The 55,342-nt window shown below is 59.9% G+C and carries 53 protein-coding genes and 2 pseudogenes (1 of these 55 cut by a window edge); 26 read left to right on the top strand and 29 right to left on the bottom strand.

Features of this window, described 5'->3' with window-relative positions; all coding sequences use genetic code 11:
• Both HMPREF3169_RS07255 and HMPREF3169_RS07250 read left to right on the top strand, forming a co-directional pair.
• A protein-coding gene (locus HMPREF3169_RS07255) for a hypothetical protein (RefSeq protein WP_246815039.1) crosses the window boundary here: on the top strand, positions 1 to 531 show its 3' portion. 153 nt of this gene lie to the left of the window's left edge; the window shows 531 of its 684 coding nt (coding positions 154–684); its start codon lies beyond the left edge, outside the window; its stop codon occupies positions 529 to 531.
• The gene (locus HMPREF3169_RS07250) at positions 528 to 2,096 is read left to right on the top strand and encodes a DNA polymerase Y family protein (RefSeq protein ID WP_070456033.1); all 1,569 of its coding nucleotides are present in this window, start codon (positions 528 to 530) and stop codon (positions 2,094 to 2,096) included. The genes HMPREF3169_RS07255 and HMPREF3169_RS07250 overlap by 4 nt, the downstream gene beginning before the upstream one ends.
• Here HMPREF3169_RS07250 and HMPREF3169_RS07245 read toward each other — a convergent pair.
• Positions 2,093 to 2,713, bottom strand: a complete 621-nt coding sequence (locus HMPREF3169_RS07245; RefSeq protein ID WP_070456032.1) for an AMIN-like domain-containing (lipo)protein — start codon at positions 2,711 to 2,713, stop codon at positions 2,093 to 2,095. The two genes, HMPREF3169_RS07250 and HMPREF3169_RS07245, sit on opposite strands and share 4 nt — an antisense overlap.
• 104 nt (positions 2,714 to 2,817) lie before the next feature.
• On the opposite strand from HMPREF3169_RS07245, the gene HMPREF3169_RS07240 reads away from it, so the two are divergent.
• Positions 2,818 to 3,672, top strand: coding sequence for a sucrase ferredoxin (locus HMPREF3169_RS07240; protein ID WP_070456050.1), 855 nt, complete (start codon positions 2,818 to 2,820; stop codon positions 3,670 to 3,672).
• Here HMPREF3169_RS07240 and HMPREF3169_RS07235 read toward each other — a convergent pair.
• From HMPREF3169_RS07235 to HMPREF3169_RS07220, 4 genes are read right to left on the bottom strand one after another with little or no spacing between them, the layout of a single operon-like run.
• Positions 3,659 to 4,339: a methionine ABC transporter permease gene (locus HMPREF3169_RS07235; RefSeq protein WP_061920659.1), complete on the bottom strand. Its 681-nt coding sequence runs from the start codon at positions 4,337 to 4,339 to the stop codon at positions 3,659 to 3,661. The genes HMPREF3169_RS07240 and HMPREF3169_RS07235 overlap by 14 nt on opposite strands.
• Positions 4,336 to 5,397 carry a methionine ABC transporter ATP-binding protein gene (locus tag HMPREF3169_RS07230; RefSeq protein ID WP_062042132.1) on the bottom strand — a complete coding sequence of 354 codons (1,062 nt, stop codon included), beginning with the start codon at positions 5,395 to 5,397 and terminating at the stop codon, positions 4,336 to 4,338. The genes HMPREF3169_RS07235 and HMPREF3169_RS07230 overlap by 4 nt, the downstream gene beginning before the upstream one ends.
• Positions 5,398 to 5,430: 33 nt before the next feature.
• A complete protein-coding gene (locus HMPREF3169_RS07225; RefSeq protein WP_070456031.1) occupies positions 5,431 to 6,333 on the bottom strand; it encodes a MetQ/NlpA family ABC transporter substrate-binding protein in 903 nt (300 codons plus the stop codon).
• A gap of 4 nt (positions 6,334 to 6,337) precedes the next feature.
• The gene (locus HMPREF3169_RS07220) at positions 6,338 to 7,195 is read right to left on the bottom strand and encodes a MetQ/NlpA family ABC transporter substrate-binding protein (protein WP_062035797.1); all 858 of its coding nucleotides are present in this window, start codon (positions 7,193 to 7,195) and stop codon (positions 6,338 to 6,340) included.
• A 134-nt stretch (positions 7,196 to 7,329) separates the two neighbouring features.
• Between HMPREF3169_RS07220 and HMPREF3169_RS07215 the strand changes: the two genes are divergently transcribed.
• Positions 7,330 to 10,476 (top strand): error-prone DNA polymerase, encoded by a 3,147-nt coding sequence (locus tag HMPREF3169_RS07215; protein WP_070432688.1) that lies wholly within the window; start codon positions 7,330 to 7,332, stop codon positions 10,474 to 10,476.
• A gap of 230 nt (positions 10,477 to 10,706) precedes the next feature.
• Here the strand turns inward: HMPREF3169_RS07215 and HMPREF3169_RS07210 are convergent, their stop codons facing one another.
• The 3 genes from HMPREF3169_RS07210 to HMPREF3169_RS07200 are packed head-to-tail and all read right to left on the bottom strand — an operon-like array spanning position 10,707 to position 11,902.
• A complete protein-coding gene (locus HMPREF3169_RS07210) occupies positions 10,707 to 11,159 on the bottom strand; it encodes a hypothetical protein (RefSeq protein WP_061920668.1) in 453 nt (150 codons plus the stop codon).
• 2 nt (positions 11,160 to 11,161) lie between these two features.
• Positions 11,162 to 11,635 carry a hypothetical protein gene (locus tag HMPREF3169_RS07205; RefSeq protein ID WP_061920670.1) on the bottom strand — a complete coding sequence of 158 codons (474 nt, stop codon included), beginning with the start codon at positions 11,633 to 11,635 and terminating at the stop codon, positions 11,162 to 11,164.
• Positions 11,636 to 11,641: 6 nt separating this feature from the next.
• A complete protein-coding gene (locus tag HMPREF3169_RS07200; protein WP_061920672.1) occupies positions 11,642 to 11,902 on the bottom strand; it encodes a helix-turn-helix transcriptional regulator in 261 nt (86 codons plus the stop codon).
• A gap of 90 nt (positions 11,903 to 11,992) precedes the next feature.
• On the opposite strand from HMPREF3169_RS07200, the gene HMPREF3169_RS07195 reads away from it, so the two are divergent.
• Complete coding sequence (locus tag HMPREF3169_RS07195; RefSeq protein WP_070432689.1) at positions 11,993 to 12,442, top strand: PH domain-containing protein; 450 nt, start codon at positions 11,993 to 11,995, stop codon at positions 12,440 to 12,442.
• Entirely contained in the window at positions 12,439 to 13,902 is a 1,464-nt protein-coding gene (locus tag HMPREF3169_RS07190) for a PH domain-containing protein (RefSeq protein ID WP_082787632.1), read from the top strand. Before HMPREF3169_RS07195 ends, HMPREF3169_RS07190 begins: the two co-directional genes overlap by 4 nt.
• Here HMPREF3169_RS07190 and HMPREF3169_RS07185 read toward each other — a convergent pair.
• From HMPREF3169_RS07185 to HMPREF3169_RS07170, 4 genes are all read right to left on the bottom strand, one after another.
• A complete protein-coding gene (locus HMPREF3169_RS07185) occupies positions 13,865 to 14,152 on the bottom strand; it encodes a hypothetical protein (RefSeq protein ID WP_062035793.1) in 288 nt (95 codons plus the stop codon). The genes HMPREF3169_RS07190 and HMPREF3169_RS07185 overlap by 38 nt on opposite strands.
• Positions 14,149 to 16,095, bottom strand: coding sequence for a ferrous iron transport protein B (gene feoB, locus HMPREF3169_RS07180; protein WP_061920675.1), 1,947 nt, complete (start codon positions 16,093 to 16,095; stop codon positions 14,149 to 14,151). The genes HMPREF3169_RS07185 and feoB overlap by 4 nt, the downstream gene beginning before the upstream one ends.
• Before the next feature lie 2 nt (positions 16,096 to 16,097).
• Positions 16,098 to 16,364: a FeoA family protein gene (locus tag HMPREF3169_RS07175; protein WP_061920677.1), complete on the bottom strand. Its 267-nt coding sequence runs from the start codon at positions 16,362 to 16,364 to the stop codon at positions 16,098 to 16,100.
• Positions 16,365 to 16,442: 78 nt separating this feature from the next.
• Complete coding sequence (locus HMPREF3169_RS07170) at positions 16,443 to 16,913, bottom strand: tRNA (cytidine(34)-2'-O)-methyltransferase (RefSeq protein WP_061920678.1); 471 nt, start codon at positions 16,911 to 16,913, stop codon at positions 16,443 to 16,445.
• 24 nt (positions 16,914 to 16,937) lie between these two features.
• On the opposite strand from HMPREF3169_RS07170, the gene HMPREF3169_RS07165 reads away from it, so the two are divergent.
• Both HMPREF3169_RS07165 and HMPREF3169_RS07160 read left to right on the top strand, forming a co-directional pair.
• Entirely contained in the window at positions 16,938 to 17,795 is an 858-nt protein-coding gene (locus HMPREF3169_RS07165) for a bifunctional methylenetetrahydrofolate dehydrogenase/methenyltetrahydrofolate cyclohydrolase (RefSeq protein ID WP_061920681.1), read from the top strand.
• Positions 17,796 to 18,122 (top strand): DUF3017 domain-containing protein, encoded by a 327-nt coding sequence (locus HMPREF3169_RS07160; protein WP_061920683.1) that lies wholly within the window; start codon positions 17,796 to 17,798, stop codon positions 18,120 to 18,122. It abuts the gene before it with no gap.
• Here HMPREF3169_RS07160 and HMPREF3169_RS07155 read toward each other — a convergent pair.
• The 3 genes from HMPREF3169_RS07155 to HMPREF3169_RS07145 form a co-directional block, all read right to left on the bottom strand.
• A complete protein-coding gene (locus HMPREF3169_RS07155) occupies positions 18,119 to 19,270 on the bottom strand; it encodes a homoserine O-acetyltransferase MetX (protein WP_061920685.1) in 1,152 nt (383 codons plus the stop codon). The two genes, HMPREF3169_RS07160 and HMPREF3169_RS07155, sit on opposite strands and share 4 nt — an antisense overlap.
• 13 nt (positions 19,271 to 19,283) lie before the next feature.
• On the bottom strand, positions 19,284 to 20,621 hold the full coding sequence (locus HMPREF3169_RS07150; RefSeq protein WP_061920687.1) for an O-acetylhomoserine/O-acetylserine sulfhydrylase: 1,338 nt from the start codon (positions 20,619 to 20,621) through the stop codon (positions 19,284 to 19,286).
• 143 nt (positions 20,622 to 20,764) lie between these two features.
• A complete protein-coding gene (locus tag HMPREF3169_RS07145) occupies positions 20,765 to 20,974 on the bottom strand; it encodes a hypothetical protein (protein ID WP_061920689.1) in 210 nt (69 codons plus the stop codon).
• 403 nt (positions 20,975 to 21,377) lie between these two features.
• Here HMPREF3169_RS07145 and HMPREF3169_RS07140 point away from each other — a divergent pair, with 403 nt between their 5' ends.
• The 3 genes from HMPREF3169_RS07140 to HMPREF3169_RS07130 are packed head-to-tail and all read left to right on the top strand — an operon-like array spanning position 21,378 to position 25,522.
• On the top strand, positions 21,378 to 24,026 hold the full coding sequence (locus HMPREF3169_RS07140; RefSeq protein WP_070456030.1) for a nitric-oxide reductase large subunit: 2,649 nt from the start codon (positions 21,378 to 21,380) through the stop codon (positions 24,024 to 24,026).
• Between the two features lie 9 nt (positions 24,027 to 24,035).
• Positions 24,036 to 24,683: a hypothetical protein gene (locus tag HMPREF3169_RS07135; protein ID WP_061920693.1), complete on the top strand. Its 648-nt coding sequence runs from the start codon at positions 24,036 to 24,038 to the stop codon at positions 24,681 to 24,683.
• Positions 24,683 to 25,522, top strand: a complete 840-nt coding sequence (locus tag HMPREF3169_RS07130) for an SPFH domain-containing protein (protein ID WP_061920695.1) — start codon at positions 24,683 to 24,685, stop codon at positions 25,520 to 25,522. Before HMPREF3169_RS07135 ends, HMPREF3169_RS07130 begins: the two co-directional genes overlap by 1 nt.
• 166 nt (positions 25,523 to 25,688) lie before the next feature.
• On the opposite strand, the gene HMPREF3169_RS07125 is transcribed toward HMPREF3169_RS07130, so the two are convergent.
• A complete protein-coding gene (locus tag HMPREF3169_RS07125; RefSeq protein ID WP_061920697.1) occupies positions 25,689 to 27,005 on the bottom strand; it encodes a MocR-like pyridoxine biosynthesis transcription factor PdxR in 1,317 nt (438 codons plus the stop codon).
• Positions 27,006 to 27,086: 81 nt separating this feature from the next.
• Here HMPREF3169_RS07125 and pdxS point away from each other — a divergent pair, with 81 nt between their 5' ends.
• The 3 genes from pdxS (at position 27,087) to HMPREF3169_RS07110 (ending at position 29,705) form a co-directional block, all read left to right on the top strand.
• Positions 27,087 to 27,995 (top strand): pyridoxal 5'-phosphate synthase lyase subunit PdxS, encoded by a 909-nt coding sequence (gene pdxS / locus HMPREF3169_RS07120; protein ID WP_061920831.1) that lies wholly within the window; start codon positions 27,087 to 27,089, stop codon positions 27,993 to 27,995.
• 13 nt (positions 27,996 to 28,008) lie between these two features.
• Positions 28,009 to 28,602 (top strand): pyridoxal 5'-phosphate synthase glutaminase subunit PdxT, encoded by a 594-nt coding sequence (pdxT, locus tag HMPREF3169_RS07115; RefSeq protein WP_082778550.1) that lies wholly within the window; start codon positions 28,009 to 28,011, stop codon positions 28,600 to 28,602.
• A gap of 86 nt (positions 28,603 to 28,688) precedes the next feature.
• Entirely contained in the window at positions 28,689 to 29,705 is a 1,017-nt protein-coding gene (locus HMPREF3169_RS07110; protein ID WP_070456049.1) for an HNH endonuclease signature motif containing protein, read from the top strand.
• Positions 29,706 to 29,771: 66 nt separating this feature from the next.
• Here HMPREF3169_RS07110 and HMPREF3169_RS07105 read toward each other — a convergent pair whose 3' ends face one another.
• Positions 29,772 to 31,826 carry a M3 family metallopeptidase gene (locus tag HMPREF3169_RS07105; RefSeq protein ID WP_070456029.1) on the bottom strand — a complete coding sequence of 685 codons (2,055 nt, stop codon included), beginning with the start codon at positions 31,824 to 31,826 and terminating at the stop codon, positions 29,772 to 29,774.
• Positions 31,827 to 31,904: 78 nt separating this feature from the next.
• Here HMPREF3169_RS07105 and HMPREF3169_RS07100 point away from each other — a divergent pair, with 78 nt between their 5' ends.
• Entirely contained in the window at positions 31,905 to 32,687 is a 783-nt protein-coding gene (locus tag HMPREF3169_RS07100) for a MerR family transcriptional regulator (protein WP_061920702.1), read from the top strand.
• A gap of 109 nt (positions 32,688 to 32,796) precedes the next feature.
• Here HMPREF3169_RS07100 and HMPREF3169_RS07095 read toward each other — a convergent pair whose 3' ends face one another.
• The 6 genes from HMPREF3169_RS07095 to HMPREF3169_RS07070 all read right to left on the bottom strand — a co-directional run bounded on the left by HMPREF3169_RS07095 (position 32,797) and on the right by HMPREF3169_RS07070 (position 39,810).
• Complete coding sequence (locus HMPREF3169_RS07095; protein WP_061920835.1) at positions 32,797 to 34,983, bottom strand: NADP-dependent isocitrate dehydrogenase; 2,187 nt, start codon at positions 34,981 to 34,983, stop codon at positions 32,797 to 32,799.
• A 72-nt stretch (positions 34,984 to 35,055) separates the two neighbouring features.
• A complete protein-coding gene (locus HMPREF3169_RS07090) occupies positions 35,056 to 35,958 on the bottom strand; it encodes a siderophore-interacting protein (RefSeq protein ID WP_062035784.1) in 903 nt (300 codons plus the stop codon).
• Positions 35,959 to 36,759, bottom strand: coding sequence for an ABC transporter ATP-binding protein (locus HMPREF3169_RS07085; RefSeq protein ID WP_061920704.1), 801 nt, complete (start codon positions 36,757 to 36,759; stop codon positions 35,959 to 35,961).
• A 15-nt stretch (positions 36,760 to 36,774) separates the two neighbouring features.
• Positions 36,775 to 37,779: a FecCD family ABC transporter permease gene (locus HMPREF3169_RS07080; protein WP_070456028.1), complete on the bottom strand. Its 1,005-nt coding sequence runs from the start codon at positions 37,777 to 37,779 to the stop codon at positions 36,775 to 36,777.
• Positions 37,779 to 38,771 (bottom strand): FecCD family ABC transporter permease, encoded by a 993-nt coding sequence (locus HMPREF3169_RS07075; protein WP_070456027.1) that lies wholly within the window; start codon positions 38,769 to 38,771, stop codon positions 37,779 to 37,781. The genes HMPREF3169_RS07080 and HMPREF3169_RS07075 overlap by 1 nt, the downstream gene beginning before the upstream one ends.
• A 4-nt stretch (positions 38,772 to 38,775) precedes the next feature.
• Entirely contained in the window at positions 38,776 to 39,810 is a 1,035-nt protein-coding gene (locus HMPREF3169_RS07070) for an iron-siderophore ABC transporter substrate-binding protein (protein WP_070432696.1), read from the bottom strand.
• Between the two features lie 388 nt (positions 39,811 to 40,198).
• Here HMPREF3169_RS07070 and HMPREF3169_RS07065 point away from each other — a divergent pair, with 388 nt between their 5' ends.
• From HMPREF3169_RS07065 to HMPREF3169_RS07040, 6 genes are all read left to right on the top strand, one after another.
• A complete protein-coding gene (locus HMPREF3169_RS07065) occupies positions 40,199 to 41,371 on the top strand; it encodes an MFS transporter (RefSeq protein ID WP_082778551.1) in 1,173 nt (390 codons plus the stop codon).
• A gap of 102 nt (positions 41,372 to 41,473) precedes the next feature.
• Positions 41,474 to 42,400, top strand: a complete 927-nt coding sequence (locus HMPREF3169_RS07060) for an exodeoxyribonuclease III (protein ID WP_062035781.1) — start codon at positions 41,474 to 41,476, stop codon at positions 42,398 to 42,400.
• A 55-nt stretch (positions 42,401 to 42,455) separates the two neighbouring features.
• Complete coding sequence (locus HMPREF3169_RS07055) at positions 42,456 to 42,647, top strand: hypothetical protein (protein WP_049147434.1); 192 nt, start codon at positions 42,456 to 42,458, stop codon at positions 42,645 to 42,647.
• A 98-nt stretch (positions 42,648 to 42,745) separates the two neighbouring features.
• Complete coding sequence (trpS, locus tag HMPREF3169_RS07050) at positions 42,746 to 43,765, top strand: tryptophan--tRNA ligase (protein WP_061920716.1); 1,020 nt, start codon at positions 42,746 to 42,748, stop codon at positions 43,763 to 43,765.
• Positions 43,766 to 43,860: 95 nt separating this feature from the next.
• A complete protein-coding gene (locus tag HMPREF3169_RS07045) occupies positions 43,861 to 44,943 on the top strand; it encodes a YhjD/YihY/BrkB family envelope integrity protein (protein ID WP_061920839.1) in 1,083 nt (360 codons plus the stop codon).
• A 52-nt stretch (positions 44,944 to 44,995) separates the two neighbouring features.
• Positions 44,996 to 45,832: an RDD family protein gene (locus HMPREF3169_RS07040; protein WP_061920717.1), complete on the top strand. Its 837-nt coding sequence runs from the start codon at positions 44,996 to 44,998 to the stop codon at positions 45,830 to 45,832.
• Here HMPREF3169_RS07040 and HMPREF3169_RS07035 read toward each other — a convergent pair.
• Positions 45,801 to 47,087 (bottom strand): D-alanyl-D-alanine carboxypeptidase family protein, encoded by a 1,287-nt coding sequence (locus HMPREF3169_RS07035; protein WP_061920841.1) that lies wholly within the window; start codon positions 47,085 to 47,087, stop codon positions 45,801 to 45,803. The two genes, HMPREF3169_RS07040 and HMPREF3169_RS07035, sit on opposite strands and share 32 nt — an antisense overlap.
• 40 nt (positions 47,088 to 47,127) lie before the next feature.
• Here HMPREF3169_RS07035 and HMPREF3169_RS07030 point away from each other — a divergent pair, with 40 nt between their 5' ends.
• The gene (locus tag HMPREF3169_RS07030) at positions 47,128 to 48,012 is read left to right on the top strand and encodes an amidohydrolase family protein (RefSeq protein ID WP_235591001.1); all 885 of its coding nucleotides are present in this window, start codon (positions 47,128 to 47,130) and stop codon (positions 48,010 to 48,012) included.
• Between the two features lie 99 nt (positions 48,013 to 48,111).
• Here the strand turns inward: HMPREF3169_RS07030 and HMPREF3169_RS07025 are convergent, their stop codons facing one another.
• From HMPREF3169_RS07025 to HMPREF3169_RS07015, 3 genes are all read right to left on the bottom strand, one after another.
• Positions 48,112 to 49,350: a hypothetical protein gene (locus HMPREF3169_RS07025; RefSeq protein ID WP_061920720.1), complete on the bottom strand. Its 1,239-nt coding sequence runs from the start codon at positions 49,348 to 49,350 to the stop codon at positions 48,112 to 48,114.
• 68 nt (positions 49,351 to 49,418) lie between these two features.
• Complete coding sequence (locus HMPREF3169_RS07020; protein ID WP_070456026.1) at positions 49,419 to 50,345, bottom strand: C40 family peptidase; 927 nt, start codon at positions 50,343 to 50,345, stop codon at positions 49,419 to 49,421.
• A complete protein-coding gene (locus tag HMPREF3169_RS07015; protein WP_070456025.1) occupies positions 50,342 to 50,626 on the bottom strand; it encodes a hypothetical protein in 285 nt (94 codons plus the stop codon). Before HMPREF3169_RS07015 ends, HMPREF3169_RS07020 begins: the two co-directional genes overlap by 4 nt.
• A gap of 52 nt (positions 50,627 to 50,678) precedes the next feature.
• Between HMPREF3169_RS07015 and upp the strand changes: the two genes are divergently transcribed.
• The 4 genes from upp (at position 50,679) to HMPREF3169_RS06995 (ending at position 54,498) form a co-directional block, all read left to right on the top strand.
• Positions 50,679 to 51,314, top strand: a complete 636-nt coding sequence (gene upp, locus HMPREF3169_RS07010) for a uracil phosphoribosyltransferase (RefSeq protein ID WP_061920727.1) — start codon at positions 50,679 to 50,681, stop codon at positions 51,312 to 51,314.
• Between the two features lie 51 nt (positions 51,315 to 51,365).
• Positions 51,366 to 51,689: a helix-turn-helix domain-containing protein gene (locus tag HMPREF3169_RS07005; RefSeq protein WP_062035772.1), complete on the top strand. Its 324-nt coding sequence runs from the start codon at positions 51,366 to 51,368 to the stop codon at positions 51,687 to 51,689.
• Between the two features lie 113 nt (positions 51,690 to 51,802).
• Positions 51,803 to 52,984 (top strand): M20 family metallopeptidase, encoded by a 1,182-nt coding sequence (locus HMPREF3169_RS07000; RefSeq protein WP_070456024.1) that lies wholly within the window; start codon positions 51,803 to 51,805, stop codon positions 52,982 to 52,984.
• A gap of 65 nt (positions 52,985 to 53,049) precedes the next feature.
• On the top strand, positions 53,050 to 54,498 hold the full coding sequence (locus tag HMPREF3169_RS06995) for an NAD(P)H-quinone dehydrogenase (RefSeq protein WP_235591311.1): 1,449 nt from the start codon (positions 53,050 to 53,052) through the stop codon (positions 54,496 to 54,498).
• A 68-nt stretch (positions 54,499 to 54,566) separates the two neighbouring features.
• On the opposite strand, the pseudogene HMPREF3169_RS06990 reads toward HMPREF3169_RS06995, so the two are convergent.
• Both HMPREF3169_RS06990 and HMPREF3169_RS13400 read right to left on the bottom strand, forming a co-directional pair.
• Positions 54,567 to 54,947, bottom strand: a pseudogene (locus HMPREF3169_RS06990) (DUF2083 domain-containing protein); the annotation flags it as partial.
• A 77-nt stretch (positions 54,948 to 55,024) separates the two neighbouring features.
• Positions 55,025 to 55,168, bottom strand: a pseudogene (locus tag HMPREF3169_RS13400) (GntR family transcriptional regulator); the annotation flags it as partial.
• Between the last annotated feature and the right edge of the window lie 174 nt (positions 55,169 to 55,342).

Here is a 55,342-nt window from a genome sequence, read left to right as displayed (position 1 = left end):
TCCCTGGCCAGGCTGCTTCCTGGTGGGGGTCTCGCGCGGCGCAGTGCGGTGTATTGCGGGGAGTGTCCTGCGCTTATCATCGAGCTTGTTTGTCATATTAGCGCACAGGGTGGACACGTCGGCGTCGTCGGCTGGCCGGAACTGTCTCTCGCACAAGTGGCCGAGTCGGGGGATTTGCGCCGCGTGATTGTCGTCCCGGATCCCGGCGCTGAGCCGTGGTCGGTGACGGGAGTGTTGGCGGAAGGCCTCGATGTCGTTATTCACCGCGGGGTTGGGGAAGTCACGCCGTCGAAAGCGCGGCCCGTTCTGGCGAGGATCCGCGGCGGGCAGGCGGCCGTGGTGACGGTGGGCGTGCGACTGCCGGGAACCACCACGGAAATCGAAGCGGAAGTCACCAGCTTCCGCGGGCTGGGGCGCGGAAGTGGGCGCATTAACGGCGTGGATATTGCAGTAAACGTGGAGTCCAAGGGCGTGCGGGCGCGGCGCGGCACGGTGACGTGTGGACAGCGGCGTCGGCTGGAGGCGGTATGAGGGTCGCGGCGCTGTGGTTTCCAGATTGGCCGGTCCAGGCGCTGCGGATGCAGGAGGCGGCGCGGGTAGGTGCAGCGCGGGGAGGCACAACGCGGGAGCGGGCTACAGCTATCGTGGCGCAGCACAAGGTCGTTGTATGCGATGGCCTCGCGCGCCGAGCCGGCGTGCGCCGCGGGATGCGCTTGCGCCAGGCGCAGGCGGTGCTGCCAGAGCTGCGCGTCGAGGAGCTTAACGCGGATCGTGATGGCGCTGCCTTCGCCGAGATTGCCGTCGGTTTGGATGCGGTGGCCTCCTCCATCGAGGTGCTGCGTCCGGGCCTGGTCATCGTGGATGCTGCTGCGGCGGGGCGTTTCCACGGCGGTGAGGACACGGCGGTGCACATGCTTGTCGACGCCGCCTCCCGCGCCGGCCTCGACGCCACCGTCGGGGTGGCAGACGAAATCGCCACGGCGCTCATCGCTGCCCGCCACAATGGCCTGGGCGCGGTGGTGCCGGAGGGCGCTTCGCGGGAGTTTTTGGCGGGCCAGCCCTTAAGCGTGCTGGCCGCAGAGGTGTCTTTGGGCTGTGCGAAAGAAGTAGTAGAACAGCTGCGGCAGCTGGGGATTAGCAACCTTGGTGAGCTGGCGGCGTTGCCGGCTAGGCAAGTAATGACGCGCTTTGGGCAGGCAGGCAGGCGTTGTCATGACATAGCTAATGCCGTCCCGGATAGGCGGGTGGCGCCGGAGCTTGCGCGGCCGGATTTGGTGGTGGAGGTCAGCTATGAAGAACCCTTAGAGCGAGTGGACGCCGCGGCCTTTGCAGCGCGCCAGTTGGCGGCGCAGCTGCACAGCGTGCTCGCGGAGGCAGGGCAGACGTGCGTGCGTTTGCGGGTCGTCGCGGAGTTTCTAGGCGGCGCGGTGCTGGAGCGCGTGTGGCGTACCCAGGAGGCCCTGGATGAAAGCGCAACGGCCGATCGCGTCCGCTGGCAGCTGGATGGCTGGCTGAGCTCGGCGCGGGCGGGCGCGGAAGGCGGCGTCGTCAGGCTGGCGTTGGAACCGGTAGAAACCGCGGCGCCGGAGGGCGAGGGCCTGTGGGGGCAGACGAAGAGCAATGACAAAGCCAAGCGGGTCATCGCGCGCGTGCAATCGCAGCTGGGCGTGGATCGAGTACTGCAGCCGCGGGAGGCCGGCGGGCGTGGGGTGGCAGAGCGCATCGAGTACGTCCCCTACGGCGAGCAGCGCGACCCCGCTCCGCAGGGCAGCTGGCCAGGCCGAATTCCCTCGCCGCTGCCGGCAAGTTTGGCGCACCCTGCCTCGCGCATCCGGCTTCTCGACGATTCCTCCCGCGACGTCTACGTCACCGCCGAAGCGCTATTGAGCGCGGCGCCAGTGGCGTTGAGCTGGGGTAACAAGCGCTATCAGGTTATCGGCTGGGCTGGGCCATGGCCGGTGGATACTGCGTGGTGGGGAGAGGAAGCTCAAAGGCTCGCACGCTTGCAAGTGGTAGGCCAAGGCACGCAGAATCAGCGGGCCTGGCTGCTGGTCTGGGCGGCCGGGCGGTGGAGCGTGGAGGCGTCCTATTGCTAGGTGGCAGCGAGGAAATCGATGACCAGGCGGGTGGGTTCTTCCAGGACCTGCACGGAATATGGGTGGCGTTCCTTTAGGCCAACCACGAACTGGGAGCGGCCTTCGAATGTACCGGAGCTTTTGACCTCGGTGATAAAACCGCCTGCGCCGGGGGTGGAGCCGAGATTGGGATCGGCCATGTCTTTTTCGAAGGGATAAACGGTGCCGTCGATGTTGACGTTGAGAGCCGTGGCGCCTTCATAGTCGATGGCGTTGCCGGAACCCTGCTGCAGAGGCTTGTCTGTGTAGTCGATGAACCAGCCGGGGCTGCCTTCCCCAGTGAATTCGAAGACGACGCGTTCGAAGCCATCGTGATTGCCAACGCGAACATCGGTGACAACCAGCTGGGAAGGCACCGCGGGGCGTTCTGTCTTGCGGCTGAGATTGGTGACGCCAAGCGGGGTTACACCGGCTGGAGCAGAGGTCGTGGGGGCGCCTTCGACAGAGGACGTAGTAGATACCGCCTCTGTGAACGCGAGACTGGATTTATCCTCTGTGTCGCTAGCGCAACTTACCAAAGCTACAGATCCGAGAGTAAGGACAGCGAGAGTAGGCACGAGGGAGGACAATTTCGGCATGCAAACAGACTATTGCCTAGCCACCGACTCTGTATAGCCAAGGCAGGATTCTTAACCACATTGTTGTCATCATTTTCATTTTGATGGCAGGTAAGCTGTGGCACATGACTTTTTGCTCCGACGTACAGGTTGAGCCGCTTCCGGGCACTGCCAAGAAAGAAAGCGTATTTGTGCTCTTCGAGTGGCCAAACGGCTGGTCGCGCGATGTCTTAGACGGCGGGACCTTCGGCCCGGAACTCACTGCTGAACTTAAATCCAAGCTCAAAGGCGTGGCAGGGCTGCAGCTTATCCGCAAGCCCGGCAAGGAAGGCCGCAGCATTAACGGCAAGCATCGCTGCTACGTGGTCTGGGCCGAGCGCGGAGTTTATATGGAGCATCTCCTAGACGGCCCGGAAGGCATCTTGGGGTTGGATTTTGCGGTGCCGGAAGACGGTGTTCTTTCCCGCCCGCTTGTGCTGATTTGTACCCACGGGCGTCGGGACGTGTGCTGTGCGGTCAAGGGGCGCCCGCTTGCGGCGGAGCTGGCTGCAAGTTTCCCGGAGGAGGTATGGGAGACCTCGCACACGAAGGGGCATCGTTTTGCTCCGTCGATTCTTTTGATGCCGTGGGGTTATTCCTTTGGCAGGCTTAACGTTGAGGCGGCGCGTGAGATGCTGCTGGCGGCGCGTCGCGGGGAGTATTTCTACCCGGGCAATCGCGGCAGCGGGCTCTATGATCCGCGCGGGCAGGTGGCGGAACTGGCAGTCGCGCGGGAGCTGCTCGAGGCGGGGGAGGCCTTGCGCTATGAGCAGTTGCACGCGCTTGAAGATACCGTGCACCACGACGACGGCCGCACCTGGCGGGTAGAGCTGGAACAAAAAGAGGTCTCCGGGGTCATCTCCTCGTGTGGAGACTGCCCGAAGACCTCAAAGGCGTGGCACGCAGTGGGTGTGCACGCAGGGGATATTAACGGCGCATGATCTTGGCGGAAAGCCAGTTGCCGAAGAACTGCGCTGCCTGAACCAGCACGATGATAATCAGGGTGGCCACCACGGTGACCTCCCACTCGAAGGCGCGGTAGCCGTAGACGATGGCAAAGTCGCCCAAGCCGCCGCCACCGACGTAGCCAGCCATCGCGGACATATCTACGATGCCGATGAACAGGAAGGTATAGCCCAGAACCAGCGGGCCAAGGGCCTCCGGCACGATGACCGAGGTGATGATCTTCCAAGGGGAAGCGCCCATCGCGCGGGCTGCTTCAATGACGCCGGGGTCGATGGCGACCAGGTTTTGCTCCACGATGCGGGCCACGGCGAAGGTGGCTGCGATGACCATGACGAAGGTTGCAGGTTCGCGGCCGATAGATCCGCCGAGGACCGCCACGGTTAGCGGCTGCGCGAAGGCCAGCAGGATGATGAACGGGATGGGGCGGATGAAGTTCACCAGGATATTGATGATGAAGTAGACAACCTTGTTCTGCAGGATTCCACCTGGACGGGTGGTGTAGAGCAAGACGCCTAAAACGAGGCCGAGCAGGCCTGCGACCACCAGGGTCGTCGCGACCATGATGAGGGTGTCTTGGATGGCCTCGATGAGGGTATCGCCCAAGCGATCCCAGTCAGCGGCAGCTTGGTAGGTCACGTTCATCGGGAAATCTCCTCAATCTCGGTGGTGCGTTGCAGGGTGCGGTAGAACTCCTCGATGGCGGCGGCATTACCGTTCAAGCGCACGGTGAGCTTGCCGAAGGAATGCTTCTGCAGAGTCGTGATACCGCCGTGGACCACTGCGATAGACACGCCCTTTTCCGCCAAGCGTGCCGATGCGGTGAAAAAGCCGGAGTTCTCGGTCAGGTTGATGGTGAAAAGGCGGCCCTCGTGGGCGAGGAGGTCGTCTGCTTCTACCAGGTCTGGGGTGTTGCGCAGGGAAGTGGCAACGAACTTGGAAGCGACCTCCGTGCGCGGGTTGGAAAAGACCTCGTAGACGCTGCCGGCCTCGATGACTCGGCCGGCTTCCATGACGGCGACCTTATCCGCGATGGAACGAACCACGTCCATCTCGTGGGTAATCACGACGATGGTGATGCCAAGGTCGCGGTTGACCTTGCGCAGCAGATCCAGCACCTCGTGCGTGGTGGTGGGATCGAGTGCGGAGGTGGCTTCGTCAGCCAGCAACAGCGAAGGGTTGGTCGCCAGCGCGCGAGCGATGCCCACGCGCTGCTTCTGACCGCCGGAGAGCTGCTCCGGGTAATTCGAGCCCTTATCGCCAAGGCCCACGAACTGCAGGAGCTCCTCCACGCGCTTCTTGCGTTCTTCCTTCGGCATACCGGCTAGGCGCAGCGGGTATTCGATGTTGCCTGCCGCGGTGCGCGAGGTCATCAAATTAAACTGCTGGAAAATCATGCCGATGTTGCGGCGGATACCGCGCAGCTTGGACTCCGGCATGCCGACGATGTCGGTGCCATCCAGCAGGAGCTGGCCCGAGGTGGGCTTATCCAAGCCGTTGATCATGCGCACCAGCGTGGACTTACCCGCGCCGGAAAAACCAATGATGCCGACGATTTCACCGGGCTCGACGGTTAGCGAGACGTCGTCAAGCGCTTTGGTTTCGGTCTTGTTATTTGTAAAGACCTTGGTGATGTTGCGGAACTCAATGCGGGTGCCGTGCTTGGCACCGGGATTATCTGTCACGTGAGGCGTTTCCTTCATATTGTTGTGACTGGCTAAAACCTTTTTAAGACCTTACTCGGCGGAGGAAGTCTCCAAGCGATCCAGGATTTCCTGGAGTTCATCTTGCGGACGATCCACGAAGATGGTGGTGCCGCCCGTGGTCTCCTGCACTGCCTTTTTGACCTCTGGTGAAAGGTACAGCTGCGCTAAGCGCTTGACCTTATCGTTGTCCTTATCCTTTTCTTGTACTGCCCAGACGTTGATGTATGGGTCGAACATGACGGTGGGATCGGCGCTGGGAGCTTCGGGGTCGTCGTAAAGCACTGCCTCGGCCGGGTTGATGCCCGCGCGCTTGAAGAAGGAATTGGTGATGATGGCAGGGGTGCCTTCGCCGTATGCCGACGGAGTCTGGGAAGCATCGACCGGGGTTACCTTGACTTTTGACTTGGCCTCGTCGATGTCGGCCGGATCCGGGGTTAGCTTGCCTTTTTCCTTCAAAGTCACCAGATCGTTGGCGGCCAGCAGGTTGATGGCGCGGCCCTGGTTGGTGGCGTCATTCGGGATGGCGACTTCCTGGCCCTCGATGCCCTTTATATCCTTGTGGCCCTTCCAAAACAGCGGCATCGGGTAGACCTGCGTGGAGGCCACCGGAACGAGGTTGGTGCCGTTGCCCGCGTTGTATTCCGCCAGGAACTTCAGGTGCTGAAACTTGTTGGTGTCCGTGCTGCCTTCCGCCAGGGACTGGTTCGGGGTGGCATAGTCGGTGAAGCTTTTCATCTCGATCTCGATGCCTTCCTTGGCGGCGAGATCTTTCAATACGTCCCACTCCGGAAGCTCGGCATCGGTGGTGCCGATGATGATTGGATCCTCTGCGGTGCCGGCAGCAAACTCGGAGGACTTGGAAGAACAACCCGCAAGGCCCGTGGCTGCAACAATGCTTGCCGCAGCCAGCGCAGCAATCTTTTTCAGCTGCACGGCGCTAGCTCTGCTCTGTCACGCGGTCGAGGATCTTCTTCAGCTCCTCCGGAGACTTTTGAACCGGAACGGAAGTGCCCTTGGAATCCTCTGCGACGGCGTCCTGGACGGCCTGGGAGTGCCAAATTTCGGCGACCTTCTTAATCTCCTCGTTGTTGGCGTCTTCTGCGCGAACGACGAAGGCGTTGATATAAGGCTCTGCCTCCTTGGAGTTCGGGTCATCCTGGAACACGGCGGTGGTGGGGTCGATGCCGGCGCGGTCGAGGAAGGAGTTGTTGATGATGGCTGGCTTGCCTTCGCCGTAGGCGGCGGGGGTTTGCGCGGCGTCGACAGGCACGACCTTGACCTTGGACTTTGCCTCGTCAATATCCGGCAGACCTGGGGTGATGAGGCCTTCCTTCTTCAACGTAACCAGCTTGGCCTGTACGAGGACGTTGATGGCGCGTCCCTGGTTGGTGGTGTCATTCGGGATGGCGACTTCCTGGCCCTCGATGCCGTCGAGGGAGTCGTGACCCTGCCAGAACAATGCCAACGGCACGATTTCGGTGGCGACGATCGGAACGAGGTCGGTGCCGTTGCCCTTGTTGAACTCCGCCAAGAACTTCAGGTGCTGGAAGTTATTGGTATCCAGTTCGCCCTGGTCAAGAGCCTGGTTCGGGGTGTTGTAGTCCGAGAAGTTCTGCACCTCGATATCAAGGCCCTGTGCCTCAGCTTCGTCCTCGAAGGCGGACCATGCCTTCTTAGCGGCGTCGGTAGTGCCGACGACGATCTTGCCGTCGGAATCGCCAGAGGAGCAAGCAGCCAGGCTGGTGGCTGCGATGACGGCTGCGGAGGAAGCAGCGAGAACGCGGCGAATACGCATGATATGAGGTGTCCCTTCGAGTGAAATAACGTTTGTTGCAAGAAACCTAGCAATGATTGAACCGCTTTGTCTATATCGCTTTGGGTGAGACTGAAAAATTGACTAGAACATAGTTTCGATCATATCTTTTCCCCATGAGGTTCAATGGTGGGGCGGCGCTGTCTTGGTCGCGGGTGGAGCGGATTCTTTCCGGCCGTCCTGCCGCAACGCCCGTTTCGGTGGAGCACTTGGGGGAGCGGGGCGAGGGTCTCGAGCGCGGGGTCTCGGCCGTGCCTTTCGCGGAGCTGCATGCGGTTTCTTCCTATAGTTTTTTGGGCGGCGCCTCGGAGCCGGAGGAGCTGGTGGCGCGCGCGATGCAGCTGGGGCTAGAGGGGCTTGCGCTGGTGGATAAGGACGGTTTTTATGGCCTGATGAAATTTGCCGAAGCCGCCGCTAAGGCGGGGCTGCCGGCGGTGTTTGGGGCGGAGCTTTCGCTTGTCGACGGCCCTCTTGTCGTCCTCGCCCGCACCCCCGAGGGGTACCGCCGGCTATCGCGATTGATTGCCCAAGCGCGCATGGATGCAGGTGTGAAGGGCGAGGTGGCTTACCCGCCGTTGGAAGTAATTGCGGAGCGTTTGCAAGATTATTGCCTGTTCCTTCTGGACTGGCAATGGTTGGACAAAATCGATCATGTGCTCGAAAGAATAAAAATAGACAGCATAGTACTTGAATATTCCTGCACGATGTCTCCTGAGGACGCAGATCGCCACGCTGAACTGGATAAATGCAATAATCTGCGCGCCATCGCCACTGCCTTACCCGCTGCCGCCACACGGCAGGAAGCGCGCCTAGCCGCGGCAAAGCGTGCGCTTAGCCAAAGAAAATCTCTGGACCAGGCAGAACCCGATGTGCCCCCGATGGGTGCCGGCTGGCTGCGCTCAGGCGAGCAGATGGCGCAGCTCTTTCCGGAGCGGCCGGAGCTCATCGCTGAGACTGTCAAAGTATTAAAGGAGTGCAGTTTCACCTGGGATGCGCTCGCGCCGAACCTGCCTGACTTCGAGGTGCCTGAAGGCCATACCGAGATGTCTTGGCTGACGCACCTGACCTGGCAGCGAGCAGAAGAGCGCTATGCCTCGCGCCCGGCTGCGATTCGCTCGCGGGCGTGGAAGCAGATCGAGTACGAGCTAGGCGTTATCGAGCAGCTGACCTTTCCAGGGTATTTCCTCATCGTGTGTGACCTCGTGGATTTTTGCCGTCGCTCCAACATCCTCTGCCAGGGTCGCGGCTCGGCGGCGAACTCCGCGGTGTGTTTTGCCTTAGGCATCACTAACGCCGAGCCGATTTCCGCGGGGCTGCTTTTTGAGCGCTTCCTTTCGCCAGACCGCGATGGCCCACCGGACATCGATATCGACATCGAATCCGGCCGCCGCGAGGAGGTCATTCAATACGTCTATGACAAGCATGGCCGCGAGCGCGCAGCGCAGGTGGCCAACGTTATTACGTATCGCCGCAAGGGCGCTGTTCGCGATGCAGCGCGTGCCTTGGGCTTTCCCCAAGGCAGCGCCGATTCCTGGTCGAAGGGGCTTTCGGAGCCGCCGGAGGGCGTCGTTAAGCTGGCGGAGCAATTCCTCGGCCAACCGCGCCACCTGGGCATTCACTCTGGCGGCATGGTGTTGTGTGACCGTCCTATTGCGGACGTGGTGCCGATGGAATGGGCGCGGATGGAAAAGCGTTCGGTGCTGCAGTGGGATAAGGATGACTGCGCGGCGGCCGGATTGGTGAAGTTCGATCTGCTGGGCCTTGGCATGCTGGAGGCGCTGCACCACATGCAGGACTTGGTGGAGGAGACCACCGGGTACAAGGTGAATCTGTGGGAGCTCGACCTAGCGGAAAAAGAGGTCTATGACATGCTCTGCCGCGCCGATGCGGTGGGGGTATTCCAGGTGGAATCGCGCGCGCAGCTGTCCACGCTGCCGCGCTTGCGCCCGCAGAAGTTTTTCGACCTGGTGGTGGAGGTTGCGCTCATCCGTCCCGGCCCGATTCAGGGCGGTTCGGTGCATCCTTATCTGCGCCGCCGCGACGGTAAGGAGGCTGTGACCTATGACCACCCGGTGCTGGAGAAGTCTCTGGGCAAGACGCTGGGCATTCCGCTGTTTCAGGAGCAGCTGATGCAGATTGCCGTCGACGCCGCAGGCTTTTCCGGAGCGGAGGCCGATGACCTGCGGCGTGCGATGGGCTCGAAGCGCTCGCCTGCACGGATGGCCGCGCTCAAGCAGCGTTTTTATGATGGGCTCGCGCAGACGAATGGCATCGAGGGCGAGGTTGCGGACAAACTGTGGAACAAGATCGTGGCCTTTGCAGCCTATGGCTTCCCAGAGTCGCACTCGCAGTCTTTTGCCTCGTTGGTCTACTTCTCGGCGTGGATGAAGTATCACTATCCGGCGCAGTTTTGCGTGGGTCTGCTGCGGGCGCAGCCGATGGGCTTTTATTCGCCGCAATCGCTCATTCAGGATGCGCGGCGGCACGGCGTGGAAGTTCTTCCGCTGGACGTGAACGCTTCGGGGTGCCAGGCGCGTGCGGTGGTCCAAGACGGCGGCGAGGTGGCGATCCGGCTGGGCCTTAACCTCATCAAGGGGTTGGGGGAGAAGGCCGCGCAGCGTATCGAGGATGCATGCGCGCAGACGCCGTTTCAAGACATCGCGGATCTGTCTAGGCGGGCGGAGCTTAGCGTGGAACATGTGGAGGCTTTGGCCAGTGCCGGTGCGCTGGAGACCTTTGGGCTAAGCCGGCGTCAGGCGCTGTGGCAGGCGGGGGTGGCGGCCACGGAAAAGGCGGGCATGCTTGCAGGGCTTTCGGCTATTTCTGCGCCGAGCCTGCCTGGCATGAGCGCTTTCGAGCTGATGGCTTCCGACGTCGCCAGTACTGGCGTTACCCACGACAAACAGCCGATGGAGCTCGTGCGCGCCGCGCTTAACGACGCCCATGTCTGCACCGCCGCACAGCTGCGGCAGGTTCCAGACGGTACACGGGTGCGGATTGCGGGCATCGTGACGCATAGGCAGCGTCCGCAGACTGCCGCCGGCGTCATCTTTTTGGGCTTGGAGGATGAGACCGGCTTGATGAACGTGATGGTCTCACCGGGGCTGTGGCAGCTCAACAAGACCGTGGCCAGGACGTCTAAAGCGCTGGTTATTCGTGGCATCGTGCAAAATGCCACGGGCGCGGTCAATGTGGTGGCAGACAAGCTGGAGCCGCTTGCCATGGGTGAGTGGCTCTCCCGCGGCTCGCGTGATTTCCGTTAGGCCGGTGCGAGAAATCCCCCCGTATTCAGGTAAAGCCGCATAACATTCACCCCGCGCTGGCAGCGGGCCTGCTTTTCTTCCTGCTCTACCTGGCCTTTTCTAAGTAGCGAGCCTATCCCTTATGACTACGAATCCGGCGAGTACATCTCCAAGCAGGAAGCACGCGACCTAGGCCACGCGGACATCCAGGAAGTTGTCGACGGCTGGGAGCAGGATACTTAAAAAGGGGTCTAGGAAGCTACGAGTTCGGCACGATCATCGGTGTCCATGCCAAGGGCGATCGTGCCGAGCAGAGTCAGCGATGCCCCGAACATCAATACGCCGGCAAGCATGCCTAGGCAGCGCACGATTTCCGGCCATGGAACGTCTTGTCCAACTAGGTCGAGCAACGGCAGACAGAGCATCAGCACCATTAAACTGCCGAGGGCAAAATACGCGTACTTGAAGACGTTGCTGCGCGCGCGATCGATGCGGCTGCGCTGATATTCGTCTGCGAAGGCTGGGTCCATATTGTCTTTTCCGATTAGAACTTGAAGGCGCCCCAGGCAGATAACGAGCCAGGCAAGGCCGCCGACCCACAAGAACATCGCAATGACGTTGGAGAAGGGATTGACTGCTATAGCGGCGAGTGCAATGAACAGTCCGACGAAGCTGGAATAGAAGTACTTGGTGCGGATAGGCATGATTAATCCCCAGAAATTAGTTCGTCGCGGTTGAATTTGCCTGCCAGAGACTTGGCCACGGTGAATGGAACCCACAGCATTTGCAGCATGATCAGCTTGAAGAACAAGCTGGCCACGAAGATTCCGTCCATGGAATCAAGAAAGCGGGTTCCAAGAGCAATAGCGCCGCAGGCCACGAACATGAACATGGAAGAAAACAAGGCGAGCTTAAGTCCATCTTCGCGGGCCTCTATATGAAGTTGCAGCATGTACTCGTCGAGTTCGATAGTGGGTAGGTCGGCGGAGTCGATAGTCTTGCGTAGCTTGGACACGCCGAAGCCGGTTACACAGCTACCCAAGCAGGCCAGCATGAAGGACGTGAAATCGTCCCAGAACTGCAGCGGGATGGATAAGACGATGATTGCAAGCCCGACGTCGGCGAGGCGTATGAGGCGGTTGCGATTTGTGACGCGAGCTTTAGCAGCTGTGGTTGCCATGAGCAGTTAGTCCTTTCGATAGATCTCGGTGGATAGCGGCTGGAATTCGGTGCGGGAGAAGACGGCTTCGACAGGGAGGCCGAATACTTCGCAGATGCTGAATGCGAGGTCGAGGCTGGGAGAGTGATCGCCACGCTCAAGGGCGCCGATGCTTTGGGGGTTGACCCCGACGGCGTCGGCAAGCTGGGCGCGCGACATGTCCCTCTCGACTCGGAGCAACCGAACCCTATTGAAAATTGGGGAAGACGGCTTTTTCTTTGGGGACATAAACCAAAGTGTTGCATAAACCCAACACTTTGTAAAGAAATCTGAGGCTTTGTTAGCATAGGCGGCATGCGCTCCGCCCTTCCTCCAGACATGCATCCGGTCTCCCGGAAGCTGACCACAGCTCGCTATATTCACCACCTGAGCTGGTCGGCAGGCTTTGCTATCGCTTTCGCGGTTGCGGGATACTTCGCCAGCTCATTTTGGTACTGGTTCGCCGGAGCCTGGGGAGTGTGGTTCGTTTACTTGCTCTGGCTTATCCCCGCGCAGGTGGCGAATATGGGGTGGAAGGAGACTGACGATGAGCTGGTGATTACCCGCGGCAAGCTGTGGTACCGCCTGACCATTGTTCCGTTCGGCCGCATCCAGTTCGTGGACGTCTCCGCCGGCCCCATCGAGCGGTCCTTGGGGCTGAAAAGGGTGAAGATTCACACGGCGTCGACAAGCTCAGATGCGAAAATTGCAGGCCTTTTAGCCGCTGACGCCGATGCATTGCGCGAGCGCCTCGCCGTGAAGGCGCGCGAGAGGATGAGCGGACTGTGAACGGACGGCACCGGCTGGGCAAGGACCGCGCCCCAGTTGATAGGGAAGGCTATCGCCGTGTGCACCGGCTGACGCCGCTGCTGCGCTTTTGGTCGGTTATCTTCGCGTTTCTGGCCATTTGCGTGCTCAACTTCAACTTGGAGATGCTCTCCGACATCGCGGCCTACCTGCGCGGCGGGCACTGGAGTGACATTGGCCTTGGAACGCTCGCGGGGCTCGGCGGCTTCGTCGTGGTCTGCCTGGGCATTTGGTATGTCTCCGCCATCTGGTGGCGCAAGCTGGGCTATAAGCTCGGCCCCGATGAGGTGGCGCTGCGCCACGGCGTGATTTCCACGTCTTTTCGCTCCGCACGCTATGACCGCATTCAGGCTGTCGACGTGGTGGAGTCCGTCATCGCGCGGTTATTTGGTCTGGCTGCAGTGCGCGTGGAAACAGCCGGCGGCACGGCCTCTGTCATTGAGATTTCCTTTCTGCGCAGGCAAGAGGCCATGGCGTTGCGCGAGGAGCTTCTGACCCACGTGCATAGCCGTTCGGCGGTGTCGGAGGATGCCGGTTCCGAGGCGGTCGGGCAGGTAGCTCCGGCGGAAGAGCAGGGCTGGCAGCTGATTCCAGAAATCCCCGTTGGTCGCACGCTGGCGGCGGAGGCGCTGCGTTTGCCCACGCTGATTGCGGTTGTAGTCATGGCGATTTTCCTCGCTTTGCCGGATTTCCGCGCCGCCACGGTGCCCATCGTGGTGGGCTTTGTGCCCAATATTTGGAATCTCATCGATACCTCGTGGCGCTTCCAATCCCGCTACGACGGCCACGATGAGGTACTCAACATCTCCTACGGCTTGGCTGACCGCCGCCGCCAGACGATCCGGCGTTCGCGCATTCATGCGGTGCGGGTTACCCAGCCGCTGCTGTGGCGCATGTTTGGCTGGTACGAGGTGCAGGTTTCCGTGGCCGGGTACGGCGCGGTGGGCGGCGGCAAGCAGTCGGGCTCCACGCGCATCTTGCCGGTGGGCACGCGGGAGCAGGCGCTGCGCGTACTAGAGCTGGTCTCCGATCTTGATGCCGCGCAGATCGAGTATTACGCCCAGCCAGAGGGGCACACCCACCCCACCTATGTGTCGCCGCGTAAGGCCTGGTTGGCCTCGCCGGTGGATGTGCGCCAGCAGGCGGTCACGTTGGTGGGCGAGGACGTCGCCGTTGTGCATTCAGGAAGACTGTCGCGTCGGGTGATGGTCGTGGGCACTCCGCATATCCAGGAACTGACGGTCCAAGCCGGCCCGCTCAATCAGCTGCTGGGCGTGCAAAACATCCGCTTCGATCTGGTTAAGGGTCCCGTTGGAATGGCGGGAAAGCAGCTTGCGCTTGCCGACGCCGCCGAGCTTCTCACCCGCCTGCGGCAACGCCAACTGCCTTCGATGGAGCACGAGGCTACGATGCCGGCGCCGGGCGAGGCCGGCGCAGACTAAGCAAGACTGGACCGCGCTTTCGTCCGGGGTTGGCGGAGGCTGTGCCGCAGTGGGCTGCAGCAGTACAGGAACCGCATCCGCTGGTGGGGCAGGAGTTGAGCGTTTCGGCGTTTAGCTCCCCGGTGGAGAGCAGGTGTGAAATCACAAGATTGACCGTGCCGATTTTAAGGCCCGTTACGTGCGCGATTCCGGCGCGGGTGGTGGTGCCGGAGGAAATCGCGTCCTTTACCTGAGCAATGGGCGAGGTCATAGCAGCCTCAAGAGCTGGAAGGCGACCACGGCCAAGGCCCAAGCGGTAAATAGTTGCACCGCGAAACCGAAGAGTGTCCAGCGCCAGCCAATCTCCCGTTTCTGGGCAGCCAGCGTTGCCACGCACGGGGTATAGGCGAGCAGGAAGAGCATATACGCCCACACTGCAGCGTTCGTATTTCCGTCGGAGGCTGTGGCGAAGTCGGCGCGCACCTTCTCGCTTAAGGGGCTCGATGCCTGTTCTTCGGGTGCGGCGTCGGTGACGTCGTCTACTGCGTAGGTCTGCGACCACGTGGAAATCAGTGCTTCCTTGGCCACAAACCCCGTCACTAGCGGGCCCGCGAGCGACCAAGAATCAAAGCCCGCCGGGGCAAAGGCCGGAGCGATGCTGCGCGAGATAGCGCCATAAGCTGAATCCTCAGGAGCTGGCGACTTGTAGTCAGACAGGGAAACCCCATCAGCGCCTACGGGAATCGCCATGAGCAGCCAGATGACCACCACCGTGGAGACGATGATGCCGCCGGCAGTCTGCAGAAATCCCTTCAGCCTCGTCCACATCACCGACATGGCGAGGCGGAAGGTGGGAAGTTGGTACGTCGGAAGATCGATGACCAGCGGGTCCTGCGGCACAGCCCGCCACAACGTGCCGCGCAGCACCAATCCCACCAGAATAAGCAGAGCGATGGAGATGACGTACATACAAAAAACGACGCTGCCGGCATGACCCGGGAAGAAGGTCTCCGCCAGCATCACGAAGACCACCAACCGGGCAGAGCAGGAGGTAAACGGGATAAGCAGCGAGGTCATGATGCGATGCCGCGGCGAACCCAGCACGCGGGTCGCAGCAATGGCAGGAACGTTGCAGCCAAAGCCTACAACTATAGGTAAAAATGCCTTGCCTGGCAGGCCGATGGCGCGCATGAAACGGTCCGTAACCACTGCCGCGCGGGCCATATAGCCAGAATCCTCCAGCACGGCCAGGCACAAAAACATCAGCGCCATCAGGGGTGCAAAGGTGAGGACCATGCCGACGCCGCCAATAAGGCCGTCGACAAGCAAGCCCTCTACCAGCGGATGCTGAAGGCCGATTGCCTCCAGCAGGTGGCGTGCTGCGTCAGAGATGGGCCCTGAGACGAGCGCCTCCAAGCCGTCTTGCAGAGGAGCGGCCACCGTGGTGGTTATCTGAAAGACTAGCCACATCACCGCGAGGAAAAGCAACGGGCCCGCTACCGGGTGCAGCGCTATCGCATCTAGGCGCTGCGAACGCGTGACCGGCTGGGACTGCGTGTGCACCGCTGCTTTGGTGGCGGCGTCGAGATCCGCAAAGCGGGCGTCGATGCTGGCGTCTTCGCGCAGGACCTGTGGCTCCTTAGTGAGGGAAACCTGCACCGTCTCACGCAGGCGCTCCAATCCTTCCCGCCGGCGGCCATCCACACAGACCACCGGGATTCCCGTGGCCCTCGCGAGCGCATCGGCATCCACCTGTAAGCCCTGGTCTTGTGCCACGTCCAGCTTGGTCAGCGCGATGCTGAGCCGGTAGGGAAGCTCTGCGAGCTGAAACGCCAAGTTGAGCCCGCGCGCAACCGCAGTCGCGTCGACCACGACGATGACGTGATCGGGGCGCTCGGCAGGGGCGGCGTCGTAAAGCATGGTGCGCGTGAGCGCCTCATCCGGGCTGAGCGGATCCAAAGAATAGCTGCCGGGGAAGTCAATGAGATCGGCAACCTCGGCCGGGCAACACGAATGCGCAATATTCCATGCGCCGCGGCTGACCTCCACGGTCGTGCCCGGCCAGTTGCCGGTCTGCACCTTCGAACCGGTTAGCGCATTAAAAAGCGTAGACTTGCCGGAGTTCGGAGCACCCACCATGGCGATGATGGCAGCGCCCGCGGGAGCCAGCGCCCCGCCCGGATTTCCATGGCAGCTGGGCGTTACAGCACTCATCACTAAACCCCGATTGATTGCAGCGTCTGGCGGTCAATGGCGTAGCGGCAGGAGCCAACCGCGACGATGCGCGCGCCACCTGCCACATGCGCGCCGACGGTTAGGCATGCTCCCGGGCGGATGCCCAGCTCGCCCAAGCGGCGGGCCATGGCCGGATTATGCACGCAATCCAGGCATTCGGGGCGCAGGGTAACAGTAGAACCGACCGGCAGGGAGTAGGCCGAGTTGTGGGAGGTCGACTCGCCTGAGCGTACGTGCAAAGGCAACATGACTAGGCATCCTTTCAAATTCGGTTATAAAGTTACCCTAACCGAATGATGGTTTACCTAATCGTTGTGACAATTGTCCTAGACAGCGCCCTTAAACCCCAGCTGGCGCCAAGCCTCATACACGGCTGTCGACGCCGCGTTAGACAGGTTCATCGAACGGCGCGCCGGGACCATCGGGATGCGCACCTGCTCGGTGATACGTGGGTGATTAAGATGCTCTGGCGGCAAGCCGGTGGGCTCGGTGCCAAAGAGTAGGACATCGCCTTCTTGGAACTCGACGTCCGTGAACCACTTATCGGTATGCGTGCTAAAAGCAAACACGCGCGCGCCGGGCAGTGCATCCATGCAGGCGTCGAAGTCCTTGTGGATGTGCAGGTCAGCAAGGTCGTGGTAGTCCAGGCCGGCGCGCTTTAGGTGCTTGTCATCGAAGTTGAATCCGAGCGGTTCGATGAGATGCAGGGACGCTCCAGTGACGGCGGCGGTGCGGATTGCGTTGCCGGTATTGGTGGGGATCACGGGATTATCAAAGACGATGTGCAGCTGGCTCATGGGCATAAGTCTAGGATGGAGCGCATGAGCGCAACCAAACTAGATGGCAAGTTGTACCGTGACGAGATCTTTGCGGATCTGAAAACCCGCGTCGAGGCCCTCAAGGAAAAGGGCATCCAGCCTGGCCTGGCCACCGTGCTGGTGGGCGATGACCCGGGCTCGCACTCCTACGTGAAGATGAAACACCGCGACTGCGAACAGCTGGGAATCAACTCCATCCGCAAGGACCTTCCGGCGGATATTAGCCAGGAGGAGCTGGAAAAGGTCATCGACGAGCTAAACGAAGACGACGGCTGCACCGGCTACATCGTGCAGCTGCCGCTGCCTAAGCACCTGGATGAAAACAAGATCCTGGCCAAGATTGATCCGGAAAAAGACGCCGATGGCCTGCACCCGGTCAACCTGGGCAAGCTGGTTTTGAACGAGGATGCCCCGCTGCCGTGCACCCCGAATGGTTGCATTCACCTGCTGCGTCGCTTTGGCGTGGAGCTGGATGGAGCGAAGGTCGTCGTCATCGGCCGTGGTGTGACTGTTGGCCGTCCGATCGGCTTGATGCTTACCCGCCGCAGTGAAAATTCCACCGTTACGCTCTGCCACACCGGTACCAAGGACTTGGCTGCCGAGACGCGCGCTGCCGACGTCATCATCGCAGCGGCCGGCAAGGCACATATGCTCAACGCAGACATGATCAAGGAAGGCGCCGCGGTTCTCGACGTCGGAGTTTCCCGCGTTGATGGCAAGTTGGCTGGCGACGTCGCACCAGACGTCTGGGACAAGGCCGGCTTCGTCTCGCCGAACCCGGGCGGTGTCGGCCCGCTGACCCGCGCATTCCTGGTGTCTAACATCGTGGAGCGCGCAGAAAAGTTAGCGGGCCAGCAGTAGATGGCCCCGGAGCTAAACCTCGATAACCCGCACGACGCCAACCTGCGGCCCTCCCGCCTACCCGCGTCCGTGCAGTGGGCGGCCGTGGGGCTATTTTGTGCCGCCGTTGCGCTTTCTGCGGTTTTCGCGATTTCCGAGCACTGGCGCCGCGCCACGGTAGTCCTTGGTGCAGGCCTGCTTTGGCTTTCGTTGGTGCGGCTTAGCTGTGACTCGAAAATCGTCGGCATCCTCGCGGTCCGATCGCGCCGTTTTGATGCGTGCTTTAGCGGCGTTATTGGTGCCGTGATGGTGTTTTTGTCGGTTTCAGTCGATGCGTTGGGGTCTTAGATGTAGTACTCGCTGCCGCTAAACGCCGTTTCCAACTCCAGTCCGTCAGGTGCCGAGAGCGTAAGGAAGTTACGCAAGATTCGGTCCATCTGGCGGGCTTCGGCCAAGAAAGCATCGTGGCCGACGGGGGAGACGATTTTCGCCATGGCCAGCAGGTTGCCAATGTTGCGCGAGATATGTTCCTGCTGGTGATACGGGTAGAGGATGTCCGTGTCCACGCCGACTACCATCGTGGGAACAGTCGATGTTGCTAGCGCTTTGTTGAGGCCGCCGCGGTCGCGGCCGACGTCGTGGCGGTTGAGCGCCTCCGTCAGCGTTACATAGGAGCCGGCGTCGAAGCGGCGGGCGAGTTTTTCTCCCTGATAGTCCAAGTAGGAGTTGACCGCGAAACGCTGGTTCCCCGCGCGGTAAGGCCCGAGCGGATCCTCGCCGCGTTGTGCCTGGACGCCGAAGCGCTCGTCGATTTCCTGTTCGCCGCGGTAGGTGAGGTGGGCAATCCGGCGCGCGGCGGCGAGCCCTTCGCGAGGCGTTTTGCCGCTTGCGTAGTAATCCCCGCCGTGCCAGAACGGGTCGCGCTCAATGGCAGAAATCTGTGCGGATTGAATGCCAATCTGCCAGCCCGAAGCCCGCGCTGATACCGCAATGACGCAGGCCGCGGTTATGGATTCCGGGTACAGCAGCGTCCACTCCAGTGTGCGCGCCCCGCCCATGGAGCCACCGATGATGGCATGGACCTGGGTGATTCCGAGGACTTCTAGGAATTGCCTTTCCGCTCTCACCAAATCTCGAATCGATAGCGCGGGGAAGCGCGAACCCCAGGCACGGCCGTCGTCGGGATGCGCGCTGGCGGGCCCAGTGGAACCAGCACAGCCGCCCAGCGCATTGGTGGCGATCACGCACCATTTCCGCGTATCCAAAGCCTTGCCTGGGCCCAGCAGGTCGGCCCACCAGTCGGCCACGTTGGAATCGCCGGTCACCGCATGCTCGATGAGCAGCACGTTATTCTTGCCGTGCGGGTCACCGGCGAATTCGCCCCACCGTTGATACGCGATACGCACCTCGGGAATTTCAGCGCCTGCTTCAGTACGCAGCTTGCCGACGCCGACTTCTTCGAGCTCACCTTCACAAGCCAAGTTGGGCACAGTCATGGCGACTTCTTGATTAGATGGCCGCGAAGCCGCGCTCGAGGTCAGCGATGATGTCGTTGATTGCTTCGATACCAACGGAGAGGCGAATCGTGGCTTGGGTGATGCCAGCTACTCGCAGCCCCTCCTCGTTGGATTGCGAGTGGGTGGTGGTAGCCGGATGCACCACAAGCGAGCGGGTATCACCGATGTTGGCCAGATTGGAATGCAGCTTGAGGGAATCGATGAACTTCCAGGCGGTTTCTGTGGCCGCTGCGGGTTCGCCTGACTCGGTGGCCACTTCGAAAGAAAGTACCGAACCGGTGTATTGGTAGCCGAGCCTTTCCTTGGTGGTCTTATACGGGCTCGAGTCGAGGCCGGCGTAATTGACCTTGGCCGCCTTCGGATGCGCCTCGAGGAATTCCGCAACTGCCTGGGCATTTTCGTTGTGGCGCTGCACGCGCAGCTCCAAAGTTTCCAGCCCGGTTAAGGTCAGCCAAGCGTTGAAAGGCGAGACTGCGGCGCCCGTATCGCGGAGGATGCCAGCGCGGGCGCGCAGTGCGAAAGCCGGTTCGCCGAGGTCTGCGAAGCGCAGGCCATGGTAACTTTCGTCGGGTTCGGTGAAGAACGGAAACACCGGCTTGCCGTCGCGCTGAACGGTCCAGTCAAAGGTGCCGCCGTCGACGATGACGCCACCGATGGCCGAGCCCGAGCCGGAATAGAATTTGGTGGTGGAGGCGACGACGACGTCCGCGCCGAGCTCTAACGGGCGCGCCAGTGCCGCGGTAGCGATGGTGTTGTCCACAATCAGCGGCACCTGGTTTGCATGCGCTACCTCAGCGATTGCCGGAATATCCAGCACATCTGCCACCGGGTTGCCGAAGGTCTCTCCATAAAAAGCCTTGGTATTTCCGCGCACAGCGCACTGCCATGACTGCGGATCATCGGGTTCCTCGACCAGAGTTACTTCAATGCCGAGACGGTGCAGCGTATGGGTAAAAAGGCTATTCGTTCCGCCATAGAGGCGAGGGGAGGCCACGATGTGGTCGCCCGCGCCAGCCAGCGTTTCGATGGCGGCGGTTTCTGCCGCCTGGCCAGAGGCAAAGGCGACTGCGGCTACGCCGCCTTCGAGCGCCGCTAGACGACGCTCGAGTGCGTCCACCGTGGGATTTGTCAGCCGGGTGTAGATGGGGCCGGCGTCGGCAAGCGCAAAGCGAGCGGCGGCATGCTCGGCCGAATCAAAGACGTAGGAGGTGGTTTGGTAAATCGGAATGTTGCGAGAGTTGGTGGAGCCGTCGAGATCCTGGCCTACGTGCAGGCAGCGGGTAGCGAGGGCGAGGTTTTCTAAGTTGCTGGTGTCGTATTTTGTAGCCATGAGCAAAGACTAGACCAAGCGGTTCATAATGGGCATGGATGTGGAGAAAATTTGACGTTTGCCCAGCAAGTGAAATGAATAAAAACAGACAAAGCGGTCGGCAGGTAGCCGACCGCTAGTCGCGGTGTGAGTTTAGCGCGTGTCTATTTTTGGGAGCCCGCGCGCTGATGGATGAGGTACCAGCCGCCTAGGATTCCGCCGAAGAGTAGTAAGGCAGCCGCAATGAAGACCATTGCGACCGTGACGGTTTGGTGTGGGTCGTTCAGAAAAATCATCGAAACAATCGCCGCAAGGAAGATGGTGGCAAAGAGGGTGATTAGCCAGTTGCGCTTGGTGTGCTCTGCGAAAGTCATGCTTAAAATAATACGACAAAATCCGAATTAAACAACTTTTGAGGTTGGGGTTGGTGGCGTTAACCTCTATGTACTCTGATTTTTGCAGTGCTTTGCGAATGGTGATCGAATTAACATCGTTGGGAAATCGCTTTAAAGATAAAGCAAATCGGGAGGTGTGGTCGACGTACATTATTGCGTTTTACTTGGGGAGATATAAAAATTAGCTGAAAGTCAGCAATGGGGGAATGGTCTAGCTATTGGCGGATGTCAACCTTCCGTATGACCGCCTTTGGGGAAGGTGGGCGCGCGCCCAGCTATTTAACTCTAGTTTTTCCGTCCATAATCGGTGTGGGTGCCTTCTGCCTCGGGACACCTTGGCGCGCAGTCTAAGCGTCAGCACATTGAGAAGACAGGAAAATATATGTCCACCACTACTAGCCACGAGGACCGCCGCAAGCCGGTCCTTAAGCTCAGCAGCGTGTGGGGGCAGGGCGTCGCCTTAGTCATGATCTTTGGCTTTCTAGTCATGGGTTTCTTGGCGTACCGCACTTACAACGCGTCTATGCCTCTTCCGGAAAAGATTGTTTCCGAAACCACCGGTGAGACCATCCTGACCAAGGATGAGATTCTGAACGGTCAGGCTCTCTACCAAACCCGCGGCCTGCAGCAATACGGCTCCGTCATGGGCCACGGCGCCTACTTAGGCCCTGACTACACGGCGGAATACCTCCGCATGTCTTTGGATAAGGCACGCGAGCTTAACGACGCCAACGGTTATCCCGATTTCATCTCCCCGGACGCGACTCCAGAAGAAGCAGTCCAGCAGGAGTTCCGCACCAACCGCTACGACGAAGCAACTGGTGTACTGAAGTGGACCGATAACCAAATCGCTGCTTTCGAGTCCAACAAGGACTACTACGCGAAGTACTTTGGCGAAGACTCTCATAACAAGGGACTTCCATCTGAGTTCATTACAGACAAAAAGCAGATCAACAACCTTGTTGGTTTCTTCGGTTGGACTGCATGGGCTTCTGCGGCAGAGCGCCCGGGCCACGATTACTCCTATACCAACAACTGGCCGGCTGAGCCACGCGTGGATAACGGCCCGACCGCAGACCTCGTGGTCTGGTCTGTGCTCTCGCTCATCGCGCTGATCGGCGGCACCGGCCTTATCTTCGCGATTTATGGCCGTTGGTCTAAGTCCATTGGTTGGCACGCAGAAGAGGCGCCAAACCTCGACTTCACCCAGCCGGGCGAGGTAGGTCTTACCAAGTCGCAGAAGGTCGTGGCATGGTTTGTCCTTGTCATCGCATTGCTCTTCCTCATCCAGGCGCTCCTGGGTGCAGCCTCACAGCACTACCGCACGGAGCTAACCGGCTTCTTCGGTATCCCATTGCAGGAGATCCTGCCGTATAACGTCTCGCGTACTTGGCACCTCCAGCTGTCGCTGCTATGGACTGCAGGCGGCCTGCTTGCTGCCGGTATTTTCTTGGCCTCTTTCGTGGGCAAGAAGGAACCGAAGAAGCAGCACTGGCTGGTTTGGTTCCTGCTCGGTGCCATCGCGTTTGTGGTCTTTGGCTCCATGGCCTTCGAGTGGCTGTCCACCATGGGCTACATCAAGGAAGGCACCCTGTTCTCCCAGCAGTGGGAGTTCCTTGACCTGCCGCGCTTCTTCCAGATTCTGCTCACTGTGGGCATGTTTGTCTGGATTGGCATCATCTTCCGCCAGCTGCGCGGCCGCCTGAAGTACGAACACAAGTCCAATATGCCGTGGCTGTTCTTCTACGCCGGCATCGCCATCCCTGCTTTCTATGCAGTGGGTAACCTGGCTGGCTCCGAGACCCATATCTCTGTTGCCGAGTTCTGGCGCTTCTGGGTCGTCCACCTGTGGGTGGAGGACTTCCTCGAGCTGTTTACCACCGTGATGGTGGCCTATGTCTTCGTGCTTCTCGGCGTCATCCGCGAAAAGATCGCCCTCGGCATCATCTTCTTGGACATTATTTTGTACTCCACCGGTGGCGTTTTGGGCACTATGCACCACCTGTACTTCTCCGGTACCCCGGTTGAGCACATGGCACTTGGCGCTTTCTTCTCTGCTGCCGAGGTCGTGCCGCTGACCCTGCTGACCGTTGAGGCTTGGACCTTCATGCAGCTCGGTTCCCGTCAGCGCGCCTCCGGCGAACGCCCATTCCCACACCGCTGGGCAGTTATGCTCCTGGTTGCAGTTGGCTTCTGGAACTTCTTGGGCGCCGGCATCTTCGGCTTCCTAGTCAACCTGCCGATCGTCTCTTATTACGAGATCGGTACCGCGCTGACCGCAAACCACGCACACGGCGCAATGATGGGCGTATACGGCTTCCTGGCCGTCGGCCTGTCCGTGTTCGCGCTGCGCTACCTTATCCCGAAGGAAAAGTGGTCCGACAAGGCCATGGCGTGGTCCTTCTGGCTGCAGAACATCGGTCTGCTGTGGATGGTTGTTATTTCGCTGCTCCCGTTGGGCGTTATGCAGCTCTACGAATCCGTGGCTTCCGGATACGTCGAGGCACGTTCCCTGGGCTACATCACCGAGCCTGGCAACTTCATCATGGAGTGGCTGCGCATGCCTGGCGACGTCATGTTCTTAGCCGGCATCATCCCGTTCCTATGGATGGCGCTCAAGGGCGTGCTGTTTAACAAGGAAATCCCGACCATCGAAGAGCACCCGAAGGATCCGCTGTTTAGCATCATCGCGCCTGACGACGACGATCACGCCGGCGAGGTGCCCGTCGCGGGCGCTGCCTCCAGCGTCGGCCTTGTCTCCGGCGGAAAGGGTCGTGTGGATACCCGCGACGGCGCGCACAGCACTGGACGAGTGGCAGGCCGCCGCTATGGCTACATCGACGAGCGTGGCGCCTTCGTTGAAGAGCAAGCCCCGGACTCGGGCCGCGGCGATTCTGCAGCTTCTGGCCCACAGGACCCAGAGTTCGAATCGCGCACCAAGTGGGGCGGCACCTACCGCTCCGACAAGCGGGCGGACGGTAATCCTGGCCAGAAGAAGCCAAATCAGAATAAGCCGGATCAGAAGAAGTAGGGACACATAATGCAAGCTCCAGGAATCTTTACCCTCCTGGCGGTGTGCTACGGCCTGTTTCTTCTGGTTGTAGCGTGGGGCTTTGATGCTATGGCGAAGCAAACCGCCAACCGCACCATGGCTAACCGCGCTGGCACTTTCCGCTACTTGGAGGAACACGACGCCTGGCAGTGCCCTGAGGATCAGTGGCTTTGGCCGTCGAGCTTTGACCCGGAAAACCGCGTCATGCGTTACCGCGCCAACCCCACGGTGTGCAATACCTGTCCAGTAAAGGATGCCTGCACGGTCTCCCACCATGGCAGGGAAGTCACCCGGCAGCTCGACCCATGGCCACACTCCGACTCTGGTCGTTTCCACCGCGGAATTGCCCTCGCGGTGGCCGCTATGGGCTACCTGCTCCCGCTGTCGTCCCTAATTACCAACCACTCGCTGTCCGAGGTGCTTATCACCCTTGCCACCGTCTTGGTGATTACCGGTCTTGGTGTCTATCCGTTGGCACGCCACCTGTGGAATACACCATCGAATGCGCCGCAGATCGTCGTCCCCGAAATGGACAACCGTGAAGCCGAGCTGGCCGCCCAAATCGACCGCTATGGTTCGAAGTACGGCAAGTCCAGCCGTTATCGCTCGGAACGCAAGAAGGAAGAAGCTAGCTAATGTCAGCACTCGTTTTCTGGCCGATCGTCATCGGCATCATCGTCGCGCTCATCATCGTCTTTTTGATGTACTCGCTGAAAGTCATCAAACAGTACGAGCGCGGAGTGGCCTTCCGATTCGGCCATCTGCGTCCGCTCATGGAGCCGGGCCTGCATTTCATGTGGCCGGGCATCGATAAGCTCGAGCGCGTGGACCAGCGTGTGGTGACACTTACCATCCCGCCGCAGGAAATCATTACCAAGGACAACGTCTCCGTGCGCGTGAACGCCGTGGTCATGTTCGAGGTGACGGATTCGCTCAAGGCCGTGCTGGAAGTGGAAAACTATGCCGTCGCTACGTCGCAAATCGCGCAGACGACTCTGCGTAGCCTGTTGGGCCGCGCGGATCTCGATGATCTCCTCGCGCACCGCGAAGAACTCAACGAGGATCTTGCGAATATCATCAACGGCCAGACCGAGCGCTGGGGCGTAATCACCCGCATCGTGGAGATCAAGGACGTGGAAATCCCAGAAATGATGCAGCGTGCCCTTGCCCGCGAGGCAGAAGCCGAGCGTGAGCGTCGCGCCAAGGTCATCTCCGCACACGGCGAACTTCAGTCCTCCCGCGAGCTGCGAGAAGCCGCGGAGGAGCTGGGTAAGGCTCCTGCGGCTTTGCAGCTTCGTTACCTGCAGACGGTGCTGGAGTTAGGCGCAGACCAGAACTCCACCATCGTCTTCCCACTGCCGATGGACATCATGGGTGGCTTCATGGATAACCTCGGCACCTTCTCGAAGGGATTTAAGGATTTCAACGAGAACTTCTCGCAGCTAGCCGGCGCTAAAAAGGCTGAGGATAAGTAACGTCCTAGGCAGCCGCAGTAAACCGTTAGCGCAGCAACTAAAGGGTCACGTTCTATGCGTGGCCCTTTCGGCTTTTCCTGCACGCGGCTCAGTGCCGCCAGGCATGCTCGTAGGCAGGTTGGCTGCGCACGCGCATGAGTGCGCAATCAGTGCGAGATCCTACCCATTAAAGAGATGCGGCTTCTGCGACCGCAGCGAGTGCTAGCGCCAATTCCAAGTCGCTGAGGTGGCCAAAGCCCAATACGACTCCGTTCGGTGCTTCCTCTCCGCCCCAGTAATCAGCTAGTGCAGTAAGTCCGATTCCCTGTTCCGCTGCCCGTGTGACCACCGCTGCCGCTGGGCGTTCGCAGAGCAACACAGCGTGCAGACCACCGCGAATCGGCAGCAGCTCGACGCCAGGTAGCGTGCGGAAGGTGGCGGTGACTAGGTCACGGCGGCGTCGGTAAGCGCGGCGCATTTTGCCGGTGTGGCGGCGCAGCGCACCGCTGGCCATAAACCCCGCCAACGCATCTTGGGTAATAGAGCTCACGGGCTGCCCAAAAAGCTGACGCTGCTGCACAAGCGGCTCGCGCAGGTGCTCCGGGACGACGAGATATCCACAAGCGATGGTCGGGGAGATCACCGAGCTAAACGTGCCCAACAGCGCCGTGTGCTCGGGCTCGAGGGCAGTCAGCGCGGGCAAAGGTTGGCCTACGTAGCGCAGTTCGGAGTCGAAATCGTCCTCAATGATGAGTACCCCCGTCTCCCGTGCCCACCGCACCAGCTCCGTTCGACGAGCAGCCGAGAGGGAATCGCCGTACGGATATTGATGGCTCGGAGTGACGATGAGCGCATCTAGGTCCGTTAGCGGAACACGCACACCCTCTGAATCGGTAGGTACTTCCACGAGGGTATGGCCTAAAGCCTCCGGTACCTTGCGCAGACTGGGATAACCCGGCGATTCCACGCCAATACGCAGCTGCTTAGCGACGCCCCGCAATAACAACGCAAGCCCCTCACGCGCACCGGCGGTGACGAGGATGCGATCCGGATCTACCGCAAGGCCGCGCATGTGGCGGAGGTGGTGACCGATTTCTTGGGTTAGAAGGGGAGCGTTGGCAAGCGCGGCGGCGTTGCGCCAGGCAGCACGCCATTCGGGGGTGATGAGGCTCGTTGTATCGGGTAGGCCGGGGGTTAGCTCCACCCGGTTGAGGGGCGGTGGGGTGTGCGATTTCGGGGCGGTCGCGGGGGCTTTGGTGGGGTGGAGGCGAGGATTGATGCGGGTTCCGGAGCCTGTGCTTGCGACGAGGTAGCCCTCGGCGATGAGTTGATCGAAAGCGGTTACCACAGTTCCGCGCGAGACGCCTAGCTGCGCCGATAAGGTGCGGGTTGAATCTATCTGCTCGCCTGGCAGCAGTGCGCCAGTGGCAACCATCTCGCGGATGGCTGCCGCAATCTGCACTGGCAGCGTCCGCGAATCGTCCGGGTCGAGGCCTAAATTCATATCCTCATCTTAAAGTGGTCTAATCCAAATGACCTAGATTGGACCTTGTTGTGGACCACTTTATGCGGTTCGATGATTCGCATGGCTGAAAACAAGACTGAAAATACTTCCAAGATTGCAACCACCCGCGTCAAGCGCGGCCTCGCGGATATGCTTAAAGGCGGCGTCATCATGGACGTCGTTACCCCGGAACAGGCAAAGATCGCCGAAGATGCTGGTGCTGCCGCCGTCATGGCCTTGGAGCGTGTGCCAGCGGATATTCGCGCGCAGGGCGGCGTCGCTCGTATGTCGGATCCGGACCTTATTGAGGGAATCGTCGATGCGGTTTCCATCCCGGTGATGGCAAAGTCTCGTATTGGCCACTTCGTTGAAGCTCAGATCCTGGCTGAGCTCGGTGTGGACTTTATTGACGAGTCCGAGGTTCTATCTCCGGCCGATTACGTCAACCACATCAACAAGTGGGACTTCGATGTGCCTTTCGTCTGCGGTGCTACCAACCTGGGTGAAGCGCTGCGCCGTATCACTGAGGGTGCTGCCATGATTCGTTCCAAGGGCGAAGCCGGCACCGGCGACGTCTCCGAGGCAGTAAAGCACCTGCGTACCATTCGTGGCGAGATTGCCCGCCTGCAGCACCTGGATCGCGATGAGCTGTATGTCGCAGCCAAGGAGTTGCAGGCTCCGTACGACCTTGTCGCAGAGGTGGCAGAGACAGGCAAGCTGCCGGTCGTGCTCTTCGTTGCCGGTGGTGTCGCAACGCCTGCCGACGCCGCACTCGTCCGTCAGATGGGCGCCGAGGGCGTCTTCGTCGGCTCCGGTATCTTCAAGTCTGGCAATCCGGCTGCTCGCGCGGAGGCCATCGTTAAGGCGGCCACGCTGTATGACCAGCCGGCTGAGCTGGCGAAGATTTCCCGCGGTCTCGGCGAGGCGATGGTAGGCATCAACGTAGCTGACGTTCCGGCTCCGCACCGTTTGGCTGAACGTGGCTGGTAAGACTGGCAAAGCGCTGACGATTGGCGTGCTGGCCTTGCAAGGCGGCGTCGAGGAACACGTTGCGATTCTGGAATCTCTCGGCGCACACGTAACCCGCGTGCGCTTGCCCCGGGATTTGGATGGCCTTGATGGCATCGTGTTTCCAGGCGGCGAGTCTTCCACCATCGACCGCCTTGCTCGCGCCTTCGAGCTTGCGCAGCCGCTTCGCGACGCCATCCGTGCCGGCCTGCCCGTCCTCGCCACCTGCGCCGGACTGATTTACTCTGCCCGTGAACTGGAGAATCCGGCGCCTGGGCAACAGAGCCTCGGTGTGCTTGACGTCGTCGTGCGCCGCAATGGATTCGGTAACCAGCGCTTCTCTGAAGAGCGCACTGTGCCCGTGCGCTTGGATGAGGAGGATCTGGCTGTGGAGGCGTCTTTCATCCGCGCGCCTGTTGTTACCTCGCATGGCGCAGGGGTGGAAGTAATTGCCACCGTTCCTGAGAGGGACGGAACTCCAGTTGTCGTGGGAGTACGGGAAGACAACGTCATCGCTTTGAGCTTCCATCCAGAAGAAAATGGCGATGACCGCATCCACGCGCGGTGGTTGGCAGGCTTAAGCGTGTAGCTTTAAACCGCCAGATAGCTGCGAATTTGACCATCCTGGGTGCCAAGGCGTTGTGCCTGGTAGAAGGCCTGGGTAGCTTGATGGCTATGAGCCTTAAGACATACCTTGCAGCACTCAGCCGAGGCGTTGACCTCGTCGCTGAGTGCGAAGGCATGTCTGCCGCACAGCTGATTTCTTTAGGTGCCACGTCTGCTGATGCCGCCGAGCTTCTGGCGCTCCACAGCACCTATTTTGGGCCGACGTCGTTTAGCAAGAAGCAACGCACCGCCGTTGCACACGCGCGAAACCAGCAGCATAGCCTGAGCACCCTGCGGCGCATCGAACATTTTGTTTCGCGAGTTAAGAAGAAAGTAGCGGCGTGGAATTTGCGCGTCGAACTCTGCGCGGCGGCGTCGCCAGAGGTAGAAAGGCTCGCGCGCAAACGCCTCAAGGAGATGCAGCCGCCGCGGGTGGCATCTGAACGTGCCACTTTGCGCCAGCACCCCAACGGTCTGGCCACGCTGACCGTCACTGGTTCTTCCATGGGAATTACGGATGTATTCAAAGGCATCGACCAGTCTCGCCCTGGCGCGAGCTTCTTGGAGTCGCAGTCCGAGGGTGGAGTGCGCACGCAGGCTACCACGATGGTGGTAGTCCGCCTCGAGGATTATTGCGAGCTGCAGCGCGGTAATGGTCGCGGTGATGGCGATGTTATTTTGCGCACTACCTCCGGTGCCACAATGACTGGTGCGGAGTATCTTGAGCATACTTTTTCCGGCGAGGGATTCGTTACTCTGATTAGCCGCGAGGAAGGGCCGGTGGATCTATACCGCATGTCGCGCTTTGCTTCGCCGAAGCAGCGAAAGATGTTGTCAGCAGAAAACCCCACCTGCGCCTGGCCGGATTGCAAAGTTCCGGCTGAGCGTTGCCAGATACACCACATCGAGCCTTGGGGACACGGTGGCGAAACCAACGTTTCAAATATGGTTCCGCTGTGTTCCTACCACAACGGTGTAAACGGTGATGACCCGAATGCGCCTCCCGAACGCGGGCGCATGCTCCGCATCGGTGGGCGGGTGGCATGGCAGCCACCGTACGAAGCTCCGCCTACCTTCGTTACCTAGCAGTAACCCAGCTGTAGTTGCCAGAACTAGCGCAATCGCTTAGGCGATTGCGCCTACACGCATGCCTTAAGCACCAGCGAGGCCGCGGCGCTTGAGCAGCGGCTCGACGTCCTTGTCTCGGCCACGCAGTTCGCGGTAGGTTTCGGTGAAATCGCGCGATGCGCCCTTGGACAAGATGAGCTTGCGGAATTTCTCGCCAGCTGCACGAGCTTGCTCGTCCGAGTCACCGGCGCCTTCTTCCTTGAACCAAGAAAATCCATCGGCGTCGAGGACCTCGGCCCAGAGGTAGGAGTAATAGCCTGCAGAGTATCCGCCGGCGAAGATGTGGTTGAAGTACTGGGAACGGTAGCGCGGCGCGATAAGCGGGTCGTTCAGCCCGGCCTTGGCTAGGGCTTGCTTCTCGAACTGCGCAACCTCCGCCGCCTTGAGGTCTGCGGTTTCGTCGAATGAAAGCGAGTGCCACGCCAAGTCCACAATCGAGGCCGCTAGGTATTCCACCGTGGCAAAGCCCTGGCCGAACTCGCTGGCTTCCGAAACTGCCTGCAAGAGTGTATCGGGGATGACTTCGCCGGTATCCACGTGGCGGGCGTAACGCTTCACCAGTGCTGGCTCCAATGCCCAGTTCTCATTAATCTGCGAGGGAAACTCGACCCAGTCGCGGGGGACGTTTGTACCTGCGAAAGTGGGATATCGGACATCCGAGAGTAAACCATGCAGCGCATGGCCAAACTCGTGGAAGACGGTGCGCAGCTCGTCCAAACTCAGCAGCGGCTGTGAACCATCGGCCGGCTTGGTAATTCCCATGACGTTCACGATCACCGGTTTGCGCTCAAGCAGACCTGCCTGACCCACAAACTCGCTCATCCATGCCCCGCCGCGTTTGGTGGGGCGGCCGAAGTAATCAGTGACAAACAGGCCGATGCCATTGTCCTTGTCCGCTGCGGGATCCTGGCCCTCGTCGAAGACCTCCCACACGCGCACGCCCTCAGCATATCCCTCCAAGTCATCACGCGGGACAACCACGATGCCGTAAAGACGATTTGCAGCAGCGAATACGCCTTCCTCCAAGACCTGTTCGAGGGGGAAGTACTTGCGTAGTTCTTCCTCGTCCAGCGAAAAATCGCGAGCACGCACCTGCGACTCCCAATACGGCCAATCCGCTGCGCCAAAGTCCTCATCGCGCAGGCTCGCTGCCTCGGCGAACAACTTCTGTTCGCCTTCTGCGTTGGCCTCAGCCGCAGGTGCTAGTTGGAAGAGCATATCGCGAGCTGCCTGGGCATTTCCTGCAGTTTCCTCAGAGATGACGTAGTCCGCATGCGAGGCAAAACCCAAAAGTTCTGCGCGTTCGGCACGCAGCTGCACCGCCTCGATGAGACCTTCTGCGTTTCCTTCGCCGCGGCGAGCAGACGCCTCATAAAGCTTCGCACGAGCCTCCGGCTGCACGAGACGGGCCTGCTCCGATTGCACAGTTGGCAGCTCTAGAGGAATTACGAAGCCTTCACGACCCAGAGCTTTTGCATCCGCGCTCGCAGAGGCCTTCCGCTCCTCCGGCAGGCCTTCCAACTCCTGTTCCGTGAGCTCCACCGCGAGTTTTCGGGTTGATTTCATCAGCGTGCGGCCGAATTCCTCAGACAGAGTCGAAAGACGCTGATTGATTTCCGAAAGCCGGGCCTTGCTTGCGGAATCTAAGTCCGCGCCTTTGCGAGCAAACGTACGCAGCAAATGAGCATATAGACGCTGGGATTCCTCATCCTTGGGCACGTCTACGCCCACTTCCTTCAAACGGGCGTAGAGAACCGCATTTTGATAGATCGCATCTTGATGGGCGGAAAGCTCTGGCCACAGCTGCGAACCGATGGCCTCCATACCGTCGGTGATATCGGTTCCGGAGAGATTCGCAAAGACAGCAATGACGCGTTCCAGGTCTTGTCCGGAGCTCTCTAGTGCCTCGACGGTGTTTTCCCACGTCGGGTCGGCGGGATTATCTACGATGGCGGCGATTTCGGCATCGTGAAGCTGAAGAGCCTCGTGAAATGCTGGGAGGAAGTGCTTTTCTTTAATCTCGGCAAAAGGTGGCAATTGGTAGGGCAGAGTAGACGGAGAAAGCAGTGGATTATTCATAAGTGAACAATGTACCCAATAAGGGGCTGAAGCGGAGTGAGTTGACTCTCACGCGACGTAAGGGAGTGAAATTTTGGTATGAGCACACACATGGAAGTAGGCGAAGCCGCAGAATTTCTGGGAGTCAGCGTACGTACTCTGCACTACTGGGAAGAACGCGGACTTGTTATACCGAACGCTCGTACGTGGTCTAACTACCGGCTTTATTCGGAGCAAGACATCGCACGGGCGCAAAAAGTTGTGGTCTACCGCGCTACGGGGATGCCGCTTAAAGATATAGCTGCGGCCTTGGAAGCGGGAGATAGTCCGGTGGAACACCTACGCCGCCAGCGGGCGATGCTCATGGAAAGACAACGCCGCCTTGATGAACAAGTGCGCGCACTCGATATTCTTTTGGAGGAAACCATGAATAACAACAATCTCTCGGTTTCGCAGATTGCGGCAGTGCTTGGCGATAGTTTCGCCGAACACCATGCCGAAGCCGAAGAAACCTATGGCGATACGGAAGACTGGGCTATCTCCCAGCGCAATGCAGTCCGCCGCAACGTGGCAGACTGGGAAGAGCTTAAGCAACGCCATGAAAAACTCGAGCGTGAGCTAGCCGCTGCTTGTACGGCCGGAATGGACCCCACGGCGCCGGAAGCTTTACAGCTGGTAGAGCGACACCGCGAATTGTTAGGTGAGCACTTTCCAGTATCGAAGTCCAAACATGTGCTTATCGCGCGCGGCTACACCGCCGACGAGCGTTTCCGCGCTCACTACGATTCCCAGGCGCCAGGTCTTGCGCAGTGGCTCCAAGACGCGATTAACGCCGCCGCACACGCCGCGGGAATCGACCCAGGCACCGCGCAATGGCGTTAGTGATGCTCAAACGCACCAAGCAAGCCTAAGCACCGAGCTCAACTCAGCGCCGTACTCGAGCAACAAAAAGGCTCCCCTCCGTAAGAGAAGGGAGCCGAATTGTTACGGTTTACTTCTTCAGACCGTCAATGATCTCGTTGAAGGCAGCAACCGGGCGCATGACGGAGGAAATCTTTTCCTCGTCCGGTGCGTAGTAGCCGCCCAGATCAGCTGGGGAGCCCTGAACATCGAGCAGACCCTGCTGGATCTCGTCCTTCTTAGCCTCGAGTGCCTCAGCAACCGGCTTGAAGGTCTCGGCCAGCTCAGTATCTTCGGTCTGAGCAGCCAGCTCCTTCGCCCAGTTGAGGGTCAAGTGGAAGTGAGAACCACGGTTGTCGTTCTCACCGACCTTACGGGACGGGGAGTTGCCCTCGTCGAGGAGGGTCTCGGTGGCCTTGTCGAGGGCGTCGGCAAGTACGCCTGCCTTAGTGTTTCCGTGCGCATTGAGCTCGTGGCGGAAGGACTCAGCCAGAGCAAGGAACTCGCCCAGGGAATCCCAGCGCAGGTGGTTTTCTTCCTCAACCTGCTGAACGTGCTTCGGAGCGGATCCGCCTGCACCGGTCTCGAAGAGGCCGCCGCCAGCCATCAGCGGAACCACAGACAGCATCTTTGCGGAGGTGCCGAGCTCGAGAATTGGGAACAGGTCGGTGTTGTAGTCACGCAGCACGTTGCCGGTGACGGAGATGGTGTCTTCGCCCTTACGGATGCGCTCGATGGAGATCTTGGTTGCCTCGACCGGGGAGGCGATGGAGATATCCAAGCCCTCGGTGTCGTGGTCTTGGAGGTACTTCTCAACCAAGGAGGTGATGTTGCGGTCGTGTGCGCGCTCCGGGTCCAGCCAGAAGATGGTCTTCATGCCGGAAAGGCGAGCGCGGTTAACAGCCAGCTTGACCCAATCCTGGATCGGAGCATCCTTGGTCTGGCAAGCGCGCCAGATGTCGCCTGCCTCGACGTCGTGCTCGATGAGGACGTCGCCAGCGGAGTTAGTCAATTGCACGGTGCCGTTCTCCGGCACCTTGAAGGTCTTGTTGTGGGAACCGTACTCCTCAGCCTTCTGAGCCATCAAGCCGACGTTCGGAACGGTACCCATGGTGGAAGGATCGAAAGCGCCATTCGCCTTGCAATCATCGATAACTGCCTGGTAGACGCCAGCGTAAGAAGAATCAGGGATGACAGCCAAGGTGTCCTGCTCTTCATCATTCTTGTTCCACATGTGGCCGGAGGTGCGGATCATGGCCGGCATGGAAGCGTCGATGATGACGTCAGATGGGACGTGCAGGTTGCTGATGCCCTTAGCGGAGTTGACCATAGCCAGGTCCGGACCATTTTCGAGAGCAGCGTCGAATGCGGCGTTGATCTCTTCGCCATTCTCGAGGGAGTTCAGGCCCTCGTAGATAGCGCCGAGGCCGTTCTCGCCATTGAGACCAGCGGCCTCAAGCTGCTCGCCGTACTGTGCAAAGACATCAGCGAAGTAAGCGCGCACAACGTGGCCGAAGATGATCGGGTCAGAGACCTTCATCATGGTGGCCTTCAAGTGAGCAGAGAAGAGAACGCCCTCTTCCTTAGCGCGTGCAACCTGAGCCTTCAGGAACTCATCCAGAGCCTTTGCGGAAATGAAGGTGCCGTCAACAACCTCGCCCTTTAGAACCGGCAGCTTCTCCAACAGGACGGTCTCAGTGCCGTCCTCAGCAACGAGCTTGATGGAAAGGGTGTCATCCTGCTCCAGGATGACGGACTTCTCGTTGTGACGGAAGTCGTTATCAGACATGGTGGCCACGTTGGTCTTGGAATCAGCAGACCAAGCGCCCATCTTGTGTGGGTACTTCTTCGCGAAGTTCTTCACTGCGATGGGAGCGCGGCGGTCCGAGTTGCCCTCACGCAGCACCGGGTTCACAGCGGAACCGGTAACCACAGCGTAGGCCTCCTGCGCGTCCTCGTAATCCGGGACGTCGTAACCTGCAGCCTGCAGCTCAGCGATTGCCTTCTTTAGCTGGACGAGGGAAGCGGAGATGTTCGGCAGCTTGATGATGTTAGCTTCCGGAGTCTTAGCCAGCTTGCCCAGCTCAGCGAGGGCGTCTTCGACCTTCTTGTCGCCGAGGCGCTCCGGGAACTGCGCCAGGATGCGGCCGGCCAGGGAGATATCGCGGGTTTCTACCTCGATGTCTGCGGTGGAGGCGAAGGCCTCAACAACCGGCTTGAAAGAGTAGGTTGCAAGCAGCGGAGCTTCGTCCGTGCGGGTCCAGATAATCTTTGCCATGATTCTCCTAATTAAAACGTGAAAATGTTTCGACCTACCAGAATACCTACTTAGTATTCGCGGCGTTGACGACTACCCCTCAGAGACCCCACGCTTCCAATATCCCATGAAAGACACAGCCGAACGGGGCACGCCGGCCTCTTTAACCAGCAATCGACGCATACGCTTGACGACGCCGCTTTCTCCCGCAATCCACCAATACGCATCGCTTGCAGCGCGCTCGCCTAGTTCTTCACCGGAAGAGGAATAGGCGGGGGTTTCCCAGAGGATTTCGCGCTCCACGACGCTGCTTAAGGAGTTCGGTTGTAAGTCTTTATCGGCAGGGGCGGGAGAGGGAAGACCTGCGAGGTGGGCGAGGGCGCCGATAAGTGAGGCTTCGTCGTGCGGGAGGAATTCCACCTTGACACCGGCTGGAGCAGCGAGTGCTTGGGCATCCTGGAAGTAGGGCACCGCAATGTGCACGGTGCCGGTCAGCCCCGCCGGCCATTCGTCGAGGATGCGGGCGATTGCAGGCAGTGCGGTTTCATCGCCCAGAATGTGGATTTCGCGGGACTCGCCGGGCTGGAATTCGATGCCGGGGCCTGGGGCGTCGGTGGCGTGGGGAGCAATCACGTAAATGCTATCGCCGGGTTTGGCCGCGTGTGCCCAAGAAGATGCTGGCCCGGTTTGCCCAGGGGCAGTATGCAGGACGAAGTCGACGGTGAGGATGCCGTTTTCGCGGTCTAAATCGCGTACAGAATATGTGCGCATCGCTCCGCGGGTAGCCGGGTCGAGCTTTTGCCAGGAACTGAACCAATCTTCTGCGGCAGGCAGTTCAGGCAGGCCGGCAGGGCCGGGGATGATCAGCTTGATGCGCAGATCGTGGATCGCACCTGCAGGGCCCATTTCTTTCAATCCAGACAGGCGTACGCGTTGAAAGCTTGGCGAAATCCGCGTGGAGTCGACGACGGTCGCGCGGAATGGTTGATAGGCCACTTATTTCACCCTCCTTTTCCCAATCGGCATGACAGCCGGCAGCCCCGAGACTGGATCATCAACGATGACCGAGTCAACACCGAACACGTCGTGCACGGTCTGGTGTGTCAAAACTTCCTGCGGGGTGCCTTGAGCGTAGACCGTGCCATCTTTAACAGCGATGAGCGCATCGGAGTACCGGGCAGCCAAGTTGAGGTCATGGATGACCATCACGATGGTGGTGTCATGCTTTTCGTTCAAGTCCACCAGCAGGTCGAGGACTTCGAGCTGATGCTTGATATCGAGATAGGTGGTGGGCTCATCCAAGAGCAAGATGTCGGTGCGCTGGGCTAGTGCCATGGTGATCCACACGCGTTGGCGTTGGCCGCCCGAGAGCTCATCGATGGAGCGCTGCGCCAGGCTGGCGACGCCCGTCAGCTCCATCGATTCTTCCACAATTGCGTAGTCTTCCTGACTCCAGCGGCCAAGCAGCCCCTGGTGCGGAGTACGCCCGCGGCCGATGAGGTCCGCGACCACGATTCCGTCCGGCGCGATTGGTGATTGCGGTAGCAAGCCCAGCGACGTGGCGAGCTGTTTGGTCGGGATGTCGGCAATCTCCTTACCGTCTAGGAAAATGTCGCCGTGTGTTGGCTTTAGCAGGCGGGAGAGCGAACGTAGGAGGGTCGACTTACCGCAGCCGTTTGGGCCGACGATGGAGGTTATCTTTCCTGGGGCGAGCGAGAGGGATAGATCGCTTAAGATGTCGTGCTCGCCGTAGCTTAGGGTGATTTCCTGCGCGGAAAGTTGTGCTGATTGTTTCATTGTGGCGACGGTGTCCTAACGGTTGGTACGGGTAAGCAAATAGATAAGGAAGGGAGCGCCGAGCGCACCGGTGACGACTCCGACCGGATAGCGGGTGCCGAAGAAGTATTGTCCGGCCATGTCCGCAGCAAGAACTAGGATGGCGCCGATGGCACCGGCGGGAGCGATCATCGAAGGTCCCTGACGGAAAAGCCGGGTGGCGATTGGCCCTGCCATAAATTCCACGAATGCAATGGGGCCTGTCGAAGCGGTGGCCACTGCGATGAGGATGACCGCACCGACAATTGCCGTAACGCGTACAGCGTTAAGGCGGAGGCCGAGTCCGACGGCGAGGTCGTCGCCAAGCCGTAGCACGTTGAGTTTGTGGCCGAGCATAACCATGACCGGCGCGATGACTACTACCGCCACGAGGAGGGGGAGGCCACGCTGCCAAGACATGGTGTTGAGTGAGCCCGTAATCCACCGTGTGGCCGTGGGCAGGTCATAAGACGGTGCTTTCGATAGCACGAAGTTCGTCCAGGCCTGCAAGATTGCGGACATACCGATGCCGATGAGAATCAGGCGGGTGCCAGTAAAACCTGACTTGAGCGACAACAAATAGATGGCTCCGGCAACAGCGAGGGAACACAGCAGCGACCAAATCGAGACTGTGGTTTGGGAAGCATTGAAAAAGACGATTGCCGTAATGCCTGCGGCTGAGGCGCCGGAGGAGATGCCGATGATATCCGGCGAGGCTAGCTGGTTGCGCAGCATGGTTTGGAAGGTCACACCGGCGATGCCGAAAGCGATTCCTGCAGCCACGGCCACGGTGGCCCGCGGCAGGCGTAGTTCGCCGACGGTAAAGGAAGCGCCGGGAACGGTCTCTCCGAGTAAGACCTGGAGGATCTTCTGGGGGCCGTAGAAGGTCTCGCCAAACATGAGTCTGGCGGCCCACAACACTACGATGAGAGCGATGAGCGCGCTAAGGCACCAGGCAAAAGAACGAGTGCGGGCACGGCGCTGCTGCTGGAGTGTTTGCATTAGAGATCACGCACCTTTGTGCGACGGACGATCCAAATAAACAATGGCGCTCCGATAAGCGGGGTGAGGATTCCGACGGCAATCTCGCTGGGGCGTGCGACGATGCGGCCCAAAGTATCGGCTGCGACGAGCAGGAAGGCGCCGGCGAGGCCGGTCATCGGCAGGAGAAGTCGATGGTCGGTTCCTAGGGCCATGCGCATCACGTGAGGGACGATAAGGCCCACAAAAGCGATGGGGCCGGCGAGCGCCGTGGCCGTGCCGCACAAGATGACTGCCCCGACAACGGAGATTAGGCGCGCACGCAGGACGTTGATGCCGAGGCCGGTGGCGACGTCGTCGCCAAGCGCAAGTGCGTTGAGCGCTGTCGAACAGGCCAACACGATGACAAGACCCAGCACTAGGAAAGGCAGGGCCATAGCGATATGCGGCCACTGGGCGCCGCCAACGGAGCCAATTTGCCAGAAACGGAACTGGTCCATGACATCGGTGCGGGGCAAAAGCACGGCGCTGACCAAGCTCGAGCAGGCCGCGGCTGTAGCGGCGCCGGACAGCGCGAGCTTTAGGGGAGTAGCGCCTCCGTGGCCTAGGGAACCGACGAAATAAACAAACGCCGCGGCCGCGAAAGAACCGATGATGGACACAATCATCGTCGGAACAGGGCGCGAGAGTCCGAAGAACGCGATACCCACGACCACAGCGAGGGAAGCACCAGACAGGATGCCGAAGATGCCGGGGTCGGCGAGGGGATTGCGGGTCATGGCTTGCAACGTGGTGCCCGACATGGCGAGTGCAGCTCCGACGAATAGTGCCAAAACGGTGCGGGGCACGCGCAAGTAGGCGGCGGCCTCACTGGCGGTGGCAGTGGAACCGCTAAGCGCTGAGAGGGCGTCGGATAGGGAAATCGTGCGCACGCCAAACATGACCGAAGCCACCACTGTGGCAACAGTGGCGGCCAATAGTCCGATGCTGACGGCGGTCTTTTTAGCCGTCATGGAATTAGCCCTGCAAACCGGAGTTCAAGCGCTCGAAGTATTTATCGATACCCCATGGAATAGAAAGCGGAGATTGGTTAGCAGAAGCACCAAGTGGGCCGTTGTCGAGGAAAACAACGTGGCCAGCCTTGACGGCCGGAATCTTGCCCTTAAGTGGATCCTTTTGCATTTCCTCCAAAGCCTTCTTGTCATCCGCCGCGTTGCCGGAGGAGTAGGCCACGACGAGATCGACGTCGTTGAATTCTTCCGGCTTTTCGGCCGAGACCTCAACCCAGAACTGCTTCGCGCCCTTGGAGTTCTTCTCTACGATGTCCGGGGTTCCGAGACCGTGTTCAGCAAGGAAGCCCATGCGCGGATCCTCAGTGGTAAAGAAACCAATCTTGGAGGCGTCAGTGGTGCCGCCGAATGCGGTGAACAGGAGCTTCTTGTCCTTTAAGTCTGGATATTTGCTCAGGGCCTTTTCGGTTTGTTTATCGAGGTCGTCGACAAGCTTTTTGCCTTCGTCTTCCTTGCCGATGGCCTCAGCGTTCATCTCCACCATCTCTTCCATGGACGTAGCCCATGGAACATCGGGGTAGGCCACGACGGGAGCGATCTTGGACAGCGTGTCGTAGTCCTCTTGCGTCAAGCCAGAGTAGGAGGCCAGAATGACGTCCGGCTGGGTATCGGCGACCTGCTCGAAGGGGATGCCGTCGGTTTCATCGAAAAGCGTCGGGGTTTCAGCACCGAGCTCCTTTAGCTTTTCTTCGGTCCACGGCATGATGCCGTTGCCGTTGTCATCGCCCCAGGTGGACTTGGACATGCCCACTGGTGCAACGCCAAGGGCAAGGGGGACCTCGTGGTTGGCCCAGCCAACGGTGGCTACGCGCTCAGGCGCCTTCTCGATAGTGGTCTCACTGAAAGCGTGCTCGATGGTGACGGGGAAAGCGGCCGAGTTCGCGTTGTCTGCAGAGGAGACAGACTCGTTGCTGGTCGATTCTTCGGACGAGCAGGCGGTGACGCTGAATAGCGTGGCTGCCGCTGCGACGGAGGCGATGATGCTTTGTGCACGTACGAGGGGGAGATCTCCTTGCTTGGTGGATCAGCAGTGATTACTGGATAAGGTAATCCTGTTCTAACTCAGGCAAGCCTATTATGCAACGACTATGTTGCGCAATTTCTGCGGTGTGAGCTTTGGCACAAAAGTCCGACGGTGTGGGAATAACCCAGTTCAGTCTTTCCGACTTACGCACACTGTCTGCCCCGCGCTAAGGTCTCCGCACGTGAAACCTGTCTCTTCTACCGCCGCGTCCGCCGATAGTTCGCGTCCCGACGCTTCGCGTGCCGATGCTTCGCCTGCCGATGCTTCGCGTGCCGATGCCTTGCTTGCCGACGCCGCACCCAAGCCCCGCGTCCCCCGCCAAACCGAGATTTCCAATGCCCGCCGTATGCTGGTTACCCTCGCCCTTGCGCTGGGTGCGTTTTCGATTGGCACCACCGAGTTCGTGTCGATGGGCTTGCTGCCGCTTATCGCAGGTGACTTCGGCATTACGGAGGACGCTGCCTCGACGCTGATTTCGGTCTACGCGCTCGGCGTTGTGGTCGGTGCGCCGGTGATTTCTGCGGTAACGGGCAAATTCCCGCGCCGTCGACTGATCATTTTGCTGATCGCATTTCTTCTGATTGGCAACCTACTGACGGCACTGGCGCCGAACCTGGCGACGTTACTTATTGCCCGTTTTATCGCAGGCTTGCCGCACGGCGCTTATTTCTCCGTGGCCAACCTCTCGGCTGCGGCGATGGCGCCGAAAGGCGCTCGCGGTAAGGCGATGGCCGCAATCGGCATGGGTTTGGCCGTTGCCACGGTCGTCGGCGTGCCAGCAGCCCAGGCGCTGGGCCAGAGCTTGGGTTGGCACGCGGCTTACTTCCTCGTCGTCCTGCTCGCGCTGGCGACGATGATTCTGCTGTTTTTCCTTTTCCCACACATGACCCAGATGCCTTCGACGGATATCTCCACTGAGCTGGGCGCTTTGAAGAACCTGCAGGTATGGCTTTCTGTCATCATGGGCATCGTCGGCTTCGGCGGCATGTTCGCCGTCTACACCTACATCACCTGGACGATGACCGAAGTTGCGGGAATGCCAGAGCACTGGACCTGGGCGGTGCTGATGATTTACGGCATCGGAATGACCATCGGCAACGCGGTTGGCGGCGCGCTTGCTGACCGCAACACCGAATACTCTATCGTCTTCGCCCTCCTCTGCTTGGTTGCGACCTCCCTTATCTTCTTCTTCGGCGCCCATAGTCTGTGGGTGGCCGCCACCGCGTTCGGTTTCCTAGCCTTCTTCGGCTCCGTCCTTATCCCATCGCTGCAGCTGCGCCTCATGATTGTTGCCGGCGATGCTCAGACCCTGGCTTCCGCGTTCAACCAGTCCGCGTTGAACATCGCGAACGCCTCGGGCGCGGCTTTGGGCGGACTCGTCGTCGGTGCGGGCTTTGACTACAACGCCACCTCGCTTGTCGGTGCGGTGCTCGCATCGGGCGGTATCGTCGTCTGGTTCATCACGCAGGTAACCGCCAAGCGAAGCGGTGTTTATAGCAAGATCATCGAACAAAGCTAGAGAGGCTATGAGCTCTCAGGCATCCACCGGCGCTGGCGGGCACGGCACTAGCCGCGGTGGCGGTTGCGGTTTGTCTGCTCGCGCGTAAGTAGACTGGCGCGCATGACTTTTACTATCGCAAGCGTTAACGTCAACGGAATTCGCGCCGCCTGCAGGCAGCGCAATGAAAACAACCCAGGCATGAATGCGTGGCTTGCTGAGACTGCTGCGGACGTCGTCCTCATGCAGGAAGTCCGTGCGAATCCGAAGGAGACGGAGAAGGCGCTTGCCCCAGCTTTGGAGGCCGGCTGGCACCTCGAGCAGGCAGAGGCTGCCGCTAAGGGGCGTGCGGGCGTGGGAATCTTGTCGCGCACGCCGCTTAGCGACGTCACCGTTGGCTTCGGTTCCTTCCTCGATGCCGGTCGCTTCATTGCGGCTACCGTTAAGGACCCAGAGGGCAAGGACGTTCGCGTGGCGTCGCTGTACCTGCCTTCGGGCGATACGGATTCGCCAAAGCTCGATGAAAAGTATCTTTTCCTCGACGAGTTCTCGGGCGTGTTGTCTGAACTGGCAGAGGCTTACCCGCAGGCGGTTATCGGCGGTGACTGGAATATCTGCCATCGCGCGCAGGATCTGAAAAACAACAAGGCCAACGAGAAGAAGTCGGGCCACCTGCCGGAAGAGCGCGCTTTCATGGATCACGTCTTTGGCACCTTCCCGGACGACGCGCCGCAACCGAAGAAAGGGTTGGGCGATTACCTGGGCGTCGTGGAGTATGCGACCAAGACTGACTGGTCCACCCGCGTGCCGGGGGAGGAAGACGTCAAATGGTACGACGTTGCAAGGCGCTTGGCGCCAGAGGCTGATGGTCCATATACCTGGTGGACCTATCGCGGCCAGGCTTTTAACAATGACGCAGGCTGGCGCATCGACTATCAGGCGGCGACCAAGGACTTGCTCTCCCGTGCAGAAAAAAGCTGGGTGGAAAAAGCACCAAGCGTGGAGGAGCGGTGGTCCGATCATTCCCCTTTGCTGGTGCAGTATCGCTAAGCGGTGTTAAACTGGATCAGTCTTTAAACCCTTAAGTTCGTATACGGAGAACCTAATGACCCGCGCAATTATTTACTTCGTGCTCGGCGCCGTACTGCTCGGCCTGGGTATTTGGTGGTGGACCATCGTAGGTCCGTCCTTCGCCTTCCTGGCTCCTATTATCCTCCAGGGCGTCGGCGGCGCGTTCATGGTCGCTGGTTGGGCAGTTATGCTCGACGTTCATGCGCCAACCTCCCGCAAGCTTTAAAGCCTGCGCATCTTTGATGCCTCTTTCCTGCCTTTGGGGAAGGGGCATTTTTGATCTCTTGGGTGCGCGCTGCAGCTGCCGGGGTAGAGTGAATAACCATGAATGAGCAGAATCCATCCCGCGTACTGTCCGGTATCCAACCCACGGCTGATTCCTATCACCTGGGTAACTACTTGGGAGCGCTGAAGCAGTGGATCGATCTGCAAAACGGCTACGAGGCCTTCTACTTCATCCCTGATCTGCACGCGATTACCGTCGAGCAGAATCCGGAGGAGTTGCGCAACCGCACCGTCGCGGGTGCCGCACAGCTTATTGCGCTGGGCATTGACCCGGAAAAGTCCACGCTTTTTGTTCAGTCCCACGTTCCGGCACATACGGAGCTGACTTGGGTGCTGCAGTGCCTGACCGGTTTCGGCGAGGCCTCCCGCATGACCCAGTTCAAGGATAAGTCTGCAAAGCACGGCTCGGATCGCACAACGGTTGGCCTGTTTACTTACCCAATGCTGATGGCAGCCGATATCCTCCTGTACTCCCCGGACTACGTGCCGGTGGGCGAGGACCAGCGCCAGCACCTGGAGCTAACCCGCAACCTGGCGGAGCGCTTTAACAACAAATACGGCGAGGTTTTCCGCGTTCCGGAACCATTCATTCCGGAAGGCGCTGCGAAGATCTATGACCTGCAGGAGCCGACTTCGAAGATGTCGAAGTCGGGAGATAACCCAAAGGGCCTTATTAACCTGCTGGATCCGCCTAAGACTTCCGCGAAGCGCATCAAGTCTGCGGTCACCGATGACTTGGGCGTTGTGGCCTTCGACCGCGAAAAGCAGCCGGGCGTGTCTAATTTGCTGGTCATCCAGTCTGCGCTCACGGGCGAGAAGATTGATGCGCTGGTGGAGAAGTACGCCGATAAGGGCTATGGCCACCTCAAGGTGGATACCGCCGATGCGCTGGAGGCGTTTACTACTCCTTTGAAGTCGCGCTACGACGAGCTCATGGCGGACCGCGGCGAGCTGGAACGCCTGCTGGCTAAAGGCGCAGAGGCGGCTTCGGAGATTGCAGAACCGCTCGTGGAGAAGGTTTACGAGGCAGTCGGATTCCTCCCCCGACTGCGTAAGTAAAAGCCAGCAATTCTGCGCGGTGGTGGTATGACACGCTAACCTGGGTAGTCTGAACTTATATGTGAAAACTCATACGTGAAAAGGACATGTTGCCCGTGGCTACCACCACCCAAACAGACTCTTCCAAGACGGACGACTACGGCATCGAACGCGCCTACGCTGATGACCCAAGTCCGGTAGACAAGGTGCGGGATAAGTCGCCTTTCATCGACCACATCATGCGCATGCTGGGCCGCTACGGCGAAAACGGCGGCAACCAGTTCGCCGCCGGCATCACCTATTTCTCGGTGCTGGCAGTCTTCCCGCTATTCATGCTTACGGTGGCAGTTGCCGCAACGGTCTTGGCGAGCCGCCCTGACCTCATGCAGCAGGTCCAGGATTACATTTCCGACTCCGTATCCGGCGACCTTGGCGGCACCATCAACGAGGTCCTAGAAACCGCCATCGCCCAGCGCGGCGCGATGTACGGCATCGGTGGCCTTACCACTCTCTGGTCCGGCTTGGGCTGGATGAATAACCTGCGTATCGGCATTTCTGCGATGTGGGATAAGGATCCGAACGAAACCCAGGGCAACTTCTTTACCCAAAAGTTGAGCGACCTTCTGGGCCTAATCGGCCTGCTGGTGGCGCTCATCGTCGCCTTCGGCGTTACCGCCGCGGGCTCGTCCGGTCTTACTCAGAAAATCTTTGAAAAGGTCGGTATCGCCTCCTTCCCGGGCATGGACGCCGTGATCATCCTGGCCGGTATTGCCCTCGGCCTGCTGGCGAACTTCCTCGTGTTCTGGTGGATGATCGTCTTCCTTCCACGCACAGAGGTCCCTACCAAGTCCGGCCTGAAGGGCGCGGCAATCGGTGCGGTGGCATTCGAGGCCATCAAGCAGCTTTCCACCGTGATCATGTCTTCTGCCTCCGGCAACCCCGCGGGTGCGGTATTTGGTCCGGTCATCGTGCTTATGGTCATGATGTACCTGGTTTGGCGCGTCGTACTTTATGTCTCCGCGTGGACCGCCACTACAGAAGAATCCATGGAGTTGGCGGAGCCACCAGTGCCGGAGCCTGCCGTGATCCGCGTGCGCAACGAGGTCAAGAGCGGACCGTCGACTAGCGTGACCCTCGGCGCAGGTGCGGCGATGGGTGCTGTGGTTGCCGGCATCGCGGCACTGCTACGTCGAAAGTAACATTCCCCCGTCCCCGACACCATAATTTAGGCTCTGATTTAGACTACTTATTATGACTCCAGAATCCTTCGCGCCGAACCTGTACGAGCACTTTTCTCTCGACCATCGCAGCACTTCCCGAGAGCTGGGAATCTTGCTTGCTGCCAAGGATGCGCGTCTGGAGCAGATGGGCTTCGAGCTTGGCGACGACCGCCGGCAAGAAGCACAGATTGCCCACACAATCTTGTCTAACCCGGAAAACCGCGCCACCTACGATCAGGGCCTGGAGGATAGTTTCCAGCCCACCTGGGCGCAGCTGAGTGAGCTTGCGGCTTACGGAGAGTGGCCGGCGCAAATGCAGCGCCCACAGCAGCCTTATGGTTTCGCTCCAACTGCGCAGGCCCAGGCTTCGCCCTTCGATCCTTTCGCGCCGCAGAATAAGGCGGCCGCTCCGGCACCGTTTAGCCCGTATCAGCCAGCGCAAGTTAACGCCGAGCGCCCGTTGGGCAGCACCCGTGCGCTGATGGCTATTGCGGACCTCGTCCTATGCGGCATGGTTTCTGCTCCGATTGCGGCAATAAGTGCGGGGGCCTCGGAGCTGTCAATGTCTCTTATCTTCGGGCTGTGCACGATTTTGTACTGCGTAGGCTTCGAAGTTTCATGGGGCGCAACGCCGGTAAAGAAGCTGTTGGGCTACGAAGTCCGTGACCGGACTTCGGGTGACAAGCTCAGCGTTGTCCAGTCTTTGAAACGGCAGTGGTGGCGCGTTGTCACCCTCGTTCCAGGTTTGGGTGGGGCAGTCAGCTTCTTCGCCGCGATTTTCTACGCCACCACTATCAATCAGGAAAATGGTTTACTCGGTGCGCACGATAACCTCGCTAATGCCGAAGTAGTGAAAAAGCAGCGATAACGATAACCAGCAAGGCCACTGCTGCAGCGATGGCCCAGCCGGCCCAGCCCTCGATTTTCTCGAGGGCTGATTTTTTAGTTTCGGGGGCCTGCTGCGTGGTCTGCGGTGCGGGGCGAGGAGTTTCTTTCTGCGGGGCGTCGCCAAGCTTGCCGACGCCCGAGCCAGCCGGGACTTTATACGCGGCGTCGAGAAGCATCTGCGCCTGCTGCCACGCGCGGAAGCCGTGCTCGACGGTGGTATCTAAGATGACGGCCTGCAGGCGGCGGCCATTGCGGTCGAGTGCGCCAACGAAAGTGTGGTGGGCGTCTTCGGTGTAGCCGGTCTTACCGCCGATTCCGTTGGGATCGTTTAAATAAAGGCCGTTGTCGTTCCATAACTCGTAGCCGGGCAGCTCGCCCCAGCCGGGAAATTTGACGTGTTCGGTATCGACGATGCGGGCGAAAGTCTTATTTTGGAATGCCGCGCGGTAGATGATGGAGATGTCTTCCGCGGAGGTGGACATGCCGGCTGAATCGAGGCCCGAGTAGCTTGCCGCGTGGGTGGAGCGGGTGCCGAGCTTCTTCGCGAGCGCGTTGACTTTGCGTAGGGCCTTCTCATCGCCGCCAACTTGGCCGGCGAGGGCGTGGGCGGCGTCATTGCCGGAGGCCATCAACAGGCCCTCGAGGAGTTGTTCAACGGTGTATTCGCCGTCGGGGCCGATACCTACGGCGGAGCCTTCGACGGATGCATCTTCCATGGTGGCTTTGACTTTTTTGTCGAGGGGGACTTCCTCGATGACCACAAGTGCTAGAAGGGCCTTGATGATAGAAGCCGGCCGGTAGCGGCCGTGCGGGTCTTTCATGGCGATGATCTCGCCGGTGTCTAAGTCGCTGACCATCCAAGCGGAGGCGACGACGTCCTTATTGAGATCGAATCTTGGGGCGGCGGTGACACCACAGCGCTGCGTGGATTTGACAGGCGGCAGGGGAGTTGGGGTGGGCTGGCCCGGCGCGAGACGCTCCGAGGTGGAGACAGGCTCTCCGGGGCTAAGCGAGTGGGGGCAGTTATCGGTGTTCGGCGCTTCGGTCCGGATGGCCGAGGATTCGGCGTCCGTGCTCATTTCTGCGGCGTCTGCGTTGGTCTCGGCGCCTTCAACGTTTGGCTCAGCGTTGGAGTCAGGTTCGGACTCTGCGGGTGCAAAGTCTTGGGCCGAGGCAAGCGGAGCACTAGCGACGAGGCAGGCGGAAGCGAGGAAGGTAGCGATAACGTTTTTCATGGCATGGAACATCTTAGGCACAGTGCCTAGGATGTGTCTTATGCATGACGCACCATTAATTAGCCCAGAAAATAAAGATTCCGCGCCGGAGCTTATCGCTCGTCTTCCCAAGGTCGAATTGGATGCGGTTTTCGCGCCGGAATCTTTGCCCGCAGATAACGCCGCCTTAACCGCGGCGATGCGCGAATATGTTCAGGAATTGGCCGCGGCGAACGTGGTGTATGCAGAGATTCGTTTCGACCCACAGGCATTTGCTTTTGGTGCGGAAGCCGCTCTCGAAGCAGCGACAGCCGGCCTCGACGTTGCCGGAATTGATGCGCGTTTGTTGCTGACCAACGCCCCGCAGTCCGCTAGCGCCCGTTTGGGCTCGCAGGTCGTCGGTTTTGTGCTGGAAGGCGAGAGTGATCCGCAGGTTGTTGCGGATCTGCGCGCGAATTTCGTGCCTTTCGTTGTTGATGTCCGCGGCCTCGAATTCGGGGCGGTTGCTGCTGCTGTGCAGGCCGGTGCCACTCGTTTGGCGCATGCGACCCAGCTGCCGGATGATTTCTCCGCCGATCTCGAGGGCATCCAGCCAGGAACGGTCTCGAGTTGGATTCGGGATCGCCATCTGGCAGCTACCTTTGAGCCGCTGTCTTTTGAGGAATTCAGCGACCATCCGCTGCCGCTGCTACAGCAGCTGGGCTTTACCTGTGCCGTAACCGCCGGTTCGGGCAATCTCAATGAGGTGTTCCTGGCTTTAACCGAGCACTTTGGCTACGGGTTGGAGGAGTTTTTCGATTTGAGCGTGAAGGCGCTGGAGAACTCGTTTAGCACTGAGGAGGAGCGTCAGCACTTGCTGGAGACTGTCATCCTTCCCGCATACGAGGAGCTTTCTGACCCTGAGCTTGCAGGACCAGACACCGAAGAGTCCGTCGCCGCGGAATAGTTCCCCGGAGCAGCCGGCGAAGTAATGCCAGCACAAGCAAAAGACCCTGCATCGTAAAAGACCCTGCATCTTGCGATGCAGGGTCTTTTCACGTTGAGGCTAGAAGCGGGAGAAACGCTTGATGAGCATTTCCTCTAGGCCCTTCCATGCCTCTGCGTGGTGGTTATAAGGCTTCGAGGGGACGTAGCCTGCGTGCTCGGTGGAGCCCAGCATGTAGCCCAAGTAATCCTGGAAACGTGGGTTTTCGAGCATGTAGGAGTTAATAGAGTCGTCGCCAGCCCAGTCTGCGGCATCTGCGCAAACCTCGTAGCAGCGGCCCATCTGGTCTTGGTCGACTGCCTCGGGGCCCTTCTCGATATCGCGGGTAAGCCCGTTGAAGGTGTACTGATTATCCGGGTGAACGCTAAGCTCCAGCTCGCCAGCGTTGGCCGCGGAGACGAGTTCCTCCCAGGTGGAAACGCGGGCAAGATCATGCTCGTCGTTTTCCATAATCCAGCGAACGAGAGTCTTCGGGGAGTTGAAGGTGAAGATTTCGCCCCACTTGCCCAAGAACACGGGTTTGCCGTCTAGGTAGGTGCGCAGCGTATAAACCGACTTCATGTCTGCGGTGATTTTGACCGGATCGATGCCCGCCGCAGCCCATGGGGAGTTGTCATACGGGTCCGCTGCCGCCGCCGCAGCTTTGCGTGCCTCTGCCTTTTCCTTTCGTTCCTTCTCGGCCGCCGCGGTTGCGGTTGCGATGCGCTCTTCGGCTGAAGCGACTTGCGCCGAGTCTAACTCGGAAGAATCTACTACCTTGACGTTGGAATCGAGGTCCTCGATTACTTCCTTCCAGTTAGCAAGGATTACGCGGCCTACACCAGACCATTCGCTCATGCCTTGCTCGCCCGCGTAGTGGTCTGCACCGCGCGGGACGTTGCGCAGGATGGAGTGGGAGGCGAAGAAAATTACGGTGTGCTCGGCGCCGGCTACGTTAGCGAGAGACTCGGCTACCTCTAGGCAGCGAGCAACCGCGCTAACGTTTTCGTGGCTGGGGCGGCCGGCTAGGTGCGCCGGCATTCCGATGAGATCGAAGACTTCCTTCTTTGCTGGGCTGACGCGGTCTTCGGCACGCGCAGCGAACTCGGACCACTGTGGATGGTCGAGGAGATCATGGTGCTTTCCGGACTCCAGGTAGCACAGCATCTCTGCTTCGGAGTTGAACACGAGGACTGATTCCGCATCCCCCAAAAATGCCTGCCACTCGGAGCCATTCTGGCGCCACTTTGGCGCCCACAGGGTGTAGAAATCGCCCGCGGTCAAGGAGAGCTGGACTGGAACAATTGCGCGTGTGCTCATGGGCAAACAGTCTACCCAAACATTTTAGATTCGCCGTATTCGCATATCCCGAGTCCAGCGAGATACTTTTAGCCGGTGGGCCGCCAAAAGCCCTTGAAGGCCATACCCATATTGCTGGTGCGTAACGGACTCGTCTCCACCGGGCTGCCGGCTTCAATCATCTCACCGCTGCCTTTGTACATCGCGACGTGCCCGTCCCAAACCACGAGGTCTCCCGGCTGGAGCTCATTTGCGCTAACCTGCTTGCCCACGGTCTGTGCTTCCGCCGTGCGTGGAATCTCCACGCCTGCCTGGCGCCACGCCCATTGGGTAAGACCGGAGCAATCGAAGCCGCCGTTACCCGTACCGCCCCAAACATAAGGCGTACCGAGCTTGCTCATCGCCGCAGCGACTGCGGCCTTGCCCTGTGAGCTGCCCTCACCTGCGCTGGAAGAACCCGCCGCAACGGTAGAAGAAAGCCCAGCGACCGGCTTAACCTCGCTTGGTTTCTCACCATTTCCCAGCGCTATCTGCGGCTCGGCAGGCTCAGAGCTGCGGCCATTGACAGTCTTTTCCACCGCGCGCCGGGCAATGGGCAATAGCGGCTGCGCCGCCGCCAACAGTTCGCTCAAAAGCTGTTTTAAGCGCGCAAAAGCCTGTGCCAGATGGGACGCGATCAAACCTTGTATGTGCGCCCGAGCTGCCGCATTGATTGCCGGGTTCGGAACGAGCATCCCCAAAGCCACGGGGGCGGCCTTGGTCAACAGCGAGATTCCAATACCAATGAGGTCGCGGCCTGCAGCTTTAATCAGTTGTTGCGCCTGGGATACCGCGTTTTCGATGGTGGTGCGGTCTTTTTTAAGGACATTCGCGGCGTCGAGAAGCTTGGAAGGGTCACCGTGTGCAATCTCTGCCAGCGCCGGGACAGTCTCTAAATCCGGGACCTTTGGCAGGTCTACCGCCGGTAGCGCAGGAGGAGCCATCTGCGAAATCTGCTTTACCGCTGCCTCAATCATGAAAGAACACCTCCCAGATGAGTGGCAGTCGCAGAATCAGCGGCATCTGCCTCCTCTGCCATGGCTACCGACGCCGCGGCTACCTCTTCCATATCCGCGCGCAGAGATTCTGTGCGGGAGTTGAGGTTGGCAACGGCGTCACAAAGATGAGCACCAAATGCAGAAAGTGAACCGTCAGGTATATGCGGAAGTGGAGGAGTGGTCTCTTGCGTGGCGGCAAAAAGTTCGCGGGCTAGATGTCGGGTGAGCTCGGTATCAATCGTGAAAGTCGTCATGGTCATTTGGACTGCCCCAAAACCCAAACGGTTCCCAAAAGTTCTAAAGTGGGAAACCATGGACATCCACGTAGTAGATCACCCGCTTGCTGCTTCCCGCCTGACCATCATGCGCGATGCCCGCAGTGATAACTCCACATTCCGCGCCGCCCTCAAAGACCTCGGAACCATGCTTGTTTATGAGGCCGCCCGCGAGCTCGACGTCGAGCACTTCGATTGCGAGACCCCCGTGGCAACAGCCGAAGGCACCCGCCTGCTCGACCCGCCAATCATCGTTCCGATTATCCGCGCTGGACTGGGCATGATTGACCCAGCTCTCGCCATGATCCCAGACGCGCAGGTGGGCTTCATCGGCATGGCCCGCAACGAAGAGACCCACGAGCCGGTCCCTTACCTAGAGGCACTGCCAGAGGATCTTTCCGGCCGCACCGTCTTCGTGGTGGATCCAATGCTGGCCACCGGCGGTTCCTTGCTGCATTCCCTAAAGCTGCTGGCAGACCGCGGCGCCACCGACATCACCGCAATCTGCATGGTTTCCGCGCAGGAAGGCGTCGATGCGCTGGCCAATTCTGGCCTGCCTGTGCGTCTGGTTACTGCCGCGATTGATTCGCACCTGAATGAAGACGCCTACATCGTTCCTGGTTTGGGCGACGCCGGTGACCGCCTCTACGGCCCGCGCAACATCGATTTCTAATCTGCGCTAGGCTAGCGGCCACGAACTACTTTTGGGGGAAAGGAAAGATTCGTGGCCAACAAAACGTGGGCGTTAGTAGGGCATGACTTTGCGGCGCGGCTACGGGGGATTCGTGCACGGCGCCGCATGTCCCAACAGGCTTTGGCGGAAATCTCGGGGGTCTCGCGCAGCCAAATCTCAAACTTGGAGCGTACGGATAAGGCGCTGCCGCTGCGAGCGGATCCGCAGCTTTCAACGATGTTTAAGTTGGCATTCGCGCTGGAAGTGCCACCGTCTGCGTTGCTGCCCGATGCGGAGCACATGCTTGACGAAGTCACCCCGTTTGCGCCCGAGTATATCGACCGGCGTCGCTTCGCTGCGGCCGCAGAATTTTAAAGAAGAAAAACTGCACCACTTGGTATATTCCGGCGCTGAGCTGCGTGGCTACCTGAACCGCTTTGTCTAGTTGTAGACTTTGAGGTCAGTAGAAAAATTTTGGGAGGTGCCGAGTGATTTCCACATTCGTGAATGAGTGGTTCGACAATCATCGCGCGGAAGTAATTGCGTGGCGCCGCCATATTCATCGGCACCCGGAAACGTCCAATAATGAAGTTGAGACCACCAACTTCATCGCCCGTAGGCTCGAAGAGTATGGGTTAAATCCGCAGCGTTTCCCGCAGACTGGCCTGATGGTTGATATCGGCCCTGATACCGAGCAGGGCCGTTTGGCCTTTCGCGCCGACATCGATGCACTTCCGGTTACCGAGGTCACGGGGTTGGAATACACCTCCGAAAACCCCGGTGCTATGCACGCCTGCGGCCACGACGTGCACACCACCATCGCTTTGGGGCTTGCGTGCGCTCTGGCGGATTTCGAGCGCGCGCATTCCTTGCCGTTGGGTGTACGCGTTATCTTCCAGCCAGCGGAGGAAGTATGGGTCGGCGGCGCCACGGATGTGATCGAGTGGGGCGCTCTTGAAGGGGTTAACTCCATCTTCGCGGTACACGTGGAGCCGAAGCTGCGCGTGGGCCGAATTGGCGTGCGTGCCGGGGCGATTACCTCTGCAACCGACGTCGTCGAGCTTGAGATCAAAGGCCCAGGAGGTCATACCTCCCGCCCGCACCTTTCTGCAGACGTCGTCTACGCTTTGGGCAAGGCCATCACGGAGCTGCCGGCCCTGCTGTCGCGCCGGGTGGATCCGCGGACGGGAACGGTCTTGGTCTTCGGACAAGTCAATTCCGGCTATGCGCCGAACGCAATGCCGGAGTCTGGCACGCTAACCGGCACGATGCGTACCGCGGACATCGGTATCTGGCGCGGCATGCAAGCGCTATTTTCGGAGCTCGTGGAGCAGGTATTGGCACCGGTGGGCGTGGAACACGAGCTGACCTATCACCGCGGCGTTCCGCCCGTGCTTAACGACGACGTCTCTACCGCACTGCTAGCATCTGCCGCACAGGCCATCGACCCGCAGGCCGTCGTCCAGGCCCCGCAATCCTCCGGCGGCGAGGACTTCTCTTGGTACTTAGAACACGTGCCGGGCTCCATGGCGCGTTTGGGCTGCTGGTCTGGCGAGGGCGAGCAGCACGATCTGCACATGGGGGATCTCAATGTCGACGAGCGCTGCATCGGTGTAGGCGTGAAGCTTTTCGGCTCCGTGGTGGAGCAATTTACCAAGGTGCAGGAATAGGGGAGCAACCATTACACTGTCTTAAGGATTAGGTCCTTAAACACTCTATAAAGGAGCATTAGACAGTGACGAAGGAAACGCTAGACGCTGCAATCGAGGATGCCCCGCGCATCGTTATCATCGGTGGCGGCCCAGCAGGTTACGAGGCGGCCATTGCCGGAGCCAAGTACGGCGCACAGATTACCCTGGTTGAAGAGCAGGGCCCCGGCGGTTCTTCCGTCTTGCTGGACTGCGTTCCTTCCAAGTCCTTCATTGCTGGTGCAAACCTGCGCACCGACTTCCGTCGCGCTGAAGCCATGGGGCTCAACGAGCAGCTCGGCTCAATGCAGCTGAAACTGCAGGCCCTGAACGAGCGCGTGCAGGCACTGGCCGGCAAGCAGTCGGCAGACGTTCGTGCAGGCCTGGAGAAAATCGGCGTCAACGTTATTGACGGCCGCGCGAGCTTCAGCGAGGACCAGCATGGTGTGCAGGGCGCGGCGCACAAGGTCGACGTCGTCAAGCGCGAAGGCGAAACTGAAACCCTCGAGGCAGACCTCGTGCTCGTGGCTACCGGTGCCACCCCGCGCATCCTGCCGGGCGCGCAGCCAGACGGCGAGCGCATCCTGACCTGGCAGCAGGTCTATGACTTGAAGGAAGATCCGGAGCACCTCATCGTGGTCGGTTCTGGTGTGACCGGTGCGGAGTTCGTTTCTGCTTTTGCAGAGATGGGTGTCAAGGTAACCATGGTGGCTTCCCGTGACCGTATTCTGCCGCATGATGACGCCGACGCAGCCGACGTCCTCGAGACCGTTCTGGCTGAGCGCGGTGTGGAGTTGGAGAAGAACTGCCGCGTTGAGACCGTTACTCGTACCGAAGACGGCAATGTTGTGGTCAAGACGCAGGACGGCCGCGAGATTCATGGCTCACACGTCATCATGTCCATCGGCTCCATCCCGAATACCCAGGAACTTGGCCTTGAGCACGTTGGTGTGGCTACTCAGAAGTCGGGCCACATCAAGGTTGACCGCGTTTCTCGCACCAACGTCGCGGGCATCTACGCAGCCGGTGACTGCTCCGACCTGTTCCCGCTGGCTTCCGTGGCCGCTATGCAAGGCCGCATCGCGATGTACCACGCACTTGGTGAAGGCGTTTCGCCGTTGCGTTTGAAGACTGTCGCCACGGCCGTCTTCACGCGCCCGGAGATCGCAGCCGTGGGCTTCACCCAGGCAGAAATCGAGGCCGGCGAGGTTTCCGCGCGCACCATTACGATGCCGCTGAACACCAACCCGCGCGCGAAGATGCGCTCGCTGAACCACGGTTTCGTGAAGCTGTTCTGCCGTGCTACCTCCGGCCGCGTTATCGGCGGCGTCGTCGTTGCACCGACCGCTTCCGAGCTCATCCTGCCAATTGCTGTGGCAGTGACCAACCAGCTGACCGTTAACCAGCTGGCTGATTCCTTCGCGGTCTACCCGTCGCTGTCCGGCACCATCACTGAGGCGGCACGCCGTCTCGTGGCTCACGATGACCTGGAGTAAGCGATCTTTCCTTTCTTTTGCGCCCGCCTTTAGCAACCAGCCTAGGGTGGGCGCTTTTGCATGCGTTGTTAAAAGGTGGAGTAGGAATGCTCGGCGGTGCGATTGAGTGAAACCTGGATGGGACGATCTGCTTGTGGAAGGGCACGCTGGGGACAATGTTCGCGCGGGCAAGCGGTACAACCAGGGCCGATAGGGGTGGCGGCGGATAAGTCTAGATTAAGAGCATCGGCGTAGACAATGCGGTCGGCCTCAGAGATATCGCAGCCTAAGCCCACGGCGAATTCCTTGCGAGGGGTTCCCCAAGATTTTGCGGTTCCTTGCACAAAGCGACCTATCCACAGGTAGGAATGGCCATCCGGCATGGCGGCTACCTGGCGGGTGATGCGGTTGGGCGTTTCAAAGGCGCGGTGGACTACCCACAGCGGGCAAGAACCACCCGAGCGGGCGAAGACCAAACCATCAAAGAGGCAGCCTAATGAACCGACATCAACCCCGGACCGGACCCTAGCACCACCCCTGACACTGTCCTCGATTCAGAAAGCACAGATACACCACTTCCGCGGACTTGACCCCGCTTTTCTAGCAGGCCTTCCGCGAAGAGGACGGTAAGTGCCTTGGCGGAGGTGGTCGGGTTGACGGAATGGAACGCGGAAAGCTCGTTGGTGCTGGGGGTGTCAGATGCGAGTTTTTGGTACCGGTGTTCTGGGGACTCGGTACTGCCGTGTTCCGGGTAGTTGGTACCGGGCCGAGGGGTGTGTCGGCCCGGACCGTCTGTATTAGTCGTCTGGGGTGGTTGGGGCGGTGGCTTTGCGCATGTCGAAGTCTCCGATATGGATTCGGTGGC

It is taken from the genome of Corynebacterium sp. HMSC08C04, assembly GCF_001807495.1.
GTDB classification, from domain to species: domain Bacteria; phylum Actinomycetota; class Actinomycetes; order Mycobacteriales; family Mycobacteriaceae; genus Corynebacterium; species Corynebacterium simulans.
This window is presented reverse-complemented; position numbering and strand designations above follow the sequence as displayed.

Bases quoted from the DNA above. Each gene is read 5' to 3' on its own strand.
- HMPREF3169_RS07250 (WP_070456033.1), top strand. From the start codon at position 528: ATGAGGGTCGCGGCGCTGTGGTTTCCAGATTGGCCGGTCCAGGCGCTG.
- HMPREF3169_RS07245 (WP_070456032.1), bottom strand. From the start codon at position 2,713: ATGCCGAAATTGTCCTCCCTCGTGCCTACTCTCGCTGTCCTTACTCTC.
- HMPREF3169_RS07240 (WP_070456050.1), top strand. From the start codon at position 2,818: ATGACTTTTTGCTCCGACGTACAGGTTGAGCCGCTTCCGGGCACTGCC.
- HMPREF3169_RS07235 (WP_061920659.1), bottom strand. From the start codon at position 4,339: ATGAACGTGACCTACCAAGCTGCCGCTGACTGGGATCGCTTGGGCGAT.
- HMPREF3169_RS07230 (WP_062042132.1), bottom strand. From the start codon at position 5,397: ATGAAGGAAACGCCTCACGTGACAGATAATCCCGGTGCCAAGCACGGC.
- HMPREF3169_RS07220 (WP_062035797.1), bottom strand. From the start codon at position 7,195: ATGCGTATTCGCCGCGTTCTCGCTGCTTCCTCCGCAGCCGTCATCGCA.
- HMPREF3169_RS07215 (WP_070432688.1), top strand. From the start codon at position 7,330: ATGAGGTTCAATGGTGGGGCGGCGCTGTCTTGGTCGCGGGTGGAGCGG.
- HMPREF3169_RS07210 (WP_061920668.1), bottom strand. From the start codon at position 11,159: ATGCCTATCCGCACCAAGTACTTCTATTCCAGCTTCGTCGGACTGTTC.
- HMPREF3169_RS07205 (WP_061920670.1), bottom strand. From the start codon at position 11,635: ATGGCAACCACAGCTGCTAAAGCTCGCGTCACAAATCGCAACCGCCTC.
- HMPREF3169_RS07200 (WP_061920672.1), bottom strand. From the start codon at position 11,902: ATGTCCCCAAAGAAAAAGCCGTCTTCCCCAATTTTCAATAGGGTTCGG.
- HMPREF3169_RS07195 (WP_070432689.1), top strand. From the start codon at position 11,993: ATGCATCCGGTCTCCCGGAAGCTGACCACAGCTCGCTATATTCACCAC.
- HMPREF3169_RS07185 (WP_062035793.1), bottom strand. From the start codon at position 14,152: ATGACCTCGCCCATTGCTCAGGTAAAGGACGCGATTTCCTCCGGCACC.
- feoB (WP_061920675.1), bottom strand. From the start codon at position 16,095: ATGAGTGCTGTAACGCCCAGCTGCCATGGAAATCCGGGCGGGGCGCTG.
- HMPREF3169_RS07175 (WP_061920677.1), bottom strand. From the start codon at position 16,364: ATGTTGCCTTTGCACGTACGCTCAGGCGAGTCGACCTCCCACAACTCG.
- HMPREF3169_RS07170 (WP_061920678.1), bottom strand. From the start codon at position 16,913: ATGAGCCAGCTGCACATCGTCTTTGATAATCCCGTGATCCCCACCAAT.
- HMPREF3169_RS07165 (WP_061920681.1), top strand. From the start codon at position 16,938: ATGAGCGCAACCAAACTAGATGGCAAGTTGTACCGTGACGAGATCTTT.
- HMPREF3169_RS07160 (WP_061920683.1), top strand. From the start codon at position 17,796: ATGGCCCCGGAGCTAAACCTCGATAACCCGCACGACGCCAACCTGCGG.
- HMPREF3169_RS07155 (WP_061920685.1), bottom strand. From the start codon at position 19,270: ATGACTGTGCCCAACTTGGCTTGTGAAGGTGAGCTCGAAGAAGTCGGC.
- HMPREF3169_RS07150 (WP_061920687.1), bottom strand. From the start codon at position 20,621: ATGGCTACAAAATACGACACCAGCAACTTAGAAAACCTCGCCCTCGCT.
- HMPREF3169_RS07145 (WP_061920689.1), bottom strand. From the start codon at position 20,974: ATGACTTTCGCAGAGCACACCAAGCGCAACTGGCTAATCACCCTCTTT.
- HMPREF3169_RS07140 (WP_070456030.1), top strand. From the start codon at position 21,378: ATGTCCACCACTACTAGCCACGAGGACCGCCGCAAGCCGGTCCTTAAG.
- HMPREF3169_RS07135 (WP_061920693.1), top strand. From the start codon at position 24,036: ATGCAAGCTCCAGGAATCTTTACCCTCCTGGCGGTGTGCTACGGCCTG.
- HMPREF3169_RS07130 (WP_061920695.1), top strand. From the start codon at position 24,683: ATGTCAGCACTCGTTTTCTGGCCGATCGTCATCGGCATCATCGTCGCG.
- HMPREF3169_RS07125 (WP_061920697.1), bottom strand. From the start codon at position 27,005: ATGAATTTAGGCCTCGACCCGGACGATTCGCGGACGCTGCCAGTGCAG.
- pdxS (WP_061920831.1), top strand. From the start codon at position 27,087: ATGGCTGAAAACAAGACTGAAAATACTTCCAAGATTGCAACCACCCGC.
- HMPREF3169_RS07110 (WP_070456049.1), top strand. From the start codon at position 28,689: ATGAGCCTTAAGACATACCTTGCAGCACTCAGCCGAGGCGTTGACCTC.
- HMPREF3169_RS07105 (WP_070456029.1), bottom strand. From the start codon at position 31,826: ATGAATAATCCACTGCTTTCTCCGTCTACTCTGCCCTACCAATTGCCA.
- HMPREF3169_RS07100 (WP_061920702.1), top strand. From the start codon at position 31,905: ATGAGCACACACATGGAAGTAGGCGAAGCCGCAGAATTTCTGGGAGTC.
- HMPREF3169_RS07095 (WP_061920835.1), bottom strand. From the start codon at position 34,983: ATGGCAAAGATTATCTGGACCCGCACGGACGAAGCTCCGCTGCTTGCA.
- HMPREF3169_RS07085 (WP_061920704.1), bottom strand. From the start codon at position 36,759: ATGAAACAATCAGCACAACTTTCCGCGCAGGAAATCACCCTAAGCTAC.
- HMPREF3169_RS07080 (WP_070456028.1), bottom strand. From the start codon at position 37,779: ATGCAAACACTCCAGCAGCAGCGCCGTGCCCGCACTCGTTCTTTTGCC.
- HMPREF3169_RS07075 (WP_070456027.1), bottom strand. From the start codon at position 38,771: ATGACGGCTAAAAAGACCGCCGTCAGCATCGGACTATTGGCCGCCACT.
- HMPREF3169_RS07065 (WP_082778551.1), top strand. From the start codon at position 40,199: ATGCTGGTTACCCTCGCCCTTGCGCTGGGTGCGTTTTCGATTGGCACC.
- HMPREF3169_RS07060 (WP_062035781.1), top strand. From the start codon at position 41,474: ATGACTTTTACTATCGCAAGCGTTAACGTCAACGGAATTCGCGCCGCC.
- HMPREF3169_RS07055 (WP_049147434.1), top strand. From the start codon at position 42,456: ATGACCCGCGCAATTATTTACTTCGTGCTCGGCGCCGTACTGCTCGGC.
- trpS (WP_061920716.1), top strand. From the start codon at position 42,746: ATGAATGAGCAGAATCCATCCCGCGTACTGTCCGGTATCCAACCCACG.
- HMPREF3169_RS07040 (WP_061920717.1), top strand. From the start codon at position 44,996: ATGACTCCAGAATCCTTCGCGCCGAACCTGTACGAGCACTTTTCTCTC.
- HMPREF3169_RS07035 (WP_061920841.1), bottom strand. From the start codon at position 47,087: ATGAAAAACGTTATCGCTACCTTCCTCGCTTCCGCCTGCCTCGTCGCT.
- HMPREF3169_RS07030 (WP_235591001.1), top strand. From the start codon at position 47,128: ATGCATGACGCACCATTAATTAGCCCAGAAAATAAAGATTCCGCGCCG.
- HMPREF3169_RS07025 (WP_061920720.1), bottom strand. From the start codon at position 49,350: ATGAGCACACGCGCAATTGTTCCAGTCCAGCTCTCCTTGACCGCGGGC.
- HMPREF3169_RS07020 (WP_070456026.1), bottom strand. From the start codon at position 50,345: ATGATTGAGGCAGCGGTAAAGCAGATTTCGCAGATGGCTCCTCCTGCG.
- HMPREF3169_RS07015 (WP_070456025.1), bottom strand. From the start codon at position 50,626: ATGACCATGACGACTTTCACGATTGATACCGAGCTCACCCGACATCTA.
- upp (WP_061920727.1), top strand. From the start codon at position 50,679: ATGGACATCCACGTAGTAGATCACCCGCTTGCTGCTTCCCGCCTGACC.